At 32.7% G+C, this 57,671-nt stretch carries 42 protein-coding genes (1 of these 42 running past the window's edge); 23 read left to right on the top strand and 19 right to left on the bottom strand.

Annotation, left to right across the window (positions count from 1 at the left end; translation table 11 throughout):
• From ACVBED_RS00655 to dnaA, 3 genes are all read right to left on the bottom strand, one after another.
• Positions 1-586 carry the 5' portion of an SAM-dependent methyltransferase gene (locus ACVBED_RS00655; protein ID WP_447120671.1) on the bottom strand. The gene continues 113 nt to the left of window position 1, outside the view, so 586 of the gene's 699 nt are visible here — the first part of the coding sequence; it begins with the start codon at positions 584-586; its stop codon lies beyond the left edge, outside the window.
• Positions 587-615: 29 nt separating this feature from the next.
• Complete coding sequence (locus ACVBED_RS00650; RefSeq protein ID WP_447120670.1) at positions 616-1,047, bottom strand: low molecular weight protein-tyrosine-phosphatase; 432 nt, start codon at positions 1,045-1,047, stop codon at positions 616-618.
• Positions 1,048-1,130: 83 nt separating this feature from the next.
• Positions 1,131-2,585 carry a chromosomal replication initiator protein DnaA gene (gene dnaA / locus ACVBED_RS00645; protein ID WP_473094332.1) on the bottom strand — a complete coding sequence of 485 codons (1,455 nt, stop codon included), beginning with the start codon at positions 2,583-2,585 and terminating at the stop codon, positions 1,131-1,133.
• 136 nt (positions 2,586-2,721) lie between these two features.
• Between dnaA and ACVBED_RS00640 the strand changes: the two genes are divergently transcribed.
• Complete coding sequence (locus ACVBED_RS00640) at positions 2,722-3,129, top strand: acyl-CoA thioesterase (RefSeq protein WP_447120668.1); 408 nt, start codon at positions 2,722-2,724, stop codon at positions 3,127-3,129.
• Positions 3,130-3,199: 70 nt separating this feature from the next.
• Here ACVBED_RS00640 and pepE read toward each other — a convergent pair whose 3' ends face one another.
• Complete coding sequence (gene pepE / locus ACVBED_RS00635) at positions 3,200-3,892, bottom strand: dipeptidase PepE (protein WP_473094331.1); 693 nt, start codon at positions 3,890-3,892, stop codon at positions 3,200-3,202.
• A gap of 298 nt (positions 3,893-4,190) precedes the next feature.
• Between pepE and fsa the strand changes: the two genes are divergently transcribed.
• Both fsa and ACVBED_RS00625 read left to right on the top strand, forming a co-directional pair.
• Positions 4,191-4,844: a fructose-6-phosphate aldolase gene (fsa, locus tag ACVBED_RS00630; RefSeq protein WP_473094330.1), complete on the top strand. Its 654-nt coding sequence runs from the start codon at positions 4,191-4,193 to the stop codon at positions 4,842-4,844.
• A 178-nt stretch (positions 4,845-5,022) separates the two neighbouring features.
• Positions 5,023-5,658, top strand: a complete 636-nt coding sequence (locus tag ACVBED_RS00625; protein WP_473094329.1) for an MFS transporter — start codon at positions 5,023-5,025, stop codon at positions 5,656-5,658.
• Between the two features lies 1 nt (position 5,659).
• On the opposite strand, the gene mazG is transcribed toward ACVBED_RS00625, so the two are convergent.
• From mazG to ruvX, 4 genes are all read right to left on the bottom strand, one after another.
• Positions 5,660-6,436 (bottom strand): nucleoside triphosphate pyrophosphohydrolase, encoded by a 777-nt coding sequence (gene mazG, locus ACVBED_RS00620; RefSeq protein ID WP_447120666.1) that lies wholly within the window; start codon positions 6,434-6,436, stop codon positions 5,660-5,662.
• A gap of 126 nt (positions 6,437-6,562) precedes the next feature.
• Positions 6,563-7,111, bottom strand: coding sequence for a DUF5606 family protein (locus ACVBED_RS00615; RefSeq protein ID WP_447120665.1), 549 nt, complete (start codon positions 7,109-7,111; stop codon positions 6,563-6,565).
• A 46-nt stretch (positions 7,112-7,157) separates the two neighbouring features.
• Positions 7,158-7,730, bottom strand: a complete 573-nt coding sequence (gene def / locus ACVBED_RS00610) for a peptide deformylase (RefSeq protein WP_447120664.1) — start codon at positions 7,728-7,730, stop codon at positions 7,158-7,160.
• Positions 7,731-7,732: 2 nt separating this feature from the next.
• Positions 7,733-8,143 carry a Holliday junction resolvase RuvX gene (gene ruvX, locus ACVBED_RS00605; protein ID WP_447120663.1) on the bottom strand — a complete coding sequence of 137 codons (411 nt, stop codon included), beginning with the start codon at positions 8,141-8,143 and terminating at the stop codon, positions 7,733-7,735.
• Between the two features lie 145 nt (positions 8,144-8,288).
• Between ruvX and ACVBED_RS00600 the strand changes: the two genes are divergently transcribed.
• The gene (locus ACVBED_RS00600) at positions 8,289-8,765 is read left to right on the top strand and encodes a SixA phosphatase family protein (RefSeq protein WP_473094328.1); all 477 of its coding nucleotides are present in this window, start codon (positions 8,289-8,291) and stop codon (positions 8,763-8,765) included.
• Between the two features lie 69 nt (positions 8,766-8,834).
• Here the strand turns inward: ACVBED_RS00600 and ACVBED_RS00595 are convergent, their stop codons facing one another.
• Complete coding sequence (locus ACVBED_RS00595) at positions 8,835-10,376, bottom strand: serine hydrolase (RefSeq protein ID WP_473094327.1); 1,542 nt, start codon at positions 10,374-10,376, stop codon at positions 8,835-8,837.
• Positions 10,377-10,519: 143 nt separating this feature from the next.
• Between ACVBED_RS00595 and pyrF the strand changes: the two genes are divergently transcribed.
• The gene (pyrF, locus tag ACVBED_RS00590) at positions 10,520-11,878 is read left to right on the top strand and encodes an orotidine-5'-phosphate decarboxylase (RefSeq protein ID WP_473094326.1); all 1,359 of its coding nucleotides are present in this window, start codon (positions 10,520-10,522) and stop codon (positions 11,876-11,878) included.
• Positions 11,879-11,905: 27 nt separating this feature from the next.
• On the opposite strand, the gene ACVBED_RS00585 is transcribed toward pyrF, so the two are convergent.
• Positions 11,906-12,673 carry a DUF4846 domain-containing protein gene (locus ACVBED_RS00585; protein WP_447120658.1) on the bottom strand — a complete coding sequence of 256 codons (768 nt, stop codon included), beginning with the start codon at positions 12,671-12,673 and terminating at the stop codon, positions 11,906-11,908.
• 189 nt (positions 12,674-12,862) lie between these two features.
• Between ACVBED_RS00585 and ACVBED_RS00580 the strand changes: the two genes are divergently transcribed.
• Positions 12,863-15,685, top strand: coding sequence for an aminopeptidase (locus tag ACVBED_RS00580; protein ID WP_447120657.1), 2,823 nt, complete (start codon positions 12,863-12,865; stop codon positions 15,683-15,685).
• A gap of 107 nt (positions 15,686-15,792) precedes the next feature.
• Here ACVBED_RS00580 and ACVBED_RS00575 read toward each other — a convergent pair whose 3' ends face one another.
• The 3 genes from ACVBED_RS00575 to ACVBED_RS00565 form a co-directional block, all read right to left on the bottom strand.
• Positions 15,793-16,362, bottom strand: coding sequence for a hypothetical protein (locus ACVBED_RS00575; protein ID WP_447120656.1), 570 nt, complete (start codon positions 16,360-16,362; stop codon positions 15,793-15,795).
• An 85-nt stretch (positions 16,363-16,447) separates the two neighbouring features.
• The gene (locus ACVBED_RS00570; protein WP_447120655.1) at positions 16,448-17,203 is read right to left on the bottom strand and encodes a T9SS type A sorting domain-containing protein; all 756 of its coding nucleotides are present in this window, start codon (positions 17,201-17,203) and stop codon (positions 16,448-16,450) included.
• A gap of 86 nt (positions 17,204-17,289) precedes the next feature.
• Entirely contained in the window at positions 17,290-18,192 is a 903-nt protein-coding gene (locus tag ACVBED_RS00565; RefSeq protein WP_447120654.1) for a T9SS type A sorting domain-containing protein, read from the bottom strand.
• An 856-nt stretch (positions 18,193-19,048) separates the two neighbouring features.
• Here ACVBED_RS00565 and ACVBED_RS00560 point away from each other — a divergent pair.
• The 5 genes from ACVBED_RS00560 (at position 19,049) to ACVBED_RS00540 (ending at position 28,526) form a co-directional block, all read left to right on the top strand.
• The gene (locus tag ACVBED_RS00560; protein WP_473094325.1) at positions 19,049-22,267 is read left to right on the top strand and encodes a hypothetical protein; all 3,219 of its coding nucleotides are present in this window, start codon (positions 19,049-19,051) and stop codon (positions 22,265-22,267) included.
• 72 nt (positions 22,268-22,339) lie between these two features.
• Positions 22,340-23,209: a ChaN family lipoprotein gene (locus tag ACVBED_RS00555; protein WP_447120652.1), complete on the top strand. Its 870-nt coding sequence runs from the start codon at positions 22,340-22,342 to the stop codon at positions 23,207-23,209.
• Positions 23,210-23,271: 62 nt separating this feature from the next.
• On the top strand, positions 23,272-24,261 hold the full coding sequence (gene dusB, locus ACVBED_RS00550; RefSeq protein WP_447120651.1) for a tRNA dihydrouridine synthase DusB: 990 nt from the start codon (positions 23,272-23,274) through the stop codon (positions 24,259-24,261).
• A 111-nt stretch (positions 24,262-24,372) separates the two neighbouring features.
• Entirely contained in the window at positions 24,373-26,079 is a 1,707-nt protein-coding gene (locus ACVBED_RS00545; protein WP_447120650.1) for a helix-turn-helix domain-containing protein, read from the top strand.
• Between the two features lie 209 nt (positions 26,080-26,288).
• The gene (locus ACVBED_RS00540; RefSeq protein WP_447120649.1) at positions 26,289-28,526 is read left to right on the top strand and encodes a TonB-dependent receptor domain-containing protein; all 2,238 of its coding nucleotides are present in this window, start codon (positions 26,289-26,291) and stop codon (positions 28,524-28,526) included.
• 23 nt (positions 28,527-28,549) lie between these two features.
• Here ACVBED_RS00540 and ACVBED_RS00535 read toward each other — a convergent pair whose 3' ends face one another.
• Positions 28,550-30,979, bottom strand: coding sequence for an alkaline phosphatase family protein (locus ACVBED_RS00535; protein ID WP_447120648.1), 2,430 nt, complete (start codon positions 30,977-30,979; stop codon positions 28,550-28,552).
• Between the two features lie 344 nt (positions 30,980-31,323).
• Here ACVBED_RS00535 and ACVBED_RS00530 point away from each other — a divergent pair, with 344 nt between their 5' ends.
• The 6 genes from ACVBED_RS00530 (at position 31,324) to ACVBED_RS00505 (ending at position 41,577) form a co-directional block, all read left to right on the top strand.
• A complete protein-coding gene (locus tag ACVBED_RS00530; protein WP_447120647.1) occupies positions 31,324-32,010 on the top strand; it encodes a tetratricopeptide repeat protein in 687 nt (228 codons plus the stop codon).
• 155 nt (positions 32,011-32,165) lie between these two features.
• Positions 32,166-33,077 (top strand): ABC transporter ATP-binding protein, encoded by a 912-nt coding sequence (locus ACVBED_RS00525; RefSeq protein ID WP_447120646.1) that lies wholly within the window; start codon positions 32,166-32,168, stop codon positions 33,075-33,077.
• A gap of 5 nt (positions 33,078-33,082) precedes the next feature.
• Entirely contained in the window at positions 33,083-34,399 is a 1,317-nt protein-coding gene (locus tag ACVBED_RS00520) for an ABC transporter permease (RefSeq protein ID WP_447120645.1), read from the top strand.
• A gap of 1,108 nt (positions 34,400-35,507) precedes the next feature.
• A complete protein-coding gene (locus ACVBED_RS00515) occupies positions 35,508-35,903 on the top strand; it encodes a hypothetical protein (RefSeq protein WP_447120644.1) in 396 nt (131 codons plus the stop codon).
• Between the two features lie 151 nt (positions 35,904-36,054).
• Positions 36,055-40,236: an efflux RND transporter permease subunit gene (locus ACVBED_RS00510; RefSeq protein WP_473094324.1), complete on the top strand. Its 4,182-nt coding sequence runs from the start codon at positions 36,055-36,057 to the stop codon at positions 40,234-40,236.
• Positions 40,237-40,242: 6 nt separating this feature from the next.
• Positions 40,243-41,577, top strand: a complete 1,335-nt coding sequence (locus ACVBED_RS00505) for a TolC family protein (RefSeq protein ID WP_473094323.1) — start codon at positions 40,243-40,245, stop codon at positions 41,575-41,577.
• A gap of 487 nt (positions 41,578-42,064) precedes the next feature.
• Here ACVBED_RS00505 and ACVBED_RS00500 read toward each other — a convergent pair whose 3' ends face one another.
• The 3 genes from ACVBED_RS00500 to gldJ form a co-directional block, all read right to left on the bottom strand.
• Positions 42,065-42,856 (bottom strand): hypothetical protein, encoded by a 792-nt coding sequence (locus ACVBED_RS00500; RefSeq protein ID WP_447120640.1) that lies wholly within the window; start codon positions 42,854-42,856, stop codon positions 42,065-42,067.
• 1 nt (position 42,857) lies between these two features.
• Positions 42,858-43,151 carry a putative quinol monooxygenase gene (locus tag ACVBED_RS00495; protein ID WP_447120639.1) on the bottom strand — a complete coding sequence of 98 codons (294 nt, stop codon included), beginning with the start codon at positions 43,149-43,151 and terminating at the stop codon, positions 42,858-42,860.
• Positions 43,152-43,291: 140 nt separating this feature from the next.
• On the bottom strand, positions 43,292-44,902 hold the full coding sequence (gene gldJ / locus ACVBED_RS00490) for a gliding motility lipoprotein GldJ (RefSeq protein ID WP_473094322.1): 1,611 nt from the start codon (positions 44,900-44,902) through the stop codon (positions 43,292-43,294).
• Between the two features lie 156 nt (positions 44,903-45,058).
• Between gldJ and porU the strand changes: the two genes are divergently transcribed.
• From porU to ACVBED_RS00475, 3 genes are all read left to right on the top strand, one after another.
• Positions 45,059-48,952, top strand: coding sequence for a type IX secretion system sortase PorU (gene porU / locus ACVBED_RS00485; protein ID WP_473094321.1), 3,894 nt, complete (start codon positions 45,059-45,061; stop codon positions 48,950-48,952).
• A 22-nt stretch (positions 48,953-48,974) separates the two neighbouring features.
• Complete coding sequence (gene porV / locus ACVBED_RS00480) at positions 48,975-50,138, top strand: type IX secretion system outer membrane channel protein PorV (RefSeq protein WP_473094320.1); 1,164 nt, start codon at positions 48,975-48,977, stop codon at positions 50,136-50,138.
• A gap of 298 nt (positions 50,139-50,436) precedes the next feature.
• On the top strand, positions 50,437-52,494 hold the full coding sequence (locus tag ACVBED_RS00475) for an FUSC family protein (protein ID WP_473094319.1): 2,058 nt from the start codon (positions 50,437-50,439) through the stop codon (positions 52,492-52,494).
• On the opposite strand, the gene ACVBED_RS00470 is transcribed toward ACVBED_RS00475, so the two are convergent.
• Positions 52,478-53,089, bottom strand: coding sequence for a 4'-phosphopantetheinyl transferase superfamily protein (locus tag ACVBED_RS00470; RefSeq protein ID WP_447120630.1), 612 nt, complete (start codon positions 53,087-53,089; stop codon positions 52,478-52,480). The genes ACVBED_RS00475 and ACVBED_RS00470 overlap by 17 nt on opposite strands.
• 154 nt (positions 53,090-53,243) lie before the next feature.
• Here ACVBED_RS00470 and ahcY point away from each other — a divergent pair, with 154 nt between their 5' ends.
• The 3 genes from ahcY to ACVBED_RS00455 all read left to right on the top strand — a co-directional run bounded on the left by ahcY (position 53,244) and on the right by ACVBED_RS00455 (position 56,618).
• Entirely contained in the window at positions 53,244-54,557 is a 1,314-nt protein-coding gene (ahcY, locus tag ACVBED_RS00465; RefSeq protein WP_473094353.1) for an adenosylhomocysteinase, read from the top strand.
• 199 nt (positions 54,558-54,756) lie between these two features.
• Positions 54,757-56,094, top strand: a complete 1,338-nt coding sequence (locus tag ACVBED_RS00460) for a PDZ domain-containing protein (RefSeq protein ID WP_473094318.1) — start codon at positions 54,757-54,759, stop codon at positions 56,092-56,094.
• Positions 56,094-56,618 carry a hypothetical protein gene (locus ACVBED_RS00455; protein ID WP_473094317.1) on the top strand — a complete coding sequence of 175 codons (525 nt, stop codon included), beginning with the start codon at positions 56,094-56,096 and terminating at the stop codon, positions 56,616-56,618. The genes ACVBED_RS00460 and ACVBED_RS00455 overlap by 1 nt, the downstream gene beginning before the upstream one ends.
• Here the strand turns inward: ACVBED_RS00455 and ACVBED_RS00450 are convergent.
• Positions 56,615-57,671 (bottom strand): L,D-transpeptidase (locus tag ACVBED_RS00450; protein WP_473094316.1); only part of this gene is annotated, 1,057 nt, incomplete at its 5' end. The genes ACVBED_RS00455 and ACVBED_RS00450 overlap by 4 nt on opposite strands.

Raw genomic sequence — 57,671 nt, 5'->3', positions numbered from 1 at the left:
CTGCAATACAAAGTTTTGTTTGCGGTGAAAGGATCTTACATAGATCTTCAAATAAAGACAAATTCCGATATGGTGTTTCCATAAATATTTGGGTACAACCAGTATTAAGTACCAATTTTTCAATAAAACTAATTTTCCCTTTCCTTTCTGATTTTTCAATAGGCAAATAACCGTTAAAGGTAAATTCCTGTCCATTAAAACCACTTGCAATCAAAGCTAAAACAAAAGAACTTGGCCCATTAACAGGAATAACCTGAATTTTATTTTCATGGCAAAATTTTACCACAATGTTTCCCGGATCGCCGATACAAGGCAAACCTGCATCTGAAAGCAAACCAAAATCTACACCTTCTCTCAATAACTTTTGCGCCTCCATAAAATCTGAACTTTTAGAATATTTATCAACAATAAATAATTTTAAATCTGATTGTTTTTTTTCTGGACAAAAATATTTGATGATTTTCCGCGCGGGTTTTTCATTCTCAACAAAGAAATAATCTGTTTTTAAAATATATTCAGAAATTATTTTTCCAAAATAATCTTTTGGCGTTTCAGGCGATAAATAAGCGGGAATTAGGAAAAGCATAATATTATTTTAAAATGTAAAATTATAAATTAATTTTTAAAAGTTTTCACAATTTCTTCACACGCCTTATCTAAAAGTTGAAATACGTTTTCAAAATCTTTCGCCGTTCCCCAGTAAGGGTCTGGAACTTCTGTTTCATTTAAGATTAAGGAAATTTTTTGAAGCTGATCTTTATCTGTAGTCAGAGATTTTACATCTTTTAAATTACTTCTATCCATGCAGAAAATTAAATCATAATCCTCTAAATCTGAACTTTGTAGATGTTTTGATTTCTGTTTAGAAATATCGATTCCATGTTTTTTTGCAACTTCAATAGATCGCAGATCCGGGGAATTTCCCTGGTGCATATCAATTGTTCCCGCAGATTCTACAACATGATCATCTGACAATTTTGATTTTAAAATTCCCTCTGCTAAAGGACTTCGGCAAATATTTCCTAAGCAAACCATTAATATTTTCATTTTTTCTTTAGATTAAAAAAACCTTTCAAATATTATATTTTGAAAGGTTTTGTATTTATAAATTAAAGTAGAATTTAAATCAATTATTTTTTAATTTTTTCGGTTAAATCTTTTAAATATTTTTTAATTTCTTTATCCATTTTTCCAACATCACGAATTGTGTCGCAAGCGTACATCACAGTTGAATGGTCTTTCCCGCCCATTTCTTCGCCAATTTTTGTAAAAGTTGCGTTGGTGTATTCCTTCGAAAAATACATTGCCAATTGTCTTGGTAAAGCGATTTCTCTTTTTCTGGTCTTGGATAAAAGCTGCTCTCTTTTGATGCCAAAGTATTCACAAACAACATCCTGAATATAGGGAATATTAATTACTTTTTTCTTGCTGCACGCAATTTTCGATATGGTATCTTTTAAAAGTTCTAAGCTTAATTCTGACTTATAAATTGTAGAATAGGCAATTACAGCATTAATAATTCCGATCAATTCACGAACATTTGTTTGCGCTTCAGCGGCTAAAAAATCTAGCATATCATCTGTCAAAACTATTCCGTCACGACTTAAACGGTCAACGATAATTTTTCGTCTTGTGTCAAAATCGGGAGATTTTATTTCCGCTGAAAGTCCCCATTTAAAACGGGAAACAATTCTTTCCTGAATATCCATAATGTCAACTGCCGCTTTATCGGAGGTCAAAATTATTTGTTTGCCATTTTGATGTAAAAAATCAAAAATATGGAAAAAACTATCCTGCGTCGCAGATTTACCGGATAAAAACTGAATATCGTCAATGATCAAAACATCTACCATTTGGTAAAAATTTGAAAATTCTGTTTGTTTACGGGCTTTCGCCGCAGAGATAAATTGCTGAATAAATTTTTCAGAAGATAAATAAAGTACCACTTTTTCTGGGAAGGAAGCTTTAACTTCTAAACCGATCGCATGACCTAAATGCGTTTTCCCAACCCCATAACCGCCGTGCAAAAACAAAGGGTTAAAGGCAGTAGAACCGGGTCTTTTGGCAATCGATTTTGCAACTGTTGCCGCAAATTTGTTACTTTCACCCTCCACGTAATTGTCAAAAGAAAAATCTGCTTTTAGGTTAGAATTAATTTCCACTTTTTTCATCCCTGGAATGGCAAATGGATTCACTAAATTACTAGAAACAGAAGGTGGTCTTGTTTGCTGAACCTTTGGCGAAACTGTAGTTTTACCTTTTAAATTCATTGTAATGGCTTGTTCTTTACCTTGCGGTTTATTTTCCATCACGGAATACCATAATTTTACACCTTTACCAATATTTTTTTTCAGCGCCGCAGAAAGTAGCGCTAAATAATTGTCTTCTATGTATTCTTTATAAAAATCACTGGGAACCAATAAGGTCAAATTAAAATTTTCCAAAGATAAAGGTTGGACCTTATCAAACAATAAATCGAAGGAGTTTTCTAATTTTTTTATGTCGGTATGGTCTTCCGCAGCATTGAGATTGTCCCGCATAAATTGCAGGCATTTTTCCCAAATTAAGTCTAAATTTTCATTCATGTTTGTGTACAGAAATACAAGTTTTTATAGTTAAGTTTAGTTTTACACAAATATCTAATTTTTTAATTATAAAAAAAAATATTTGCACTATTGGTTATTTAAAAATATATTTGTATGTCTTGTTTAACACTTTAATATGATACACACAATACACACGTTAAGAGTCCGTTACGCCGAAACCGACCCCATGAAATATGTCTATTATGGCAACTACGCCGCGTACCTTGAAGCTGCCCGAGTAGAACTTTTTCGCTCACTTGGAAAGTCTTACGAAGCGATAGAACAACTCGGTTTTTGGTTGCCCGTTTCTCACTATCAGATAAAATATTTAAAGCCAGCTTTTTATGATGAAATTTTAGAAATCCACACTTTTATAAAAAAAATTCCCGGTGTAAGAATTGAATTTGAATATGAAATTTATAACCCAAAAAAAGAAAAAATTACTGAAGCTAAAACCACTTTATATTTCTTGAATTCGCAAACACAAAAAATTTGCGCTTGTCCAGATTTTTTAATAGAATTAATAAAACCTTATTTTGATTAAAGCATCAATATTACAAATCTAGCTTTTTAAATTCGCTATATCGTTTTAAAATCGAATTTATAATTTTAAATTAAACTAAACTTCCACTTTCAATTTCATAAGGTTCTTTTCCGATTTCAAAAACCCTGGTTGTTCCTGGTCCTTCTACAGTTATTTTATCATTAATACTTCTAATCCAATTGCCTTCACGCAAGCCGACGACTTTTGTGTCGTTTTGCGTGAGAAATTCTTTAATTCTCGTTTCGCGAGTTTCACCGTTATGCTTCAGGTTAAGATTTACATCTAAATAATGAGCATTTAAATTAAATAAAACTAAACCCATACAATCAAAACTTTTCGGATAAACAATCGGCATATCATTCGTAGTTTTCATATCCAAAGTAGCAATTACGCTTCCTGCGCTTGTTCCCAAATAGGGTTTTCCACTTTCTACATTATATTTTAAAATATTCATTATTCCGTGATCATGCAAAGTTTTCACTAATAAGAACGTGTTTCCGCCACCTGTAAAATAGGCTTTTGCCCCATTTACTGCCTTTGTTTTATCATCAAATTCATGCAGACCTTTTACTTTGATATTTAATTTTCCAAAAAATTCCGCCACCCTTTCTGTATAATCTTCATGAGAAATTCCGCTAGGCCTGGCAAAAGGAATGAATAAGATTTCATCTATATTTTGAAATAATATTTTTATTTCTTCAGTTAAATACTCTAAATAATTGCCGCCGTAAATTGTAGAGGTTGAAGCGAGAAGAAGATTCATGTTTTTAGGTAATAGTTTACAACAAATTTAGTTTTTTGAAATTTATTTTAATATATATTATAAGAATATATTTAAAATTTTAAAATAAAAATTAGTTGAAAGAAAAAATAAAACCTCGAAATAGCCCAGATGGAAAGAAAATACTTTTATTGTGAGATTGCTTCGCTTGATCGCAATGACAAATCTTCGGCTCGCAATGAAAGATTGTAGAGAAAGCTGGACGACGTTTGAAACAGAAAAACAAGCTTGTTGCTCCTAAAAAATTGACTTATCTTTGCTAAATTCTAAAAATAAATAAATGAAATTTTTTATAGACACGGCGAATTTAGACCAAATAAGAGAAGCGCAAGATTTGGGAATTTTGGATGGCGTAACAACCAATCCATCTTTAATGGCAAAGGAAGGAATCAGCGGAAAAAACGCGATAAACGCCCATTATAAAACGATTTGCGAAATTGTGGATGGCGATATTTCTGCGGAAGTTCTTTCTACAACTTATACAGAAATGATTGCGGAAGGTGAAGAATTAGCAAAAATTCACAAAAATATTGTGGTGAAAATTCCGATGATAAAAGATGGCGTAAAAGCCTTAAAATATTTTTCTGATAAAGGAATTAAAACAAATTGTACTTTAATTTTCTCTGCTGGACAAGCACTTTTGGCAGCAAAAGCAGGCGCAAATTATGTGTCTCCGTTTTTGGGAAGACTAGATGATATTTCAGTTGACGGAATGAATTTAATTGAAGAAATACGCATTATTTTTGATAATTATGATTATGATTGTGAGATTCTCGCAGCCTCAATCCGTTCGCCGATGCATATTGTAAATTGTGCGAAAATTGGTGCAGATGTGATCACTTCTCCCCTTCCTTCAATTTTAAATTTGTTAAATCATCCGCTTACTGACAGAGGTTTAGCGCAGTTTGTTGCTGACGCAGAAAAGATGAAATAATAAAAAAACTTTTAGATGATAGACTAAAAGAAAATAGACTTTAAAGATCCTGAAAAATAATTTTCAGGATTTTTTTTATTTCTCGATTGATTAGAATTACTGTGATTAAATTTTGCGAAAAATTTCTCCTATTTTATTAGCTTTGAATTGCAATTAATTTCAAATTACTCTTTTGAAAATGACCACAAATTCATATAAGTTTAAAAAGTTATTACCACTTTTCATCATTCAGTTTTTCACTTGGCTCGGTCTTTTTGCAATGTGGATCTATAGTGTTCCTGTCGTGGCAAAATATATTTTTAAAGTGGGAAACAATGAACAGAATTTGGAAACTGCTACTTTTTGGGTCGGAATCTATTTCGCGCTTTACAGTATTTTAGGAACGTCAATCGCTTTTCTTTTGCATAAATATATTAAAAAATACGATGCTTATTTAATACATTCTATTGCATTAATGGTCGGAAGTTTTGGTCTAATTTCAATCTATTTTTTCGCATCGCCTTTCACTTTACTCCTTTCGTTTGGTTTAATCGGTGTAGGTTGGAGTAGCATTAGCACGATTCCTTATTTAATGGTAGACAAGATTTCTGAGGCAGAAGAAGATCCTGAAAAATATTATGCGATATTTAACTTTTCAACGGTAATTCCGCAAGTTGCTGCCGCATTTTTATTAGTATTGCTGACTAAAAAATATTTCTACGGTGAAACCAATAAAACCATTCTTTTAGGTGGCTTTTTTATGTTGATTGCGGCGGCAATTTGTTTTAGATTGTATTTAAAAAAGAAAAATGTAATAAAAATCGAAACTGATTAATTTATTTATTCCGCAATTCCTCTTTCGCTTTTTCCCAATAAACATCCATTTGTTCTAAACTTAAATCGCTAAGATTTTCATTTTTTTCAACAGACATTTTTTCCATTAATTGGAAGCGCTCCAAAAATTTATTATTGGTTCTTTCTAAAGCAGAATCGGCATTTAAGCCATTTATTCGGGCATAATTTATTAAAGAGAAAAACACATCGCCAAGTTCTTCTTCTTTTTTCCTTAGATCAGTTTCTGCATGAAATTCTTCCAATTCTTCATCTACTTTTTTCCACGCGTCTTCCGCATTATAAAATTCAAAGCCAATTCCTTTTACTTTTTCCTGAATTCTGTAGGCTTTTATTAAAGCCGGCAAACTTTTTGGAACGCCGCCTAAAACTGATTTATTTCCTTCTTTTAATTTTAATTTTTCCCAGTTTTGCTTTACCTCTTCTTCATCTTTCACCTCAACGTCGCCGTAAATATGAGGATGACGGAAAATTAATTTCTCACTCAAAGATTTAATGACGTCGCCAATATCAAAAGCATTTTTCTCTTCACCAATTTTTGCATAGAAAATTAAGTGTAACAAAACATCACCTAATTCATTTTTAATCTCTAATAAATCTTCTTTAATTAAAGCCTCAGATAATTCGTAAACTTCCTCTAAAGTTAATGTACGCAAGCTTTGAAGCGTTTGTTTTTGATCCCACGGACATTTTTTCCGAAGCTCATCCATAATATCTAAAAGGTCGGAAAACAATTGAAGTTTTTGTTCTTTGGAGGTCATTTCTTTTTTTGTTTAAGGTTTTGGGTTGCAGTTATCCGGTTACAGATTAAAAAAAAACGGCAAAGAGTAAAACTTTGCCGAATTAAATTACATATTGTTAATGACTTATTACTAATAATTCATTTTTTATCCCATTTTTCTGTGCGTACTTTTCGCAGTCGATTTTGCAGAAGAAGAAGATTTTACTTTTGGCGTAACTGTTTTTTCCTTTTTCTGAACTGCTTTTTTATCATCTTTTTTATCAGTCACAATAGTTTCTTCCTCAGATTCTTCTTCCGATTTTACGAAACTTTCCGGAGAAATATACCCGGCTTTTTCTAATAAATTATACCATTGCGTTAGTTTCTTAATATCCGAAACATAAACGCGCTCTTTGTCATAATTTGGTAAAACGCCGTCCATGAAAGTTCTTAATTCGGCGTCCGTAGATTTATGAGAAATCGTTGGTTTATAATCTTCTTTCTTAGCTACATTTTCCAAAACTTCAAACAAAGGAACTTCTTTATCAAAAGTAAACATCGCAATATTGTCTAATAAACTAACCTGCGAAGAATTAGAAATGCTGGCTTTTTTGTGAGTCGTAATATCTTCAACTATGAAACCGTTTTTTAACTGAGAAACCAATTTAAAAAGTCCCGGTTTTCCAGAAATTGAGATTATTTTTTCTAATTGCATATCTTTTTTTTATTAAATTTTATCTAAATATTTTTATTGAAATTTCTTACTTTGGAAATCTCATTTTATAGTTCACATTGACTTCGCCTTGAGAGATTTTCACTAATTTACCTTTAATCATTTTTTTCTTTAAAGAACTTAAATGATCGGTAAATAAAACCCCTTCAATATGATCATATTCGTGCTGAATCACCCGCGCACGCATATCTGAAAAAGTTTCGGTGTGTTTCTTGAAATTTTCATCAAAATATTCAATTGTGATCGTTTCATTTCTCGCAACATCTTCCCGAATATCGGGGATTGAGAGACAACCTTCATTAAATTTCCACAACTCACCAGTTTCCTCAAGCATCGTAGGATTTATTAAAACTTTTCTAAAACTTTTTAATTCTTCTGCAATGTCAGCATAATCTTCATCTTCAGCTAAAGGCGATAAGTCTACCACGAATAATCGAATATCTAAACCTACTTGTGGTGCCGCTAAACCAATTCCATTTGCATCGTCCATCGTTTCAAACATATTTGCGATAAATGTTTTTAACTCTGGATAATCTTTAGAAATTTCCTTTCCTTTCTTTCTTAAAACCGGGTCTCCAAATGCCCGTATTGGTAATATCATTTCTATTTCTGTTCTAAAAAGTTTTGCAAAATTATAGTTGCACTTACTTTATCAATTAATCCTTTTTCTTGTCTTTTCTTTTTACTTTTTCCACTTTGGCTAATGAAAAAACTCGCCATTTTTGAGGTAAATCTTTCATCTAAACGGAAAACTTTTATCGCGGGGAAATCAATTTTAAATTTTTCTATAAATTTTAAAATTTCGCTTTCAATTGCAGAAAGATTTCCCTTTAAGTCTAATGGCTGTCCAATTACGATTTCATCTACTGAATTATTTTTTAAATAATTACTTAAAAAATCAAACAATACAACGGTTTGAACAGTTGGTAATCCACTGGCAATAATTTTTAAATCATCGGTTTCAGCCAAACCACATCTCACCTTTCCGTAATCTATTGCAAGCGCTTTTCCCATTCAGTTGCAAATTTACTAAAATTTAGTAAAACCATGAATTATAATAGTTTTCTTTATTTAAATACCTCAAGAATTTTTTATAAATTTAATTATTGTAATTTTTTTAATGCTGCTTTTAAAAAGTGGACTAGTAACCGTTAAACCTATGAAAACATTGATACTCATTCGCCATGCAAAGAGTGACTGGCCAGAAAACACAGAAGATTTTGACCGACCTTTAGCAGAAACCGGAATAAAAGACGCTCATAAAATGGCTGAATTTTTAGTAAAACAAGCTATTAAAATTGATTATTTTGTAACAAGTTCTGCAAAAAGAACGGTGGATACTTGTAAGATTTTTACAGAATATTACCACTCCTCTTTCGAAACGGCGGACAAATTATACCATCCATCAGAGAAAAATTATTTATCTGTGATTTTCTCATTAAATGACAAAAATGATTCTGTCGCTACTTTTTCTCACAATAATGGTATTTCTAATTTTGCTAATTCCTTATCAGAAAGTCTCATTCACTTTCCTACTTGTGGCATTGCTGTTTTTAATATTGATTGCCAACAATGGTCAGAATTTGAAAATGCTACCAAAAATTTAGTAGCATTTTATAAACCGAATGCGATTTAGAGTCATTAAAAATATTAAGTAATAAATAATTTTAAAATCAAATCCTTTTGACTTTATCGTAAAAATCTTCTATTTCACTTTTTGCAAATCCAAATCACCAAAATCAAAACTGAAATCTGTGACATCAGAAATTGGTTTCATTTTAGCAGAAGTCGCGTTGCCGTTTTTATCAAAATTAAGAATAATAAATTCGTCGGCGTCATAACTTGCATTATCTAATTTCACAATGAAAGTATTTTCAGAATAAGGTAATAGCGTTCCATTTAAGCGCGGTGAATTTTTAGGATAAAAACGGTACATTTTTCCTTCTTTTTTTATTGCAACGTCACCAAACCATTGGTCATGGTAAGTTCCTAGGAATTGTGTATCCTTTGGCTCCAAATTAGTTTTCGCAAAAGCATCAGATTTAGCAAAAACTTCTGCCTTTCCTTTCACAATTTTTGCACCATAACTTTGCATTCTGTCGCCATAAGTTTTTAGCCAATTTCTATCTTCCAAACCTAAATAGGAATCTTTTACGGTATTTGTAATCGTGTTAAAAGCCGCACCACTTTGTTGATTTGTCAAAACCACAATTCCTAATTTCATATCGGGAATTAAAGTAAATTGCGTCACCGTTCCAATCAATCCTCCCGTATGTTGCACTTGAAAATGACCTTTCACATCGCTCAAAAACCAACCCATTCCGTAACCATAAAAATGCGTGTCATAGGGATTTGTTAAAGCCACAGAAATTGGACGCTGAATTTCCCAAATTTGCTGAATCTGTTTATCGGAAACTAATTTTTTACCCTCTTTTGTCGTCCAACCATTCATTAAGAAATCTGCCCAAGTCGTCATATCTTTAATATTACTCATGATTCCACCTGCTGCGTTTGCAGTTTCATTCCAGTCGTGTGGCACCTGAACTGCTTTTCCATTAATTGGTGCGTGCGCATCTATTTTATTTGTAATATTTTTTGCACGGTTATAACTTCCAAAACTTGAAGTCATTCCAACTGGTTTCAAAATTCTTTGTTCAATAAAGTCTGCCCATTCTAATCCAGAAACTCTGTGAATTACCTCTCCTGCAACAATAAACATCACATTATTGTATTCCATACCGTCGCGAAATGAATAAGTTGGTTTTAAATATTTAATATTTTTTACAATATCATTTACGGAAAGCGATCCGCCTTCCGGGAAAAACATTAGATCACCTGCGCCCAAACCAAGACCAGCGCGATGCGTTACCAGATCTTTTATCGTGACTTCCTGACTTGGATAAGCGTCGTACATTTTAAATTCAGGAATATATTTAGAAACTTTATCGTCCCAATTTAATTTTCCTTCATCTGCGAGCATCGCCAAAGCAGTCACGGTGAAACCTTTAGAATTAGAAGCAATTCCGACCAAAGTATTTTCATTCATTGGTTTTTTTGTGGTTAATGACGAAACACCAAATCCTTTTGCATAAATGAGTTTACCATCTTTTATAATCCCCACCGACATGCCAGGAACATCAAATGTTTTTAAAGTATTTTGAATTAAATTATCTAGTTTCTTTTCATCAACTTGACCGAAAGACAAGATAGAAATCAGTAAAAAAAGTATTGGGTAAAATCGTTTCATAGTAATATATTTTTTAAAAACCTTTCAAAGATAATACTTTCAAGAATAAAGTAAAAAAATGAAGACTAAATATTTTAGCTACTTTTTTATTTATTTAAACAAATTAAAATTTATAATCTTAAATTTGCGTAAAAGTAAAAATTATGAGTGAAAAGGAGAGTTTTTTATTAGAATGTTATCAATTAGGCATCATTAAATTTGGAAAATTTACTTTAAAAAGTGGGATCGAAAGTCCTTTCTATGTAGATTTAAGACCATTGGCGTCAGATCCAAAAATTTTAAAAAAACTATCAAATTATTTATTAAACTTTGTTGGTTTTAAAGATTTTGACATCATTTGCGGCGTTCCTTACGCGGCTTTGCCGATGGCAACGGCGATGTCTTTAGAAAGTGAATTGCCTTTAATTATCAAAAGAAAAGAAGCAAAAACTTACGGCACAAAAAAATTAATTGAAGGTATTTTTAGTAAAGGTCAAAACTGTCTTTTAGTTGAAGATGTCATTACAAGTGGAAAATCTTTATTAGAAACCATTCCGGAAATTGAAAATGAAGGAATTTCCGTGTCAGATATTGTCGTTGTTTTAGACAGAGAACAAGGCGGTAAAGAAATGTTGGAAGAAAAAGGTTTTAAAGTTCATTCACTTTTTAATATTACAGAAGTTTGTGAAGTTTTACGGAAAAATAATTTAATTTCTGAAGAAGAGATTACGAGAATTACTGATTTCCTTTCCGGAAATGTAGTGAAATTTGAAGAAGAAAAACGTCTGACTTATGAGCAAAAATTCCAAAATGCAACCCATGAAGCGGCGAAAAAAATTCTTAAAATAAGCATTGATAAAAAATCAAATTTAATAGTTTCAGCCGATGTTTTAACGACTAAAGAGCTTTTAGATTTAGCCGAAAAAGTCGGTCCAAATATCGTTGCGCTTAAAACGCATATTGATATTTTGACAGATTTTGACTTTGATTCTACCATTATTCCATTAAAAGAATTAGCAGCAAAGCATAATTTCCTTTTAATGGAAGATCGAAAGTTTGCCGACATCGGGAACACGCAGGAATTGCAATTCTCCAATGGGATTTATAAAATTTCATCATGGGCAGATTTGGTGACCTCACATGTTATTGGTGGTTTTGCCTCACTTGATCATTTCTTAAATGTGGGTGTTGTCGCTATTTTAGGAATGTCTTCTAAAGGCGCTTTAACGGATGTTAATTACCGCGAAGAAGCTTTAAAAATTGCAATTTCTCACCCAAATGTAATGGGCGGCGTATCGCAAAATACGATTCCTGAAGAACTTTTACTATTTACACCAGGTGTAAACATAGGATCAAAAGGCGATAATAAAGGACAACAGTATAACACGCCAGAACATGTTTTTGAAAATTTAAAAACGGATTTTATAATTGTGGGACGTGGTATTTATAGATCAGATGACAGTGAAAAAGCGGCTTTAGATTATAAAATTGTAGGTTGGAATGCGTACACAAATTCTTTATAAGAAAATTTCATCCAAATTTGCTTTCACCTAGTGCAAGTTCTTATTGCGGAACCTTTTAATTGAAGTCGGCTTAAAAATATATTTTGCAGTTATTGTTTGGACAGAATTTACATCTAATTCGTACCAAGGTGATATTTTTTTATTTAATGGATTTATTAAAATATGAATGTCTTGTGCGGGCATAAAACTTTCTGCCAATAAATATAATTTTTTACCAGAAGAACTTTTTGAAACACCCACAATTATCACAGAATGTCCAGGGCTTCCGGGTTTTATAAGAAAATCACCAACTCCTATATCTTCATTTTTAATGACTGATTTACTTTCGTTATTAAGTGAAATTGTTCCAGCATAATTAAAAACCAAATTTAGATAATTTCTAAAATTTTGATAAGAATTATCAAATTTTGCCTTTTTTAAAAATTTCACACGGTTTTTTATTTCCTCAGTTCTAACACCCTTTTCATAATCCTTCCAGGATAAAAATTGACCGCTTGTAAACTCAAAACCTATTTCGCTGAATCTTTTTTGGGCAAATAAATATTCTGCATACAAGCGGATCCATGCATCAGCACATTGTTGCAAATCTTTTTCTCCTACATCAATATTTAAAATTGCAGCGTGATTATATTGTTTTTGAATAGGTATCCCACGAAAATCCCTAACTGGGAAATTTTTTGGATAAAGCGGAAAATTAATTAAATAACTGCCAAACGAATTTGGCATTTGTGAAACCCAAGTGTAATTAACTGGAGGTTGAAATCTTTTTATAATAGTTTCTTTTGTAGAATCCACATTCAACAATCGCGTGGTTTCTTGTATTTGAGCATTTAGGTTAAAGCAAACGTTCAGAAAAAAAATAAAAATAAATTTTAAAAATCTGATTTTCAAGGTAAAAACGTATTTGATATTAAAGGTAGAAAATTTTTTGGAAACGATGATTTTTTGCTTTATTACAATTATATTTGAAAATCATTAAATGCAATGCGAAACCTCATTTTTTTTCTTTTTTTCTTTCTCGGTTACACGTCAATTTTTTCACAGCAAGATACTATTTCTGTAAAAGCAGTTTTGAGTTCAGATTTAAGGGTTTTGAAGGTAAAACAAACCATCATTTATAATAATAATCTAGGCGAAAGTATTTCAAAAATAAAGCTATTAAACTGGATAGCAGCTTATGAAAATCCAAAAAGCCCCTTATCTTTCAGAAAAATAGAAGACCGAAAAAGCGATTTACATTTTGCTAAAAAGGATGATTTGGGACGTTTAGTAAACCTCTCTATTTTGATAGATAGTGAAACCCTGAACATTAAAAATTTAAATGAGGAAAATTTTTACTTAAAATTAAAAAAACCACTGGAAGCCGGGAAATCTCTTAAAATAGAGTTAAAATATACACTTGATCTTCCCTTAAAAACTTTTACGGAATATGGTTTTTCTAAAGATGAAATTTCTCTAAAATATTTTTTCATCGTTCCTGATACATTTGAAGACAAAAATCAATACTCAAGATATTTTCAAGATATTGAAGAAACGCAAAACGCAGGAACTTTTTGGAATATAACATTAGATCATCCGACCGATTTCAAAGCCCTCACCAATTTGCAAAGTGTGGACGAAAATCATTTCAAAGGCAAATTGACAGTTGATCCGCAAATTTTGCTGTCTCATCAAATGCGAGCAAACATCTTTGTATTTAAAATCGAAAATCAAGAAATATCGATAAGTTTTGGTTATCCAATTTCAAGTGAAGATCGGGAAAATCTTGAGTTTTATCTGCCGCTGCAACTTCAATTTATCAAAAATAGAATTGGGATTTTACCCAGCAAAATTTTTATTGACGAAAAATTTAAAGAAAAAGAAAATTTTTTTGGCAATGATGACATTAAATTTTGGAAATTTAAATACCAGCTATTTACAGATCCTCAAAAAATAGATTTAGATTATTTCAGTTTAATTTCTAAGAATATTTTGAATCAAAGCTTTATCACTGAAAAAGGCAAAGACCATTGGTTTAAAAATGGACTGAAAACGTATCTTGAGATAGAATATTTAAATAAATATTACAAAGAGACTAAACTTTTGGGGCAATTACCAGATGAAGTGAAGGTTTTTGGACTTAAACCTTTAAAATATTTTTATGCGTCAGATTTAAAATTAACTGAGCGCTACGGTTTGGCTTATCATTATATTTTAACTAAAAATCTAGATCAAAAAATCACAACTCCTTACACTGATCTCAGTAATTTTAATGAAATGGCCATCAGTAATTTCGAGATGGGAAGTCTGTTTAATTTTGTAGCTCAAAAGATGGGTGATGGAAAATTTACGACACTTTTACAGAATTATTTTATCAAAAATATTAACCAAAGAATTAATACTAAAGACTTTCTGGATCAGCTTGCGGTGAAATCACAATACAGTTCTTCTTTCCTGGAAACTTTTATTCAACATAAAAACAGAGATAATTTCAATCTTAAAAGTTACCAAAAAGTCGGGAACAATTTTCAAATCAGAATTAAGAAAAATACAGATTTAGCATTACCATTTAAATTAGAAACTGAAACAAAATCCGGGGAAAAGCACACTTATTATTACGATACTCCCTCAGAGAAAAGTGATATTAAATACATTGTTCCGCAACAAAACGCAGATAAAGTAACTATTAATGACGGTTATATTTTCCCTGAAAAGAGCTATCGGGATAATTACATTTATACAAGAGGTTTATTCTCTAACATGAAGAAAATAAAATTAAAATTTTTTCAGGATATTCCAAATCCAGAGTATAATGAGATTTACCTTAATCCTAAATTATCATTTAATGCGTACGATAAAATCCTTTTGGGTTTAAATTTTAGGAATAAATCTCTTTTTGATCAGCCATTTATCTATTCTATTTCACCGTTTTACAGCTCCGGAACAAACAGTATCGCAGGAACAGGAGGAGTTTCCTATAGTTTTCTGCCACCTGAAAGTTTTTATCAAAATTTGACAATTGGTTTTTCTGGTTCCTATTTTCATTATGATTATAATTTAGCGTATCAGAAATATTCTGCATTTGCAAATATCAGTTTCACAAAGGACCCAAGAAGTACCATTAGTAGGAACTTAGGCGTGTCTTATTCCTATTTTGACAAAGATCTAGACCCACGAAGAACAAGTTCTTTAGATTATAATCAATATGATTTATTTAGCCTTGGTTACAGCTATGGAGACAGTAAATTAATTCATGAAAAATCCATTAGTGCGAATATTCAAGGGATGAAAGATTTTCAAAAAATTTCTGCTGAAGCTTTTTACAGATGGGAATTTGCACAAAACAAAAAAATTAGTTTCAGATTTTTTGCCGGATATTTTCTTAGCAATAAAACCAGAAATGATCTTTTTGATTATGGTATTGCCAAAATTTCTAACTACTCTTTCTCTTACGGTTTATTGGGACAAAGTGCAACAACAGGTTTGCTTTCACAACAATATATTTTGGCTGATGGAGGTTTTAAATCTATCGTAGGTAATTCCGTAAACAAATGGATTACCAGCGCAAATATAGATTCTCATGTCTGGAAAATGTTTAATGTTTATGTGGATGCAGGCGTTTATAAGAATAAGCTTCAAGCTCCTGCATTTATTTGGGATAGCGGGGTCAAATTAAAAATTATTCCCGATTTTTTGGAAATTTATTTTCCTTTGCAGTCTTCACTTGGTTTCGAGCCTTCATTTAATGATTATGGTAGAAGAATCCGTTTTACTTTAATCTTGAATTTTGCGGCGGTCACTAACTATTTTAGACGAGGTTGGTATTAAATAAATAAAGTTTGATTCCGGATTTAGTTAATTGATGAAATAACATAAAAAAAAGTCTGAAAATTTCTTTTCAGACTATTAAATTCATCTTAATCTAAAAGTAAATTCTAGTTTCCTGCAACCACTTTTATATCATCGATTTCTAAATTATAAGCTGCACCTTTTCCCACTTTTATTGCGAAAAAATTTGCTGAAGTACCTCTATTAATATCTGCAAGTCCTGCACAGGATAAAGTTATTTTCAGATAATTACCGCCCGTATCAATAATTCCTGTATAATTATTTGTTTCACTGTCCGCGAGGATGACAGCTTTTTTCAGATCACCCACATTAAACTTATAAAAAGTACCATCCGTTTTATAAAGGTTTATTGAAAGTGATTTTTCAGCCTTACCCTTCACCATAAGCGTTATTTCTTTAATTTTGGCAGGAAGCGTTTCTGTTGCAGTAGCGGTAAAAACGTAGTCATTTCCTGCAGGCGTTCCTGAAATTTTGAGTGCAGAAGTACCAGCCATTCCCTTACCAGAATCCTGTGTTGCGTAGTCCTTCAGCCCGTAATGATTTAAACTTTTTGTAAAATCTGCAAAGTTTTCAAAATCTGAACCTTTAAAAGCATTAGTTTGCGCAGCGGCTAATGTTAGCATGCTCAAAGCAAAAATCGTGAAGATTTTTTTCATTATATTTTTTATTTTTATGGGAGACTAAATTACAAATTAAACTGTTTCCAAAAAGAAACAGTTTAATTAAAAAAAGAATATTTTTTTAGTTTTTCATAAATTTTTGAACTGACTGCTCTCCGTTTACTAGACCTTTTACCAAATAAATTCCTTTTGGTAAAGCAGAAATATCAAGGGTTGAGTTATTATCTACAGAAGCAGATTTTATAACTTGGCCATTCATATTTACTATCTGAATATCAGATTTTGCAGCGAACATTAAAGTGTTATTAACATTTGTACTTTTAACTAGAGCATGTTTTGAAATAGTTAAATCTGAAACTGCTAAAGCAGCATCAGTAGTTGTAATATCATCAAATTGAGCAATTACACCGGCATAAACTCTAAAGGCAACGTCGAGGTTGGTAACTCCAGTTCCAGCCGGCATTGTTGCGGTAAATTGCGTCCAAGCTGCTGCTGCAGGTAAATAACCATTGCTTGTTCTAAATTGATCCGTTGAAGCATCAGTAGTTGTGTAAACTGGTGCACCTGCTACAGTTTTGTAAATACTCCAAAGTCTTGCATTTCCTGAAGATTTATACCAGAAAGTAACTTTATACGTTTTACCATCTGTTACCGGCACGTTTTGAAAAAATCCGGTTGTAGCCGCAGGATTTGTATAGCCTATACTTGCAGTTCCAGTGTGTCCGTCTGTAAAGACAGTTGGTGTAGTGTAAGTAGCTACTGTACCTGACGCCCATGGCGCCAAACCACTTTCGAAACCACCGTTAGTAAGTAGATTTTGTGCATTCATCATGAAAGATGCTGAAGCAATTCCTAAAATTGTAAAAATTTTTTTCATTTTAAATAATTTTTTGTTTATTAATTGTAATCTAAATTAAAAAATAAACCTGTTCAAAATAAGAGCAGGTTTATTTTTAATTTTTGTTAATCCTTGATGATTTTTTGAGAAATTTTTGCACCGTTTACAACTCCTGTTACAATGTAAATACCTTTGTTTAATGTAGAAACATTTAAAACAGTATTTTCATCTACAGAAGCTTTTTGCACAACTTGTCCAGTCATATTTATAATCTGGATATCTGATTTAGAACCAAACTGAAGCGATTCTTTAACGGAAGTATTTTTAACTAAACTTACTTTTGAAGAATTTAAATCTGAAACGGATAATGTTGTATTTACTACAGTTCCTACAAAAGCTAATGTTTTGCTTGTTGCGGCTGAATTTCCATTAATTAAATAGCCAGTTCCGGTTGTAGCACTTGCTCCCCAAATAAGAACTCTAAAAGTAACAGTAGTTCCAGCAGCAATATTTTGTAAATCAGAAATTCCACTTAAGTCAATCGCAGCCTGCTCATTACCAGCACTACTTGTTATTGAACCCAAAGTAATAGTTGAACCGATATTAATAAAAGAACCAGAACCAACTTGATATTGCCATTGCGCTGAAGTAGGTCCATTGCTTGAACGTCTCACATTATATTTATTAATACCTGAAATAGAAACTTTGTAGTTTGAATTAGCACTAATTGTAAATGTATCGAAATCATTTGCTGTTATAGCAGACGCAGGATCAGCACTAAGATAATCTGTTCCTCCCCAAGCAGAAACAGCACCTGTGCCTGTTGCTGTTAAAATACCACTCCCTCTTGTTAAACCACCAACGGTTAAATTAACATCTGCAGTAGTAGGAGTAAAAGGACTCGGTCCATAATTTCCTGCTCCGCCTGGTGTATTTGTTGAATTTGGTGCCCACTCTGCAATTGTAGTTTGCGCCATTGTTGCAAAGGAAAACATTGCAATTGCAATTAAAGAATAAAGTTTTTTCATAATTAAAAATTTAAAAGGTTATTATTTACTTCAAAAGTAGTAAAATAAAAATAAATACAATAGTTTTAATATTAATTTTAAGTTAATAATAACAATATTACATCTTTATGCCAATTTTAATGCGATTACTTCAATGAGTCGCACGCCGCTTTTACTTTGTTATTTCGAATTCTGATTTGTTTTTGATAGGAATCTATTCCATATTTTTTCTTTACACTTTTAGTATTACAAAAACATCAAAAAAGCTGTTTGTACAAAGGTTATCATTAAAGTAGTAAGGTTTATTTTCTTACATTTAAAAGTTCTTCGCATTTTTTTGATAAAGATTAAAAATCAAATCCGTCCGTTCCTTATAATTTCTTATCCACTCTTTCTCATTATCAAAAGGAATTGAGAACAATTACTTCATCATCTTCTCCGATGTCTTTTACTTATAAAGTTTCGTTCTTCATCCTAGCTAGTTTTGAAACAATTAAACTTTCCCCAAATGTGAGATAACAAAATTTCCCTACCATTTTCTTCGGTTCTTATGACTTTTATGCTACCGGGATCATCACAGGAATATGCTTTACGAGAGAATCCATATTTATGATCATTTCGCTGAAAAATGCTTCAGATTAACAGATTTTTCAATTTTTTTTACAAAATCTGAAGGTAAAATATCTTTTAAGATAGTCCATTAAAGATAAGTAAAACTGGCAGTTGCTTTTTTTATAAAATATATAGCACTTAGAAAACGTTAAAGATTTAACTAAAAATACCATTTAGAAATATGAAATTAAAAGCCGAAATATATTTCTTAATTTAATATTTTTACAAACTTTAAAACGTACGTTATTTGGTGAAAAAACTTCTTTTGTTCTGTTTTGTAATTTGCGGATTTTCCTTTGGATTTTCTCAAATTTTCACGTGGAAAAATCGAAATTTAAAACATGATTCTATTTCAAAAGACAGTTTAATAAGTCAAAAATTAAATAAAGATTACTTCACAAAAGATACTTTAGATTTTATAAAAACTAAAAATAATATCATTGTAGATGAAGCTGTTTTGGTAAAAAACCCGAAAAATCCCGGTTTTGGAACTATTAATTCTAATGGATCAATTATTCGCGGGATTACTTTTGGCAATAACCAAGGTCAATCTGTACAATCTTCTTTAGACTTACAATTTTCTGGACAATTATCTAAAGACGTTTCAGTATTAGCCAGCATTTCAGATCATAATTTACCAATTCAAGCGGATGGTTATACGCAGACTTTAGAAGAATTTGATAAAATTTACATTCAACTTAATATCAAAAAAAATTCGATTTTACGTGCCGGACACGTTGATTTAATTGACGACAAAACCTATTTTGGAAGATACCAACGAAAGAGTTTGGGTTTACAATTTCAAACACAAATAGGAAAAGAAAATAAAACTTTTTTTGATTTTTCAGCCGGCATTGCCAGAAGTGAATTTTATAGAATCCGCTTTCAAGGAATCGAAGGAAACCAAGGACCGTACAGATTAACAGGGAAAAATGGCGAACAATTTATCACAATTCTTTCTGGTTCTGAACAGGTTTTTATTGATGGAATTTTAATGAAGCGCGGTGAAAATCAAGATTATATTATTAATTACAACACGGGGGAATTAACCTTTACGAGTTACCGACCTATTTTTAAACAAAATTTTATCACGATTTCCTATAATTATACTAACCGAAATTATACGCGATTTTTGGTTACTGGAAGTGTGCAGCACGAAAGAGAAAAATTAAAATTAGGTTTCAACTGGTTTCTGGAAAATGACAATAAAAACGCCCCACTTTCTTTAAATTTAAGCAAAGAAGACCAACAAATTTTAGTGAATGCCGGAAGTAATCCAGATTTAATGTTTGCGCCTTCGGGTGTAAAAACAGATTTTGATGTTAACAAAATTTTGTACCAGGTAATTAATGTTGGCAGCGGAAATTATTACCAATTTTCAACGGACAAAACACAGATTCTTTATCAGGTTTCCTTCACGTATTTTGGGGATAATCTGGGCGATTATAAAATTATTCAAACCACCAATAACGGGCGTGTTTTTGAATATGTTGGTCAAAATTTAGGAAATTACCGCGCCGTGAGAAAATTACCTGCGCCCGTGAAATCACAAGTTTTTTCTGGTAATGCGGAATACAAAGTTGGAGAAAATGGAAAGATTGGGGCAGATTTTTCCCTAAGCAATTATGATGTTAATTTATTTTCGTCCAAAGACAACTCACAAAATATTGGTTATGCGGCACGGATTTTTGGTCATCAAACTTTTAGAAAAAATAATTGGACCGGGACGCCAAGTTTAGAATTTCAGCATATTGATTCCCGATTTCATATTTTAGACAGAATAAATGATGTAGAATTTTCCCGAGATTTCAACTTGGAACAGGAATTTAACCAAACCACTCAAAATCGCTTGATATTTAGTTTTTTAAATCAAATTGGACCACAATCTTTTTTAAATTACAGACTCAATTATTTAGATGAAAAAAACACCTACACTGGAATAAAAAATGATTTAGATTTTGGTTTTAAAACAGGAAAAGTTTTAACAACAGGATCTATTTCTTACCTTAATACAAAGGCAATTACACAAAATACAAACTTTGCACGTGGAAAAGTTATTTCCGAATATTTAACCAAAAAAGGAAGTTGGGGTATCGGCGGCAGTTTTGAAAATAATTTGAAAAATTACAATTCAACGGCACAATTAGATGTGACAAGTTACAGTTGGAAAGAGGCCTTTTTGCAGAAAAAAATTGGTGATAGTACGCGAACTAGATTTCTCGCAAAAGTTTACATCAGAAATAATGATTCTGTACGGGATAACAGATTGCAAAATACGAATCAGATTACTGGTGTATTGCTTCAAAGTGAGTTAATTAAAACACCAAATACAACATTAAATGCTTTGGTTCAATACCGAAAATTTTTCTATCAAAATGGCTCAAAAGTGAGTATTCAAAATCAAGATTTTGTCCTGGGAAATTTACTCTATAATCAGAAATTATTTAATAATGGCATGCGTTTACAGGCTTTTTATGAACTCGGAAACGGGCAGGAAGCACAACGGGAATTTCAATATTTAAAAGTAACAGATGGGCAAGGTGTTTATAAATGGACGGATTACAACGGCGACGGGATACAGCAAATTGATGAATTTGAAGTGGCAGAATATTCAGATTTAGCGCAGTATATTCGAGTTTATACAAATACAGTAACCTATTTACCATCTAATAAAAACAAATTACAACTGGCTTTATTTGTAAATCCATCGGCCGTTTTGGGTTCTGAAAATCAATTTCTTAAGCGCTGGAATTTTAATTTGTCTTTACTTTCTGAAAATTCCTTTTATAAAGAAAATCAAGTTTTAGTTCTCAATCCATTTGAAAAAAATTCACGTCAAATTTTAAAAAATCAAAATTTTTTAGGATCTATGCAGTTTAATCCCACAGATAATTCGGGTTGGAATGGCAGTTACAGATTTATAAAAAATGATAATTTAATTAATGCTAATTTTAGTAACGAAGAAAGAAACCAAAATTCACATTTTTTAAACGTCGGCTATTTATTTAATAAAAATTTCCGGATTGACTGGGAAAATAATGCGGTTCAAATCAAGAATTCATCGGAACTTTTTAGCACTCGTGATTACCAATTGCAAAACTTTGAAACCAAACCAAAAGCGACCTATAAATTTACAGATGCTCTGCAGACTGAGTTTTATACGTCGCTAAAGCAAAAACGCAGATTAGATGGCGCGGAGTATTTGAAAACTTTAGATCTCAGTGGAACTTTGCAGTGGCAATGGCGAAAAACGTCTTTGCGCGCCAGTTTTTCATTCATCAATAATAATTTTACAGGAAATAGTTTTAGCATTGTAGGAAACCAAATGTTAGACGGTTTAAAACCCGGAAAAAACCAGGTTTGGTCTTTATTTTTGCAACAGCCGATTAATTCATTTATTAGTTTAGATTTAAATTACGAAGGTCGAAATTCTGGCGTAAGAACAATTCATATTGGAAGCGTGCAAGTAAAGGCAAGTTTTTGATGAAAGTTGTTTAGTTGTTGGTTGTGAAATTATTAGTTGTAAAGTTGCCAGAAAAAAAAATTAATTAAGCTCATGAAAAAAATTATTGTCTTAATGTTAATATTCAGTTTTGCGTCTTTAAATTCGCAGGAGCTGAAAGCCTTTCAGTTTTATAATCTAAGTGGAAAGAAAGTAAATACTGAAAAATTAGTTAAAAATCTTTCTCAATATGATGTGGTTTTATTCGGTGAATATCACAATAATTCTATTATCCATTGGTTGGAATTAAAAGTGACTGAAGAACTTTACAAACAAAAAGCCGGAAAAATAATTTTGGGTGCAGAAATGTTTGAACGCGATAATCAAGCACAATTAAACGACTATTTAAAAGGAGAAATTTTAGATAAAAATCTGAAAGATTCTGTTCGACTTTGGAGTAATTACGAAACCGATTACAAACCACTGGTTGATTTTGCAAAAGAAAAAAACATTCCTTTTGTCGCTACAAATATTCCAAGAATTTATGCTTCAAAAGTAGCTAAGGAAGGTTTAGAAAGTTTAAATACACTTCCAGAAAATGAGAAAAAATGGATTGTAAAATTACCAATTTCAGTTACTTTAGAAACGCCCGGTTATCAAGAAATGAAAAAAATGATGGCCGAACATTCTGGTGGTAAAGCGATGGATTTTGTAGCGGCGCAAGCGGTAAAAGATGCGACAATGGCAGAATCAATCGAACAGAATTTAAAATTAGGTTTTACTTTTCTACATTTTAACGGCGATTATCATAGTAAAGAATTTGGCGGCATTTATTGGTATTTAAAACAAAAAAATCCAAATTTAAAAATTGCAGTTATTTCAGTTTTTGAAAGTGACGATATAAAATTAACTCTTCCTACGAAAGACTTTAAACCAACGAATTTTAATTTGGTAATTCCACAAGATATGGCGAAGACTTACTGAAAATTTTAAAATTGGCAAACTGTTACATTGCTATATTGTTACATTAATCTTATTTTTGCACCATGATAAAAATCGGAAATATAGAACTCCCCGACTTTCCTTTGCTTCTTGCGCCAATGGAAGACGTTTCAGATCCGCCGTTTCGCAGATTGTGCAAAATGCACGGTGCAGATATGATGTATTCAGAATTTATTTCTTCTGAAGGTTTGATCCGTGATGCCATGAAAAGCAAGAAAAAGTTGGATATTTTTGATTACGAACGTCCTGTTGGAATTCAAATTTTTGGTGGTGATGAAGAAGCGATGGCACTTTCTGCAAAAATTGTAGAAGCCGTAGAACCCGATATTGTCGATATTAATTTCGGCTGTCCCGTGAAAAAAGTAGTTTGTAAAGGAGCGGGCGCAGGCGTTTTAAAAGATATTGATTTAATGATCCGTCTCACAAAAGCCGTGGTAAATTCTACACATTTACCTGTTACTGTAAAAACCAGATTGGGCTGGGATACAGACACCATTAATATTATGGAGGTGGCGGAACGTTTGCAGGAAACTGGAATTAAAGCATTAACAATTCACGCCAGAACGCGTAGCCAAATGTACAAAGGTGAAGCCGACTGGAATTATATCTCGAAAGTAAAAAATAATCCCAATATTGAGATCCCAATTTTTGGGAACGGAGATGTTAACACTCCGGAAAAAGCGCTCGAATACAAACAAAAGTATGATTGTGACGGTATTATGATCGGCCGTGGTGCGATTGGTTATCCGTGGATTTTTAATGAGGTAAAACATTTTTTTAAAACTGGAGAAAATTTACCAAAACCAACTATTGCAGAACGTTTAGAAGCAGTTCGTCAACATGCAGAATGGAGCACAGAATGGAAAGGCGAAAAATTAGGTTTAATAGAAATGCGCCAACATTACGGTAATTATTTCCGTGGGATACCCCATTTTAAAGATTTCCGCGTTAAGTTTCTGGAAGTTTTTACAATGGAAGAAATGGCTGAAGTAATTGCTGAAACTGAAGAATTTTATGAGGAGTTTAGTTTTTAGAATTTACCTATAATTTTTGTCTTATTCTTCCAATTTTTTAAGATGAAAATTTAACAGTTCTAGACTCAATAAATATTCTAATAGAATTAGACAGCAAATATTCTAAAAATAATGAAGAAATTTTTTCTAATCTTTTTAATTAATTTTTGCTGTAATTTTTACTTTTCTCAAAGTACAAAAAGTTTTAAAATTCCCGATTCTTTATCTAAAAAAAGTTTCAAAATTTTAGAAACTAATTTTAATAATGCATTTGAAATTAACCCAAACAAAGCCTCAATTTACGCCAACTCGATTTTACTGAAAGGAAAAAAAGAAAAAGACCGACGCAAAACTGCTGATGCTTATCTTTATTTATTTAAGATCACATTTAATCCTGCGTATTTGGATAGTATGATTGTAATCTCAAAAAAGAGTCAGGATTTAGACAATGTGGCTTTGGGTTATTTAAAAAAAGGAAATTATTTTTATTTTACTTCAGATTATGCCAAATCATTAGAAAACTATTTACAAGCGAGAGATTTTTCTAAAAAAGACGGCGTTGTTTATAATACGGCTAACTTTAACGTAGGATTTTTAAAGTTGGATTTAGGCAATTACCAGGAAGCAAAAAAATTATTTTTAAATTACAAAAAATACTTAGAGAATCGTAATTTAACAAATAGTAAAAATTATGTAAGTTGTTTATATTCAATTGCTTATATTTATTCTAAAACGAATAAATTAGATTTGTCTGATTCTTATGTGAAACTCGGATTGAGAAAAAATACTGAGATTGACAGTTTAGTAAATTATTCAAATTTAATGCTGGTTTCAGGCATTAATCAATATAAAAGAAAAGATTATTTACACGCGGCAAAAATATTAGAAAATGTTTCTAAACTGATGAAACAAAATTCTTCAAAAATTCAAAATTTAGCATTAAGTGAGTTTTATGCAGGAATGAGTTTTTACAAGACTAATAATATCATATTTTTAGATAAATTTAAAACTGTTGATTCTATTATTATTAAAACTAAAAATGCGGATTCAAAATTAGTCGAGTTTTATCCAATTTTAATTGAGCATTATAAAAAAGCAGGCGACAAAGAAAAACAACTTTTTTATATAGAACACTTTTTAGAAGTCAACCGTATTTTAAATAAAAATAGCAAAATTCTCGCGAAAGAAATCAACAAGAAGTATGATATTCCCATTTTGCTAAAGGAAAAGGAAAATCTAATCTCTGATCTAAATTCCAAAAATTCTGTCCTGTTTTGGATCAGTGGGATTATTGGTTTTGTTTTAATTATTCTAATATTTCTTTACTTTAATAAAAGTAAAAAAACCAAATATTATCAGCAACAAGCCGTGCTTTTAGCCAAAAATTCAGCACAAAATTCGTTTAAAAAAATTAATAAAAAACTAGGATTTGAGGATGAATTATCAACAAAACTGGATCATCGGAATTCTAAAACAGGAATTTCAGAAGAAATTTTAAATACACTTTATTTAAAATTTGAGTCGTTTGAAAAAAATAAGGATTTTTTGAATAAAGATCTTTCCCTTGAAAGTCTGGCAAAAGAATTTAAAACTAATCGAGATTATCTCTCAAAAGCAGTAAACGAAATTAAAGGCAAAAGTTTTTCTCAATATATCAATGAACAAAGAATTGCTTATCTAGTAGAAGAATTAAAAACAAATCCACATCTGCAAAAATTGACTATTGCAGGAATTGCAGAAGAAGTTGGGTTTAGCAATACGGAATCTTTCACAAATTCATTCAAAAAATTAACGGGAACTCTTCCTTCTTTTTATTTAAAAGCACTTAAAAATATTTAGTAAAGCAAAATCACAAAATTTTAAATTTCAAAGGTTTATAAAATTATTTTCCCAAGATTTATCAATCTTGGGAAAGTTATATTTTATAAATGATCATTTTTAGTTTGATTTGTATCATCATATTAATAAATCTATTTTAAATGAAATTTCTATTTTTTCTTTTTTTCAGCATTAATTTTTTTGCGCAGAACTTTAAAATAAACGGCAACTTGTCAAATTCGAAAAACCAAGCAATTTCAGCGGCAAAAGTTGATCTCTATAATTTTGAAAATCAAATTGTAAAATCTACAATTACACAAAACGGCAGTTTTGAATTTTTAAATATTTCGCCACAAAGTTATTATTTACAAATTACAAACGGAAAGTCTGTTCAGAAAGAAAAACCTTTTCAACTTTCTGAAGACAAAACCTTCCTACTCGTTTTTAAAGAAAGTACAGTTGATATTGCCGAAGTTCAACTTGAAGGAAAAAAAGCGCCTTTTCATGTTCAAAAAGGAAATATCACAATTGACATTGCAAATTCTGAGTTGAGAAAAGTTGCGACACCTCTCGATCTTTTGGCAAAATTACCTTTCGTAGTAATAGATGCAAACGGCGAAGGTTTGTCTTTGGTCGGAAAAGGAATTCCTTTACTTTATATTGACAATCAAAAAATTAATTTTACGACTTTAACTTCACTTTCTGTCGATGATATTAAATCTGTAGAAATTATCAAAAATCCTTCGGCAAAATATGAAGCGGAGGGAAATGCCGTGATAAAAATAATTTTAAAAAACAGTAAAAAAGAAGGTTCAAAACTTAATATCGCAGAAACTGCCACTTTTAAAAAACGTTTTGAAAATTATTTTTCTTCCAATTATCAACAGAAAAAAAATAAAACCGAATGGAAAATCAACGCGGCTTATAATCAAATCGAACATTGGGAAAGCAACGGTTTTATCTATTCTGTGCCGAGCAAAAATATTAATTCCGATTATATAATCAAATCAATTACGAATCGTCCGCAAACTATTTTGGGGACAAATCTTTACCAAGAACTTAATGATGACGGTGATTATATAACTTTAAATATCAATGGGAATTTTCGCCCGGACAAAGGCGATAATAAGACGGTAACGAACTACGAAGAAAATGGAAATAAATCCAATATTTTAACTTTAAATCATCAAGACAGAAAAAGAGCGACCATTAATTCCATTTTCAATTATAATAAAAAGATAAAATCTCTCGACGCCGATGTATTCACAGGTTTTCAATACACGCGTGAAAGCAATAAAGTGGATTATAATTTTTTTAATAATTTGAATAATACAGATTTTGTTTTTAACCAATTCCGCAATCAAAATTATTCTGTAAATGCTTATTCCGGACGATTAGACGTTGAGAAAAAATTTAAAAACGATTACGAATTAGATTTTGGCGGAAGTTTTACCAAAGCAGAAGCGACAACTAATAATTTGACAAATTACAATTCGGCACAAAGTTCAGATTATTTTAAATATTTTTTTAAGGAAGAAAACTGGGCTTCTTACGCAGAATTTTCTGGCGAGAAAGAAAAACTAAGTTTTAAAGCCGGACTTCGTTTGGAATCTACTTTCGCCAATGGTTTTGACCAAATTTTAAATCAAACAACCATTCAGAGAAATTATTTGGATTGGTTTCCAAAGGCGGAAATTTCATTTAAACAAAACAAAGATTACGTTTACACCCTTAATTTTAGCAGAAATATAGAAAGACCAAATTACGGTGATCTTTCTTCCGGCGGTTTATACAGCAGTCCCTACATAGAATATCAAGGAAATCCAAACCTTTTGCCAACTTATACGAACACAATTTCTGCAAGTGTCAATTTAAAAAAATGGGCGTTAAATGCTTCTTATTATGAAAGCAGAGACCCGATGGGTTACAATTTGGTTTATGTGGAAGATAAAAATATTTCAAAATTTACTTCTTTAAATTTCGATAAAGAAATTGGTGGCAATTTGGGCTTTGATGTTCCTTTTAAATATAAATTTTTAACATCTCAAAACAGTCTTTCTTTGAATTATTCTAAAATTGAAGACCGACTTTCTATTGCGAAAAAATCGACACCCTATTTATATTTTTATACCAATAATACTTTAAAATTAGGAAAAGGATTTAATTTTCTGGTAGATGGATCTTGGATCACAAATCGAACGCAGGGCATTTATCAATACAATGAAATGGTGATACTTAATTTAGGTTTAACAAAATCCATTTCGAATTTCGATTTTACTTTACGCTACAACGATGTCTTTAAGGAAAGTAATTTTATCCAATCTTTGAGTTATGGTCAAACAAACACTAAAGGTACTTTTTACGGTAATACGCCGGTTTTTTCAATTGGCATCAAATATAATTTCGGGAAAGTTTCCGATTCTTCTTATAAAGAAAAGCAAGTGAATGAAACTTTGGATAGAATCTAAAAAACCGATCAATTACTAAATTTTTAATCATCCTCCTTCTTCTTTTCCATTTTGACAAATGCGCTTCGTCTGGGCGCAGGCATTAATGAATGTTCGCCTTTTACAGATTTCCAGATTACTTCGTTTAATTCTAAATCTGGTACCGCATCTTCTTTAGCCAAATTAAATGAGGCCGATTTTTTAGAACTGCTATTTACGGCAACATTTACTGCATTTAAATCAACATTGGCTTCGAGGTGATCAAAAGGTTTTAGATTAATAGTTGAGGTAAAGCAATCGTAAAAAGGTAAGGCAACTTCATCATATTGACTCATTGGCGGCAAACCTAAAACCAATTCTATTGTTCGTAAAGCACCACTGGTAGAATACATGGTAGAAACCACTTCATTTCTTTTGGTATAAGGACTGATTACCAAAATTGGAGAACGGTGCGCGTCTACGTGATCAGAACCGTTTTGAGCGTCATCTTCTAAAATTACAATTAAAGATTCTTTCCAAATAGAACTGTGAGAAATATGATCAACCAGTAAACCAACGGCCAGATCATTATCTGCAACATTTGCAGTCGGGGTGCGACTTCCCAAACGTTGTCCGCTTGTGTGATCGCTGGAAAATCTTAAAGTATTAAATTGTGGCACCTCATTTTTTGCTAACAACTGATCAAAATCTTTTTCCCAAACATGATACCGCGTTGTATCTTGCACGCTCATATCAAAACCGGCATAACCAGGGCAAAAATTATTTTCTAAGGAAGGAATATTGCCTGTTTTTCCGTCAGTAAACTCGCCATAAGTGCGGTAACTTAAACCCGCTCTTTTACAATAATCCCAAATAAAACCATCCCTTGGATAGGCAATTTTTCTGGAACCTTCAAAATCATAACTTCCTCCTCGACCGCCATAACTGATAGGCCAACTTTTTTCCACATAATCATTAGCATAAGCCGCGGTGCTCCAGTTATGTCCATCGGCACTTACTTCTGCATCCACATAAAAATTATCCAGCAACACAAATTCATTTGCTAGAGCATGAATATTTGGCGTTACTTTTTGCGGAAAAAGGCACAAAGAATCTTGTCCGTTCCCTTTTTTTACATCACCTAAAACTTGGTCATACGTTCTATTTTCTTTAATTATATAAAACACATGTTTAATGGGGCTTTTGCCTCCTAATTTATAGGGAATAGGATTATCTTTTATCGAATTAATTGTTTGCAAAGGCTTTCTTGCAGGGACGTTTGCAAAAACTTGTTTGCTGTACTTTTCCAACTGTTCTTCTTTTGGAATATCAATAATTGATAAAGTTCCTTTAAATAATCCACCAATATATTGTACGTTTTTGTTTACGGAAGGACTTTTTTGGTAGCCGCTGTCATCCGTTTTGCTGATTGGTTTCGGTCCATTTGGATTCGGTAAACTGGTAAATCCTTTGCCATTGCTGACGAATATTTTTTGTCCAAAACTTTTTACATTTGTTGGGTACCATCCTGTTGGTATAAAACCCTTACTAAAACTTTTTCCTAGATTTTCTACATCAAAAACCGCCAGGCAATTATTATCTGCATTAGCGATAAATAAGGTCTTTTCATCTGATGATAAAGCAAGCCCATTGGTTGTGGAACCTGTTAACTTGGTTGAACTGATGCTCGCCGAGATAACTTCAATTACTTTTTTCTTTGCAATATTAATGACAGAAACAGAATTGTCACCAGAATTGGCTACAAATAAAACGGTTCCTTTTTTATTTAAACACAATTCATTCGGGCGATTTTCAGTTTTAATTTTAGAAATAATTTTTTTACTTTGGGTGTCAAAAACAGCGACTTCATCGGCGCCCCACAAAGAAATATATAAGGTTTTTTTATCTGGAGAAAGTAAGCAATCGTAAGCTTCAGCGCCTAATTCTACTTGATTTAAAACTTTCTTAGATTTTAAATCAACCACATACAAGCTATTATTTTCTTTTGTTACCGTGTAAAGAATTTGCGCTTTATCATCAACTGCAATACCAGCCGGACTGATCTTATTCGGCCACTTCTCGCCAAGTTTAATTGTTGAGGGATTCCCTAATTTTTGATTGATTATCGGATAAATTAAAATGATATTATCATTGCCGCCAGAAACGTATAATTTTTTTCCATCGTCACTAAAAGTCAAACCGTACCAAGATTCTGCGAGCGGCTTTTCATCTAAAATTTTCTCAGATTTTGGATCAATTAATTGAATTGTTTGCGTGCTTTGCCCATTATTAGTAACAGCCAATAATTTATTGGACGTCGACAAGGCCATATTTAAAGGCAAGTCACCTAATGGCAATGATCTTCCTGCCGGGGTTAAAAACCATCCGTTGGATAATAGAATTTTCTCAGCTTTAGGATTATTTGTTGGGGTTTGCGCAACGATTTTAAGAATTAAAAAACTTGCGACAAATGAAAGAAATAGTTTAGATCTCATAAGAAATTATTTTCAGTGCTAATTTAAAGCAAACAATTTCTTAAAATACTAAATTAAAAAAAAATTAACAGAAGTTTAATATGAATTATGTTTTATTGGACCTGAAAAAATTCCACAAGATTCTATTAAACTTTGAACAGCTAAATATCACGGTTTTATAAGATTAAAATCATATTCGATTCCGTAACTTTATCCGTCATTTCTCTACTAATTAATCAAAAATAACGATGCTGAAAGCGGAACACGTTACCAAAACTTATAATGCTGGCAAAAAACTGGCGCTGGAAGACAAGAAAAACTTAAGTCAAAAATACAGTTGAATATTCGCCATAAAATCAAAAACCATGAAATATTATATCTCCATTATCATCTTGTTCTTTTTCATTTTTACTTTTGGACAGCAGCAAAATTATTCCAAATGGAAAGAAGACGCCAAAACCGAAATAAGACTTTTGCCAAAATATGGAAACCATATCAAAACACAAGAACAAAAAGAAGCAGACGAGGAGCTTATTAAAACATATTTAGCACAAGAAGGAAGTCATAGGAGGGCTTCTGAACTTTTAGTGAATCTCGGTTTTAAATATTTATATAAAAATGATTTAAAAACCGCAATGTATAGATTTAATCAAGCCTGGCTTCTTGACCCAACAAATGAAGATGTTTTTTGGGGCTTTGGTGGTATCTATTTCTCATTTGGTGATTTTGAAAATGCTTTAAAACAATATGATGAAGGTTTAAAATTAAATCCTAAAAGTTCTAAAATTTTAACTGATAAAGCGACAATTTATATGACGGGTAATTTAACTAATAATAGAGACAAAGATTCTAATCTGGCTTTAAAATTATTTAATCAATCTTACAATTTAGATCCAAAAAATCAAAATACTTTATTTAAAATGTCTGCTTGCTATTTTTTTAAAAATGATTGTAAAAATGCATTGAGGTATTATAATGAATGTCAAAAGCTTGGTGGTGAACCTATAACAAGTGAATATAAAAAAGCTCTTGCATCAAAATGTAAAAAATAAATTTAAAAATTATAGGTCAAATTTAAAAACTTAATTTTTTCTCTATTCACGTTCTCACAAAATCAAGCACAAAAATCATAATCTAATAAAATAGAATTCCTTCCTGTTTCCGTAACTTTGTCCGTCATTTCTCTACTAATTAATCAAAAATAACGATGCTGAAAGCGGAACACGTTACCAAAACTTATAATGCCGGCAAAAAACTGGCACTCGAAGATTTTTCAATTAACGTTCCAGAAGCATCCATCTACGGACTACTAGGTCCAAATGGTGCAGGAAAAACCACTTTCATAAGAATTATTAATCAAATTACGCAAGCCGATTCTGGCGAAGTTTTTATTAACGGAAAACTTCTAAATCCTTCTCATATTCGAGAAATTGGTTACATGCCGGAAGAACGAGGTTTGTATAAAAATATGACGGTTGGCGATCAGTTGTTGTATTTCGGGGAACTAAAAGGTATGACGAGAAATGATGCGCTGAAAGAGGCAAAATATTGGTTTGAGCAATTGCAGATCGACCAATGGTGGAAGAAAAAATTAAGTGAATTATCTAAAGGAATGGCGCAAAAAATACAGTTTGTAGTGACGGTTTTGCACCGCCCAAAACTCTTGATTCTAGACGAACCGTTTTCTGGTTTTGACCCGGTAAATGCCAATTTAATTAAAGATCAAATTATAAAACTAAAGGAACAGGGAACGACGATTATTCTGTCTACGCACCGCATGGAAAGTGTGCAGGAAATGTGTGATTCTGTGGCTTTGGTAGATAATGCGCGGAAAATAATTGACGGAAAAGTATTTGATGTAAGAGAAAAATTTAAGAAAAATGTTTTTGCCGTAACTATTTCTGAGGTGAAAAGTGAGGCTTTTGAGCAGTTTAAATCTAAATATCAAATCCAGGATATTACACAAAATAATCAACTGATTTCTTTTAATTTAAAAAGTGAAATCCCACAAAAAAATATTCTTGAAAATTTAATTAATTGTGGCACAATTCGTTCTTATGACGAGAAAATCCCAAGTATGAATGAAGTATTTATTAATGCTGTGGGTGCACAAAACTGAGAGAAATGAATAATATTATATTGATCACAAAACGGGAATATCTGACGCAAGTCAAGAAAAAATCATTTGTAGTTTTGACACTTTTAGCGCCGATTTTACTCATTGCTTTTGGTGCAACCATCGCGTTTATGTTTAAAGCAAACCAGACAAAAAACACCTTTGATGTCGTTGATAAAAGTGGTGTTTTTGCCGAGCACTTGAGATCTACCGCAACCATCAATTACGTTTATGTGCCGGAAAGTGCAGAGAAATCGTTGGTTTCTGCGCTGAAAGATATGAAAGGAACGGACGGTATTTTAATTTTACCAATACTAGAAAATAACGATTACGCAAAATTTGAAAACGAAACGAAACTACTTTTAAACAATAAAATTGGTTTTGATACGAAACAGAAAATCGCCACCGATATTTCTGGTTTGGTTAAAAAAGAAAAAATTAAAAATCTAGGGATTACGGAAACCCAACTAACCGCTTTAGATAAAGGTTTTGAACTGAAAACCAAAAATATAGTTGATGATAATAAATCAGATTCTGACTTGACTTTTGGCGTGAAGTCAGGATTAAGTATGCTTTTGATGTACGCGACATTTATGTTTATCTTAATTTATGGCGTTCGCGTAATGCGAAGTGTTTTGGAGGAAAAAAATAACCGCGTGGTCGAGATTATTATTTCTTCCGTGAAACCTTTTGAACTGATGATGGGGAAAATTTTAGGTGTCACATTGGTCGCATTGACTCAATTTTCCGTTTGGATCACCATGGCTGTGATCGGTGCCATATTTTTAAATACCGGTTTTTCTGCGATGAAAGGTCAGATTTCCGGCAGCGACTCTTCAGCGAGTTTGATTGATAAATTCGACATTCAACAAATTGCGACGCAGATTTCTCATACTTTATTAGATTTAAATTATGGATTAATTATCGGTGTTTTTATTATTTTCTTTTTATTGGGCTATATTTTTTACAGCTCAATATATGCCGCCATCGGCTCTGCAGTCGATAACGAAACGGAAACTTCCCAGTTTACAATTTTCGCGATTCTACCTTTAACACTCGGCATGTATGGTAGTTTTTCAATAATGGGAAATCCAGACGGCCCGATGGGATTTTGGCTCTCTATGATTCCATTTACTTCGCCAGTTGCGATGATTGCAAGAATTCCTTTTGGCGTTCCTGTTTGGCAAATTATCTTGTCGGTGGTCATTTTATTAACAACTACTCTATTGATGGTTTATATTGCCGCAAAAGTTTACAAAGTTGGAATCCTAATGTACGGCAATAAAGCCACGGCAAAGGAACTCTTGAAGTGGATCAGAAGTTAGAATTTAGATTTTTCTCGCTAATTTTGGAGATTTCGCAGATTTTCTATTTTACAAAGTAGACTTTTCATTTTATTTTTTCTATTTAGGAGCAAGACAATCTCGTGTTTTTCGAAACCTCCTCCCGTGTTCCGCTCTAATTTTTTAATTGGCGCGCGCTTCGCGCGCCAATTAAAAAGATACCGCTTTACCCGCGGCTAAATTTGAAGTTTTGTTTTTTGATTGATAAGAAATAAATCCTGAAAATATTAGGAAGAAATTAGTAGATATTTTAGCGAAATAAAGCTACCTATTTTTAATATCTGAGAAAAAGTTAAACTTATACTTTATTTATATACTATTTCTATACCACAGGATATTCCTTTAGTAGATATAGTAAGTGAGTTTACACCCTTCCAAGAGAAGGAAAGAATTGACTATTGACAAAAAAAAACTACAAAGAATTTGTTGAAAACAATCCAAATACATTTGGAATAACGGCAAATGGAACAGGCCATAATATTTAGGAAGACAATCCAAATTTAGTAATAACCATAATTGCAAAATCTTACGCCGAAACTCAAAAAGACCAAGTGAAAATAGGCATCTACGAGAATGCGTTGAAATTTTCCATTGACGCAATAAATTTTAAAAAGAAAACGGAGAAGGAATAAATAAAACGAAGAGCGGACTTTCTAATATATTAATCGACATAGATAAAACTGATCTATTTGAGCATGTTATTAAATCTTGGACACTCAGAAAAGAATAAAAACGACACACAACACCGTATATAAAAAATTGCTGTTATGTGCTTAATTCCCTTTCCACCTTCTCTGTTTGTACCAAATGGTTCTAATCTATTCCATTATACTTATTTTTCCATTTATAAAAAGTGCGACCGTTTTCCCATATTCTTGGCAAAACTTATTTAACGTTTTCCTCTGATTCTGCTCAGTTAATATCTCAATAATCTGAACTTCTGTAAACTTTCTATTTTTTATATTCTTCCCGAATTTAAAAATTATACTTTTAAATGCTTCAGTTTTTTGGGGGAGATTACAAACCTTATCCATAACAAAAAAGGACCAGAGAGCGCCACTCTGCGAAATAAATACTACCTTTGGTTTCTATGCGTAGACTTACAGCCGTATTGCTGCTTTCGATATTAGGAATAATTTTATTCCCGTGGCAAATGATTTGTATTGCGCATCCAGTCGCAACCGAAAATTACCACCACAAAGGACCAAGCCTTTGCGAAATTCATAGAATAGCTACACAACAAAAAGGCGAACATTTCTCACAAAAGATGGAATGTAAGCACGTTCAATCTCAGATTTACGACCTACAAAATCACCAAGTTGAAAATATAGCCCCAGGCAATCAATTATTTGTGATTTTACCTGTTGATTGTGAATCCGTAAAACTTGGCAATCACAAACAACCCTTTTCATTCCCACCTGACCCTCAATGCCGTTCGGCAACCTTAATTTCTGATAATCCACTTCGCGGACCTCCCTTAGTTTAACCTTTCTTTATGATCGGTATATTACACTTTAACCCTTCATAAAAGAAGGCTTTTCGTGTTTATGCCAATTTCAAATATGTTGAGACGCTATTGCTTTATAGCAGCGCTATGTCTTGACCTAGTTTTTCATTAAAAATAAAAAAGGAGAAAAATGTTAGAATTAGCTTTTAAAAACAAATATTTGATCATCGTTCTATCTTTATTGATAGCCGTGATCAGTTTGGTCGTAGTGAAACGGCTACCGGTAGATATTCTACCTAACTACAAAACTTCTGCCGTGCAGGTGTTAACCCTTTATCCTGGTATGCCTGCCGAAGTAATGGAAAAAGACATCACTTCCAGAATAGAAAGATGGACAGGGCAATCAAACGGGATAGCAAGCCAAGAAAGTAAAAGTATGATTGGTGTTAGTATTGTGAAAGATTTTTTTTCAGAAGACATTGACCCCAATACGGCACTTTCACAAGTAACCTCATTGGCAATGTCTGATTTATATTATTTGCCTCCAGGCACAGTGCCACCCATGGTAATGCCCTATGATCCAACCGCTTCAACACCTTTGGCGTTACTGGCAGTGAGCAGCGATAGCTTGGATGGAAAAGAACTGTATGACATCGCCTATTTTCAATTGCGGAATTTATTAGGCTCTGTAAAAGGGATTATTGCCCCTGCCGTATATGGCGGAAAGCTTCGGAGAATTTTCATGTATGTGTATCCTGATAAGCTACAAGCCTATGGACTTTCTCAAACAGATGTAGTTGATGCGGTAAAGAAAAATAATGTGATGATCCCAACAGGCGACATTAATATTGGCGATATGAATTACAGCGTAAATGCCAATGGAATGCTACCCAAAGTGGACGACTTCAACAACATTGTGATAAAAATGGATAAAACTGGTGCACCCATTTTTTTAAAAGATATTGGCTATGCCAAAGATGCTAGTGCCATACAAACAAACATAGTTCACATCAATGGTAAAAGGCAAGTTTACATTCCTATTTACAAGCGTACAGGAGCAAATACCATAGCCTCTGTAGAAGCTGTAAAAGGGAAATTAAAGGCTTTGAAAGAACGCTTACCAAAATCTGTAAATCTTGATGTCATCCTTGATCAGTCTACCTATGTGCGGCACAGCATAAACGGTTTGGTTAAAGAAGGTATTATAGGTTTGGTTTTGGTTTCCTTAGCCTTATTATTATTTCTTGGGGATTTCCGGTCAACGTTTATTGTTGCACTGAGCATTCCACTTTCTATCATGTTTGCGTTTATCGGCTTGTATTTTACCGGCGATACCATAAATAGTATGACGTTGGGTGGAATTGCCTTAGCAATTGGTTTACTGGTAGATGACAGTATTGTTGTACTCGAAAATATTGATAAGCACTTAAAAAGAGGAAAAACACCGGCTAAAGCTGCATTTGACGGTGCAAAAGAAGTAGCCTTACCTGTTTTAGTGACAACATTAACCATCATTATTGTTTTCCTTCCAATTTTATTTCTTACGGGTATTACAAAGTTTCTTTTCACACCGCTTGCCATTGTCGTTTCGTTGGCGATGATTGGTTCTCGGTTTTTTTCTATGACACTTGTTCCAATAATGGCGGCTGCTTTTTTCAAAGAGCACGATCCTGATCACAAACCCGTAAGATTTCTGAGAATGTTTAACAGTGGAATTACGCGTCTTACCAACGGCTATGTGAAATTGATTGATAAAGCATTAAAATTTAGGTGGCTAGTCTTAGGAAGCGTAGCTGTTTTATTTGTGATTTCGATGTTTGGTTTTCAAAAATTAGGTCGAGGGCTATTTCCGCAAATGGATGTTGGTCAAATATCCATGGATGTTCGTATGGAAAGTGGAACAAGAATCGAGAAGTCTGAAAAAACAGTCACGGAAATTGAAAATTTTTTGAAAAAAGAAATCGGAAATGACGTGAATTTGGTTGTTTCAAATCTCGGCGTTTTGAATGATTGGCCAGCAGCCTATACCCCAAATTCTGGTACACAGGATGCAACAGTCAATGTCCAGTTGAAAGAAGGACATAAAACCAAAACGGCAGATTATATTAAAAGACTCCGCCCTCAATTAAAAGCAAAGTTCCCAGGGGTACAGTTTATCTTTAATACCGGTGGAATCATAACCAGTGCTTTAAATTTTGGTTTACCATCGCCAATTGATGTGCAAATTATTGGAAACGATTTACACCAAGCTCATGCCATTGCCGTAAAGGTGCGGGATATTGTACAGAATGTAAACGGAACGGAAGATGTACGCATTCTTCAGCGATATGACCATCCAGAAATTAAAGTGGACATCGATAGAACTAAAGCAGCACAGGTAGGGATAAATGCAGATGATATTGTTAAAAATACTGTTTCGGCATTAAATTCTTCTGTAAACTTTAAACCTTCCTTTTGGATTGATGGGAAAAATGGCAATCACTATTTTGTAGGAGTTACTTATCCAAAAACAGAATTAGATAATCCTCAGGCGCTTGAAAATATTTCGGTGACAGGAACAAATGGAAAAGTTACGCAACTGAAAAACATAGCGAAAACCTCTTTATCTTCTGCTCCAATTGAGATTAATCACTTGAATTTACAAAGGGTAACGGATGTATTTGCTAATGTAGAAGGCAGAGATATTGGCTCCACTGGAGCTGAGATTGAAAAAAAACTAAGCGTACTTCGTAAAAATTTACCCGAAGGATACAAAGTTGAAATAAGAGGTGAAATACAAAGTATGAAAGAAGGCTTTAGCAATCTTGGTTTGGGTTTAGCCCTGGCAATTCTCTTGGTTTATCTTGTCATTGTTCCACTATTGCGTTCATTCAAATTGCCTTTAATTATTATTACTGTAATTCCTTTGGGATTAATTGGTGTGACGGCCATGTTGTGGGCAACAAATACGAACCTCAATATCCAATCAATGATGGGAATAATAATGATGGTTGGAATTACCGTTGCTTATAGTAATTTATTAGTAGATAAGATGAACAACCTCTTTAAGGAGGGCAAACCATTAGTAGAAGCCATAAAAGAAGGGGTCACAAATCGTTTTAGACCTATTCTAATGACCGCTATTGTAGCGATATTGGCGCTATTCCCAATGGCATTAGGCTATGAAACAGGAGGAGAAGCAAATGTACCATTGGCAAGGGCAATTATTGGAGGCGTAGCTGCCGCAACCCTTTTATCGCTGTTTGTTGTGCCCATTTTATTCTATTTATTCAACAAAAAAACTCAAATTAAAATGAACTCAATCAAATCAATTATCATTATACCTATTTCTATGCTTTTGTTTTCTTCTTGTAGTAACAATAAAGCAGAAAAGCAAACTGCAACTGAAAATAGAAATATTCCAACCGTTTTAGTAAGTAATGCCGAAACCCATAAATTTGATGCATCATTGCAAATTTCGGGAACAGCTATGCCCAATCAGCAAGTAAAACTGTTTGCAATGACTAGTGGCTTTTTAAATCAATTAAAGGTAGATATCGGCGATTTTGTAAATAAAGGACAAATCCTTGCCGTTTTGGAAAATCCCGAATTATTAAGTAATAAATTAAAATTTGAAGCCGAATTGAAAGGCAAAAAATCTATTTATGAACGATTAAAAGCGATCTATGAAAAAACACCTCAGCTTACTACCATTGCTGATCTTGAAAAAGCTGAAGCAGAATACATAAGTATTAAAGCACAACGTGATGACATCTTAACGCAGATCAAATACCTGAACGTAAAGGCCCCATTTTCAGGTGTAATTGTAAATCGGTTTGTAGACAAGGGAGCAATTATTCAGAGTGGATTAAATAATGCTAACGCCATGCAATTATTTGAAATTCAAGACGTACGACCTATTAGATTGGCAGTTTATGTACCAGAAACAGATGCCCCATTAATAAACAAAGGGACTAAAACAAAAATTGTATTCCCTGAGCTGTCAAATACAAAATTTTCGGCAGCCGTTTCACGTATTGCTTATGGCTTAGATGAATCTACCAAGACCATGAAAATCGAAATTGATTTACCAAATACAGATTTAAAAATAAAACCCGGCATGTATGCCAAAGTAGAAATCCAAAAAAGCGGGCATAAAGATGCTTTATCAGTTCCAAATGAAGCAATTGGGAACGTAGATGGCGAGTCATTTATTTGGATTGCTAAAAACGGGGTTGTTAAGAAAGTGGATGTGAAAATAGGGATACGAGATGCAAAATTTTCAGAACTATTAAGCGGTGAAATTAAACCGACAGATAAAATTGTAGTTCAAGGAAAACAACTTTGTTCTGATGGAGCAACTGTTAAAATAAAAGAATTAACCACTAAATAAAAGAAAATGAAAAATAGCTTAAAATATTTTGTTGCCATCCTATTTGTGGCAGCAACATTTACGGCAAATGCACAGACAACATTACCAATCAATTTACAAACGGTTTTGGAAATGGGCGGCGCCAATAATTTAACCATTAAAGAGTTTAAGGCAAAACAAGAATTAGCAGAAGCCAATTTATCCAAAGCAAAAGAATGGTGGTTGCCTGATGTATATGCAGGTTTACAAACACAACAACTTTGGGGTGCTGCAATGAACGCAGATGGACGTTTCTTTTTAGATGTGAACAGACAAAACCTTTGGGGCGGTTTAGGCTTAAATGCAAACTGGAATTTTGCGGAAGGTATTTACAAAACTAAATCTGCTAAACTTCAAGTTCAGGCTTCTGTCTATCAAACACAGGCGGAAAGAAACAATACACTTTTAGCAACCATTAAAGCTTACTATAATTTGCAAACAGCACAAATGAAGGTAGTTGCTTATAAAAACTTGGTGGCACAATCTGATACTATTACGCAACAAATTTCTATTCAGGTGGGAGCGGGACTGCGCTACCAATCAGAATTATTGTTGTCAAAAAGCAATCAAAGTCATTTAAAAATTGAAATGCTGAATGCAAAATCGGAATACAATCAAAAATCAGCTGAGTTGGTGCGTTTACTTAACCTTGAAAGCAAAGTAAAATTAGTAATTATCGATAGCGTAATGGTTCCTTTGAACTTTCAGCAAGAATTTTTATCGGTTAATGATTCAACGTATAAAAATAGACCCGAAATCAAAGCAGTAGATTTGACGATTCGGTCATTGCAAACAGAACGAAAAACCATTACAACAGGCTTATTCATTCCAACATTGAGCATAGGAACTTACGGTTCCTATTTTGGAAGAATTAACGGGGCGATCTCTCCAGTATTTCCATTACAATATCCCGACACAAAACAGCTTTATCCGACAGGAATGCTAAATGCATCTTTAACTTGGAAAATTCCTCTTGGGCGTTTGATATATGGAGGCGATCTTAAAAAATTCAAAAGCCAGATAACGATTCAAGAAATAAAATCGGAACAATTGAAAGGACACATCAATGAAGAAATTGAAAATGCTCAACAATTGATTATTATTGGGAAGGAACAAATACAAATTGCGAAAGCAGGATTAGATTTTACAACAGAAGCTCTGCACCAAAGTATTGAAAGACAGAAATTGGGAACAGTAAAACCCTTTGAGGTTTTTCAGGCACAACAGTTTTTCCTGCAATCCCAACTTGACTATTTGATAGCGATCAGCAATTACAACAAGTCACAATTTGAATTAAAAGCAGCGAAAGGAGAAATATTGTAAACTGACGAATACTTGCAAGCATTCTGAAAGCTTTCGGGATGCTTGCTATTTTCCTACTCAAGAAAAATTGAATAAAAAAAACTTCTTTCCATTCTGAAAGCCAAGCATTTAAAGTGACATTGGATATAAGATTAGCTTGAAAAAAAAGTTTGGCAAAAATGGAAGTGAAGTTTTTTCATGAAAGTTTTTCTTAAATTTGAAGTGACACCTAACTAAAAAGTGTGTAAGTTGAAGGCTCAGATTTTATAATCTGAGCCTTTCTTCAAATAAAAAAACAAATTGATTGAGTACGATTCCCCAATTTCTAATTGACATTAACAGTAAAAAACCAACCCGAAAGTTGGCTTTTTTGTTTTAAGGACGCGAATTGTAAATCTGCGATATCGGCATCTACTATCCTTAAATTTAACGCAAAATTAGAAGAAACTTATCTGATTTTTGAAAACGGCTAGAAGGATTTAAATTCATAAAAACATCATTGAAAGATTTACTTCTTTTCAAAAATTTCTTTTCTAAAACTGCCGTCTTTATTTGGTATTTCAATCACGTAATTTCCATTTTCTAAATAACCTAAAGTCATTAAACTATTTTCTAAAACTACACGATAAACGCCTTCTTTCGTAGATTCTGTAAAAGTTGCATAGGGAATTGAACTGTTTGCTGGAACTAAAATAAATCTATTGTTGTCTAGGAGAACTTTTTTGAGAATTAAATTGCCATTCGTGTAATTCTGGACATTATTTGAAGCTGTTTTTGGTTCTGATTTTGGTTGTATGATGCTTCTTGATTTAGTTATTTCTACTGATTTGACAGTAATTGGTTCATTTTTTTCAACAAATATCGCCTTTACTTCCGAAAATTTAAACAATGGTGAAGAATTTGGGATACTTTTCAAAATATTTTGAAGTGCTTCGCTATAGCCAGTTTCATACTCTTTTTCGTCTGAAGCGCCTTGCTGTGAAATCAAAACTTTCCCATTGCAATCTTTAGCTTCAAGTGTAAGTTTAGTTTTAAACATATTTCCAGATTTAATTACATTTATAACTGCCACTTTACAAGGATCTTGCTTTAATTCTTCTGGCCAAAGACGATTTTCGGTTTGTATCACTTCATAACCTTTTGTCTTTAATTTTTTAACTAAAGTTGAGTTTAATTCAAACTGATTATCTTGAAAATCTTTGAAATCTTGCGGTACATAAAGGTATTTATAATCTGAAAGTTTTTGCGCATCAATAGCATGAAAACCCATAAATAAAAAAATTAAAAAGATATTTTTCATTTTAAGATAATTTTTGACATTGGTGAATAGCTGGCTCAGCTGCAAAAAATGGTTTTGCTTTTTCCATCATAATTTTTATACCCTCAGAATTTAAATGTCTATCAATATCTTGTTGACTTTCCCAAACTTCAATTGTAAAAAATATACCTGTATTTTTTGAATCTTCTACTAAATCGTAACTGACACAGCCTTCTTCTTTTCTCGTGTTTTCTACCATTCCATTTAAAAGTGGGATCACCTCGGCTAAATTATTATCTTTAAATCTCAAATCTGCTACTACATGAATTTCGCTCATAATATTTTATTTTTTTTATTAACACAATCGTTTTAAAACCACATCAGCCATATCGGTCAAAACAGAAAACTTATAATATCAAATCTAACAAAAAAAAACCTAAATCTTTCGATTTAGGTTTTGATATCAAATAATGTAAATTATCTTTTTGTTCTGCCTCTATTTTGTGATTTTGCATCTTGTGCAACTCTAAACCCAATCCAGCCGAAAGCTCTGCTTTCATCTTTAAATCTTCTTTGTCCCGGATCCAGCCAATAAGCTGTGTCAAGCCACGAACCACCTTTTACTACGCGAACATCGTCCGAAACTTTTGTTGTGCGCATTTTAGGATCTTTTTGTAAAATCACATGACCTCGGGAATCTACGATAAATTTTTTCTTACTGTCATTATACATGCTAAAAGCGGCTTTACTGCTGTCCTGCTCTTTTCCATAACCTGCATCTAAAGACGATTGAAAATCACCATCTCTGAAATTTCTGTCATCCGCTGTCGTTTCTCTGGCATATTGTCCCGGTAGACCTTTATAAATTAAACGTCCATCTGAAAGTGTATCATATTTTATAGCGTTATCTTCAATCTTTTTAGAGGATCCGTCCGCATTTTTTTCAACAGTTCTGGTCACATTTCCACGGAAATAATTAAAATCGCTGCCTTCTTCATCAATAATTGGTCTGTAAACGTCAGCCGTCCATTCAGAAACGTTACCAAACATTCCATAAATTCCTAAATCATTAGAAGGAAATTGCTTAACATCAGAAGTTGTAGGAGCTCCATCATTTTTCCAGCCAGGAACACCGGAATAATCTCCCGCACCCATTTTGAAATTTTCAAGATACATCCCGCGGTTCTTACCTTTTTTCCCCTTAAGCTTATTAATTTCTGGATCCTTGCCTTTTACTAAGTTATATTCTCTGTTTTTTTGTTGTCCCAAAGCGGCAAATTCCCATTCAACTTCTGTCGGCAAACGAAATTTTTCAACTAGACCCGCAGAAGCATTTTTATTTGCAGCAGCAATACGCGTATTAGTAGTCTTTATTCCTGTTGCTTTTTGCAATTTTCCTTTGTTTAGTAAAGCGTCCAGATCTGCATCATTACCTTTATATTTATCCATGTTAAATGAACTTGACCCGACATTATTAGCCTCATTACTATAATAATCTTTTGGCAATACACCTTTATCTATAAGGGCTTTCTCATTTGCTCTATTAGTTAACCAATCGCAGTATTGCGACGCTTGTAACCAAGTAACACCTACAACTGGATAGTAATCATACTCCGGGGAACGGAAATACGTTTCTGCGAAATCATTTCTGGATAATTTGTTATTCCAAACTAAAGTATCAGGCAAAGCACCTTTATAAATCTCTTTATAATTTGGATCTGAGGGTGGAAATACAAATTTCAACCAAGTTACATATTCTCTATATTCGTAATTCGTGATTTCTGTTTCACCCATAAAAAAGGAACTTACCTGCATTCTGCGAGGAGTATTATTCCAATCGTGCATGACATCATCTTTAACCAAACCCATTGTGAAAGTTCCGCCTTCAACGTAAACCATGCCTGGCCAACCTTTTTGTTTTTGCTGTTTCCCGGTAAAAAACCAACCTTTTGAGTCGTTTGGTTTCCATCCTGTTTTACTTGTGAAACGTTTAGAACCGCCACCATTTTTAGAATTGCCTCCGCCACAACTCGTAAGCAAAAAAGCAGCACATATTATTATTAAAGAAAACAACTTGAGTTTGTTCATACTATCTTAAATATTTTCAGGATACAAAGAAAAATTAAATAATCCAATTAAGCAATTAATGGTTTAGGTTTTTTGAAAAACGCACATAAATATATTTTTATTGTATCATATGATTATTTTAATTTTTTCGTTTAATTTGTAATTGATACACAATATATGAAACGTAATTTATTATTTATTATTTTCTGCAGTATTTTTTCATTAGCGGGCGCCCAAAATATTAATATAAAATGGGATGGTTCCACGAAAATAGATTACGGAACTGAAAGTAAAACATTACCACATTTTACTAATGAGGGTTTTAATTATGAAGAGGGAAATGTAATTATCCGGCTTAATCAGAAAACAAATGACGTTTTAAAAGCCGAAAATTTACAATGGGAACAGGTTTCCGAAAAAGATTTATTTGATATTTCAAGATATGAACTAAGATCCGCTGACGAAATAAGTGTAAGTTCTTACAAAAAAGAAGGGGAAAATTTTGCATCTGTTAGAATTGTAGCTTTTAAAACTGTAAAAAATCAAATTTTAAGATTGTCTGGCTTTTCCTTGGTGAAAGACAATAAACCTCAAAATATAAATTTTAACAGAGCTTTATCAACTACAGATAATCCTCTAAAACAAGGCACTTTCTATAAAATTAAAGTCGATAAATCTGGTATTTTTAAAATCACGACTCAATTTTTGCGCGCAAATGGAATAAATCCGTCAGATATAAATCCTAAAAACTTTCGAGTTTATGGAAATGGGGGTTTAATGTTACCAGAATTTAATCAGGATAATTATTACAGGTCCTTACAGGAAGATGCGATCGAAGTATATGGAGAAAATGATGGTGTTTGGAATGATGGTGACTATGCATTATTTTATGCACAAGGTCCCGATGGGTTTAACCTGTATAAAGGTTCAGTGGGAGATGCGACAAACCGACGTACTGATACGCGCTCAGACAGAAGTTTAAATTTAAAGAATATTTATGAAAACTATTCCTATTACTTTATAAATTTTGATACCGGATCGGGAAAGCGGGTTCAAACTGAAGATACTACAGCACTACCTTCTCAATTAATAACAAGATACGACGATTATCAGGTCATCAACGAAGAAAAATTTAATCTTCTGAAAATTGGCCGGGCATTTCTTGGCGACTCCTTTAACAGTAACAAAAGTGTTTCATTTACTACCAGAACTCCATTACAAGCGGGAGATAATATTGTTTACAAAACTTCAATTGCGCCCTATCAATTTCAAGGGAATTCTTTAAAAATAAATATTAATAATAAAAACGAAAATAATTATAATTTCACGGCAGGAACGCAAGACTATGTTTTTGTTAATAGCAGTGGAACCGTAAATGGATTAACGGGAAATCAAATTACTTTTAACTATTTACCCAATATTGGCGCAAATCCAAATGGAATTGTTTATTTAAACTATGTAGAAGTTACTTACAAGCAGGATCTGGTCTTTAATGGTTCACAAATGAATTTCCGTTCGTACGATATTACTGAAAACAGCACTAAAACTTATGGTTTTAGCCTTTCTGACGCGTCTTCCGTAGAAGAAATCTGGGATGTTTCAGATATAACAAATGCGAAGAAAAAGATAAATAAGGCATCTGGTGATACTTATAATTTTGGGTATACCCCAAACAATCAAAGTTTTAATAATGAATTCGTTGCCTTTAAAAACACGTCTGCCTACGAACCTACCTTTGTAAATAAAATTGGTAATCAAGATTTATCGGCGCTTTCTAATATTGATTATCTGATAATTACAGCGCCTGAAATGCTGGGACAAGCGCAAAGATTAGCAGACTATCATAAAAATATTGACAACTATAACGTAGCAGTTGTGGATATTAATAAAATTTACAACGAATTTTCTAGTGGAAGCCAAGATATTACGGGCATAAGAAACTTTGTAACAAGATTAAGTTCTACCAACGGAAATCTGAAATATTTAATGATCTTGGGAGATACCTCTTTTGATTACAAAGGCATCCAGTTTCCAGCTTCAGATATTGTACCAAGCTATGAAAGTGAATACAGCCAAGATTTTTCGGGATCTTTTGTAACGGATAATTATTTTGTAATGACCGCACCTCAATCTTCCACAAATATACAGGGAATGTTACCAGATCTACCTGTTGGCAGATTACCCGCTGCAAATATTTCAGAGGCAAAACTACTGATCGACAAAACTTTAGCTTATTATAATCAATTGCCAAGTCAATCCACACCCTTTGGGGATTGGCGCATGAAATTAGATTTTGTAGTAGATAATGATTTGCAAAATGAAAGCCCTCCAAGTGGTGTCGCTTTTCACACTGCAGCAAACGAAGCTATAGCTGCGAATTTTGAAGGATCTTCCACCGATAAACCAGAATATAACATCAGAAAATTATATCTAGATGCTTTTCCTGCAACTAATTCTGCAGGTGGGGCAAGATATCCCGAAGTAAACCAAGCGATTAGTAGTGATGTAAGTAATAGCTTATTTTTATTTTATTTCGGACATGGAGGTATTAATGGTTGGGCGCAAGAACGTGTCTTAACTAGTACCGAAGTTCAAAATTTTAACAATTTTAATAATGTTTACAGTAGATTTCCCCTAGTTGCCACTATAACCTGTGAATTTACTTTATGGGATGATCCTTCCAGTTTTTCAACCGGAGAGCAGGTCATAAAATCTAAAACTGGCGGCGCCGCTACAATGATTACATCAAGTCGTGCAGTGGGCGTAGATTACGGTTTAAAGTTTACCAGAACATTTATAGATCAAATTTTTAAATTAGAGAATGATGATTTTAGAAGTTTAGGGACGGCATTTTTAGCAGCAGAATCTATCACTGGACCAACTTCTAACCATCTAAAAGTTAATTTTTTAGGCGATCCTGCGATGAAACTTAGCCGTCCAAAAAAATTGATAACAATAGACAATGTAGATTCGCCTGTTCCCGGTCAGCTACGGGCTTTAGATTTTGTAACGATTACCGGTAAAGTAAAAAAAGTTGATGGACCCGTTGACACTTCATTTACAGGTAGAATCTCCATAAATATTTATGATAAAAGATTAAATAAAAAAACCCGAAATAACGTTGGTTTTTTAGTTCCAGTCTTAGAATATACCGAAGAAGGAAGCCCTATTGTAAAAACTTCTGGTGAGGTGAAAAATGGTTTATTTTCAGTAAAATTTTATGTTCCTAAAGATATTAATTACACCATTGGAACTGGTAGAATTTTAGCTTACGCGGATAATCAAAAATTTGATATTTTTGTAAACGAACCTTATAAAATCGGCGATATAAATCCGAACGGTCTTAATGATATTGTGCCGCCAATTGTTCATTTATTTATGAATAACATCAACTTCGCAGACGGAGGAATTACCAATCAAAACCCTACGCTTTTAGCCTGCGTGAGTGACAACACGGGGATCAATTCAACAGGTTCAGGTATCGGTCATGACATTACCGTAGTTTTAGACGGACAAGTAATTAATACTACTGTTTTAAATGATTTCTATTTTTCTGGAGAAGGCAATGGCTGTGTTAATGCTACTTTAGAAGATTATCAGAAGGGAAATGTATCCTACCCGTTCAGAAATTTAACTCCTGGTCCGCATCAATTGGTATTTAAAGTTTGGGACATTAACAATAATTCGACAACAGCAACGTTAAACTTTATAGTAAAGGATGAAACAGATCAAAATTTAATTGTTAAAAAATTATTAAATTGGCCAAATCCTTTTACAGATAAGACTTACATTCAGTTCGAACATAATTGTGATAATATTTTAGATGTAAATGCACAGATTTTCACGATTACTGGTAAACTGGTAAAAACAATTACCGCGCAAGTAACAGCAGAGCCTTTCTTTCAAGGATTTAGAACTCCCAGAACTGCTATAGAATGGGATGGCAAAGATGATTTTGGCGATACTGTCGCGAAAGGTGTCTATATTTTTAAAATATTTGCGCGCAGTGCAAATCAAGATAAATGTAAGGGAAGTGCAACAGCGGTAGAAAAAATGGTATTATTGAAATAAAATTAAAATTAAATAAACACTTATGACTATAAATAGAAAACTCCTTTTAACTTTAGGTCTGGGTTTAAGCATTACTGCTTTTTCACAAAATTTAGACCAAATAAGACCTGTTCTTACAGGTGCACCGTTTCTCAGAATTTCACCAGACGCACGGGCTGGCGGTATGGGCGATCAAGGTGTTGCAACTTCTTCAGATGCATTTTCACAGTTTTGGAATGCTGCAAAATATCCTTTTAGTAGATCAACTTCATCTTTAGCGGTAACATATACACCCTATTTGAGTAAACTTACAAATGATGTTTTTTTGCTTTATGGCGCGTATCACCAATTTTTAGGCGATAATGAACGCTCTACTATTTCCGCCAGTATTTACTATTTTAATTTAGGATCTGTAGATTTAACAAAATTAGTTGGCTCCGAAGTCGTTTCTGAAGGAACCGCGAAACCAAATGAATTTTCTGTTGATGTGGCTTATGGTTTAAAATTAACTGATAATTTCTCCATGGCAGTTACAGGTAGATTTATCAGATCAGATCTATCTGGAGGTTTTAATTCTGATAACACTTTAAAACCTGCAAACTCATTCGCTATAGATGTTTCTGGTTATTTTTTAAGTCCCAAACATCAAAGTTTTGGTGATTATGAAGGACAGGCAAGAGGTGGTTTTGCTGTTCAAAATTTAGGACCAAGACTGGATTATACCGGTGATGATCAATCAAGATCGTATTTGCCGACTACAGCAAGATTAGGTGCTGGTTATGATTTATTTATTGATGACCAAAACAAAGTAGGGATTAGTTTTGAAGCTTCTAAATTGTTAGTTCCAGGTCCGGAAATTACGGGTACTGATACAAATGGTAATCCTACCTATAATGTGCCAAACGTTGGAGTAATTCAAGGTGTAGGCAAATCTTTTAGTAATAAAAAAAGCACAATGCTTAGTGGCGCCTTAGAATATACATATGATAATGCTTTCTCGTTACGCGGTGGTTATTTTCATGAAAGCGCAGAACAAGGCGGCAGACAATACGGAACAGTCGGTATTGGATTAAAATACCAGTCTTTTGGTTTAGATTTATCTTATTTAATTAATACTTCTAAAATTAATTCTGCTCTAGACAATACTTTAAGAGTTGGTTTAACCTGGACTATCGGAGATGAAACTTCAAATGCACAGGATTATTAATAAAAATTAATTTAAACTTAAAAAAAGAGTCTCCATTGTGAGGCTCTTTTTAATTTGAGAAGTTTAATTTTGCTTTAGGATTTCTACTAAATGTCTTATACCTCAGATTTTAAAAGATTTGTTACCAGCCAATATATTTTTGCAGCCGTTCGAGTAACGCTTGCAGTTGTTCTACCGAGCATTATAATGGCTTATTTTGGTGTTTTAAAAGAGTTTTTCTTATTTCCACTCGCTACATTATTTGTTGGTCTTACAAGTCGACCGGTTTCTCCGGCGAAGAAATTCTCTGCTTCTCGCTGTGATTTGTTTTTTTATTGCGGCCGCAATTGCAAGTTTAGCGAAAGGTAATCCCATTTTCATTTTTATAGAACTCCTTTTATTCGGTTTTTTCTTCAGTATGATCGGCATTTATGGGCAGCGTTTGTCGGCAGTAGGTTCTTTAACGCTGATTGTCTTAGCAATATTTATTGATGGACATCTTACCGGTACAGATGAGCTTAAAAGTCTAATTATCTTTTTAGCGGGAAGTGTTTGGTTTATTTTTATATTTTTGATTGTAACAAGGCTTCAACCTTATAAACTGGCCAGCCAGCAAATTGGTGAAAATTATATTTTACTGGGTGAATATCTTAAGATTAGAGCCCAACTTTACCTTCCTGATCCAAATTACGATCTTGTATTTGATGAAATTATTGCACACCAGATCAAAATAAAAAATCTACAGGAAGATACACGTGAAACTGTTTTCCGGACCAGAGCAATTATTAAAGAATCTACTACTACAAGCAGATTGCTGATGCTGATGTTTCTGAATTCTATGGATCTGCATGAAAAACTCATGACTTCTGAAAGTGATTATAAAAAACTTCACCAAGACAAGAAAAATTTAGAAGTACTTTCTTCAATGAATATTTTTCTGCTAAGTTTAGCTACCGAAATCACCAATATAGGAATAGATCTTCAATCCGGCAGAAAATCAAAACCTTTAACAAATATTGATGCGGAGCGTGATAAACTTTATACCATTTACTACGATTACCGAAACAAGGAAATGACTTCGGGAAATCTAGAAAATTTTATGATCTTGCGCCAGATTTTAATGAGAATCACAGAGCTCAGCTCAGAAATAAAAAGTATCTACAAAATATTTTCACAAGATATAAAATTGGCAAAAAGTCTTTCATCCGGTTTAGATCTGCGCCAATTTTTAAACCCGGAAGAAAAGTTAAATTTCAAAGTCTTCAGAAATAATTTGAGTTTAAATTCAATGCAGTTTCGACATGCAATTCGGGTAACGATTGCGCTGCTAATAGGCTACGGTATTACAAGATTTTCATTTTTTCCCGTCGGTCACGCGTATTGGGTTTTGATCACGATTGTCGCTATTATCCGTCCAAATTACAGCATTACCAAACATAGAAATTACGTGCGTTTACTTGGAACAATCTCAGGTGCTTTGATTGCTTATTTCATTCTGTGGCAAATTTCAAACAATGTTATTTTACTATTTTTACTTCTTGTAAGCATGGTTTTAGCCTTCAGTTTCTTAAAAGGCAAATATTATTGGGCCGTACTTTTCATAACTGTTTATGTGTTTTTATCCTTTAATTTTTTAAAACCAGGCAACATCAATATTATTTTTAAAGACCGAATATTTGACAATTTAGTTGGAGGTTTGGTAGTCTTTTTAGTTTCCTACTTCATACTGCCAGTTTGGGAACATACGCAGAATTTAGATTTAATGAAAACTGCAACTAAGGATAACATTAATTATTTTGAAGCTGTAATGAAAAATTTTAAAGCGGAAGAAACTGAAATAAATATGCAAGAGTACAAAATGAAGAGAAAAGCCGCGCTGGTTTCTTTGGCTAATCTTTCAGATAATTTTCAGCGTATGCTTTCTGATCCAAAAAATCAGCAGAAAAAATTGGAAAAAGTACATCAGTTTGTTACTACATCGCATTTATTTACGGCATATACGGCATCATTATCACAATTTTTTAACGGAAAAAGTTTAAAAAAATATCCAGAAATCGATGCTAAAAAATGGACAGAAAATATTACTGCTGAACTTCAAAATTCTTTAAACATCTTAAATAATACAGAACTTTCAATACAAAAGGAAAAAGAACTAAGTACTGAAAGTGAAGTTGAATTTTTATTAAATAGAAGAAAAGCCGAACTTCTAGAAAATGAGCTAGTCGACCAAAGGGATCAATCTAAAATCTCTCGTTTAACAGAGCTAAAAAACATCACAGAACTTTTAGAATTAATGTCTGATGTTGCTCGTGAGCAAAGGAAAGTCTTAACGGGTTTCCAAACTTTTATTGATAAAAAAACTAATCAACAATCGTAAAACAGTAATCTTCAAAAAATTCTACACGTGCAGAAAAGTGATCAGAATTATCGTCGTCATAAACGCTGCAATCAATTTTGCGTAAATTTTTTAAATCAAAAGATTCTACTTTGTAGTTCTGTTTTAAAGAAAAATAATTAGAATGGTGAATTTTATACATACTTTCCTTTACAGACCAAATTACTGTCAGATATCCTACTCTATCTTCTTCTGAAAAAAATTCCGCTTCATTTGCATAGATAAATTTATGCTCAATTCTCAGAATTTTTTCATTAAACTTTTCCATATCAATCCCAATTTTTTCTCGTGAAACAGCAATCGCAGCAAAAGGATAAGAATGTGTTATAGAAATATTAAAATCGTTCGGAAGCAGAAAAGGCTCTCTTTCTTTGTATAAAATTTTGTGCGATGGTAAGATACTTTTTAAAGCTTTACGAACTAAAAGTGTTTCTTTAATTTTTGTCGGGTGAAAGTTTTTTATTTTCTCACCGTTTTCTTTCTCAAGTAAATCTTCTAAATTTAATTCTTCGTTCTCATCATATTTCCAAAGAAGAATGATTGCTTTATTATCCGAAAAATCTTTGTAAAGTGGCATATCAGAAATTAATATAAGAAATTAATAATAAACAATCCCACTATTAAATTAAATATAGTAAAACATTTTATTATTTTGCTTAGGTTTTTGGTTAAGAAAATTTTAGTTCGTAAATTTGCGTAAAATTATTAATAAATAAAATTAAATTTTTATGATGGATACAAAAACAACCTATTTACCATATAAAGTGAAAGACATTTCTTTAGCTGAATTTGGTAGAAAAGAGATAACTTTAGCTGAAGCAGAAATGCCTGGTTTAATGGCTATTCGTGCAGAATACGGACCTTCTCAGCCTTTAAAAGGCGCCAGAATTGCTGGATGTCTTCACATGACGATTCAAACTGCTGTTTTGATAGAAACTTTAGTAGCTTTAGGCGCAGATGTGACTTGGTCTTCATGTAATATTTTCTCTACGCAAGACCACGCTGCTGCTGCGATAGCCGCCGCTGGAATTCCAGTTTATGCTTGGAAAGGTTTGACGGAAGAAGAATTTAACTGGTGTATTGAGCAAACTGTATTTTTTAGCGAAGATAGAAAACCATTAAATATGATTTTAGATGATGGTGGCGATTTAACAAACTTGGTTTTTGATCATTATCCAGAATTAACAGCCGGAATTAAAGGACTTTCTGAAGAAACCACAACTGGTGTTCACAGATTGTACGAAAGAATGCAGAATGGAACTTTGGTAATGCCTGCAATTAACGTAAATGATTCGGTTACAAAATCAAAATTTGATAACAAATATGGCTGTAGAGAATCAGCGGTTGATGCAATCAGAAGAGCAACTGACTTAATGTTGGCCGGGAAAAGAGTTGTAGTTTGTGGTTATGGCGACGTTGGTAAAGGAACAGCGGCTTCATTTAAAGGTGCCGGTTCAATTGTAACAGTAACAGAAATTGATCCAATTTGTGCTTTACAAGCTGCAATGGACGGTTTTGAAGTTAAAAAATTAGATACAGTAGTTGCAACTGCGGATATCGTAATTACGTCAACAGGAAATTACAATATCGTTCGTGGCGAGCATTTTGAAAAAATGAAAGATAAAGTGGTTGTGTGTAACATCGGTCATTTTGATAACGAGTTAGATATGGCTTGGTTAAACGATAATTACGGTGATACAAAAACTGAAATTAAACCACAAGTTGATCTTTATAATATCAACGGAAAAGATATTATTATTTTAGCAGAAGGAAGATTGGTAAATTTAGGTTGTGCAACCGGACATCCAAGTTTTGTGATGAGTAACTCTTTTGCTAACCAAACTTTAGCTCAAATTGAACTATGGACCAATTCTGAAGCTTATGGAAACGAAGTTTATATGTTACCAAAACATTTAGATGAAAAAGTAGCCCAATTGCATTTAGCTAAATTAGGAATAGAACTTGAAACGCTGTCTCCAGAGCAAGCAAAATATATCGGTGTAGAAGTTGACGGACCTTTCAAGCCAGATTATTACAGATATTAAATAATTTATTTGGAGCTTTTTCCCGCTGTGCGTTTAATCTTTTTTTTCACCGTTTATTATATTTAAATTAATGGCAGAATAAAAAAAAGGATACCACTTCCATCGGGGCTAGCTGCAGTCATAATAAAAATAAATTTCCGTCTCAAAAAGAGACGGAAATTTTTGTTTTAAACTCACTTAAAAATTGTAATTTCAGTAGATGAAAGCTCGGTTTATTTTTCTTTTCTGTACGCTTTTGCAGTTCTCTTTTGCACAAGATTTGGGATTTAAAATAAATGCCGGAAAAAAAACGGTAATTCCTTTTCAATTAATAAATAATCTGATATTTATTCCTGTTACAGTAAATGGCATAAGTCTTACCTTCCTATTAGATTCCGGCGTTTCGGAAACGATTCTTTTCAGTTTAGAAAATAAAGAAGTCAATTTCAAAAATGTTGAGAAAGTAAAATTTTCCGGTCTTGGTGATAATGTTGAGCTATTTGGTTTAAAAACAATCAATAATGACGTCAAAATTAACAACCATTTTGAAGACCCTTCTCATACTATTTTTTTAATTTTAAATGAAGATTTTAATTTTTCATCACATGTTGGCATACCAGTAAATGGCATTATAGGCTATCATTTTTTTAAAAATAATCCTGTTCAGATAGACTACATCAGAAAGAAAATTACAGTTTATAATGAAGATAGATACTTTACGAAGAAAAAAAGAAAATTCTCCGAATTTGACATAACATTAGAGGAAAATAAGCCTTACATAAAAGCTTCTGTAAAGATGACGAGCGATGCAAAACCTTCTAAATTGCTTTTGGATCTAGGAAATAGTGATGCTATCTGGTTATTTCCAAACCTAATTAAAGATTTTGTCTACAATAGGCCTAACATCCAGGATTATCTCGGACGCGGTTTTAATGGTGATATTTTCGGAAAACGGAGTAGAATAAAAGAACTTTCCATTGGAGATTTTAATTTAGAAAAACCGCTTATTGCCATGCCAGATGAATATTCTATACAGCACTTAACATTGGTAAAAGAAAGAAAAGGCTCTGTCGGTAATGACGTATTGCGTCGTTTCACAGTAATTTTAGATTATCCAAATAAAAAAATATATCTAAAAAAGAACCGTGATTTTTACGAGCCATTTCTTTTCAATATGAGTGGCTTAGATATCAGGCAGGATGGAATGGAATGGGATAAAGATTTGGTTCAAATAGAAACAAAAAAGGCATCTTCGAACTCCGTCTCAACCGAAGCTTACAATGCACAAAGTTCTTTTCAATATAAATTTACCCTTAAACCAATTTATTCAGTCGCTGGTTCTAGAGAAGGCTCGCCCGCATTTCTTGCGGGAATCAGGAAAGATGATACGATTTTAAAAATAAATAATAGAAAAGCCGCAGACTATTCTTTGCAAAAGATTTTAGATTTATTAAAATCTTCCGAGGGAAAAGAAATTAAAATGGAAATTCAACGGAAATTTGAAGTTTTAAAATTTAATTTTATCTTAGAAGATCCTATTCCTTACGAAGAAAAATAATGGAACAGACAACTTTTGACCAAATTAGAACCCGTCCAAGATTTAAAATTTATACTGCTGTAGAAAAAGCAGCATACACGTTACATTTGAGGGATTTTCTGAAAATAAACGACTCCACTTTTATAGGAAACATCAATAGTGAGACAGCTTTGATAAGTGTAAGATCTGATAAAAATGACTATTGGAAACCTTTTTTAGCATTGCGAACAGAATTTGATACTGAAGAAAATAAAACCTGTGTCCGTGGGATTTTTGGCCCAAGTTCCGCCGTTTGGACTTTTTTTATGTTTATGTATATGCTTTTATCACTTGGTTGGATGTTATGTTTTACCTTATTCTACGTCGCCAAACAAATAAAACACAACGGTTTTAGTTGGGCTTTTCCCACTTCAATGGTGTTTTTAGGCTTGATTTTTCTCACTTACCTCGCAGGCAGAATTGGTAGAGAAAAGAGCAAAGCAGAAATGGAACAACTTCGAAATTTTGCGTTAGAATCTACACTTCACTTAGAATCTAAAAATTAATTTTTCGATGCTATCACTTCTTCTCTCTTCTTTTGTTCTGCTAAAATCTGATCAATGTAAGGTTGAATGTTTTTACTCATTTCACTTTCTGAAAGGTAGTCCGCAGTAGAATTTTGTAACATTTTTCGCCACGGTTTTTGTCCACCCCAGTGATAATCGCCGTTTACAATTACAGGTGTTCCGTTTGCCAATAATTTCCCGTTAGCTAAAATCCATTGATCCGCAAAACTATACAGCCATTCTGCATCGTCTTTTAATAATCTCAAACAAGAATGTGATGCAGGAAACCCGGGTAAATCATATTCATGCCATCCAATGCCCAATCTGTTTGCAATATTGACATTAAAAGGTAATTTCCAAGCGGAATCTACGGTGCTTGTTGCAATTTTTGATTTCCAATTCGCAAAATGCAATCCTGTTGCAGTTTTTGCCGCTTTTTTTCCCATACTTGTTGGGCCCCATTTCTTTAATTCTCCATTTTCATAGACGCCAAAAGCTTGAATGGGATAAGAAAAATAAACCAATTTTTTCACGTCTTTTAATAAAGTAAGTTGCGTAGGAAATGGACTATAATTTAAAAAATTATCTTGAAATTTATTAGGAATAATCAATGTATCGGCACGCCAACTATTCTTCTCATCCAAACGGTTTAAAGCCAGAATAGCATAACGTTCTTCGTCAGAAAATTGTTTTTTAAAAACTGCCATTGCAGAATCTTTCTTTTTCTTCGGAAAAATGAAGCGTGTATATTTTATTTTTGTTTTGGCTAAAGAATCTTCTTTGTTAATATTTATTGTCTGTGTCACATCTTTTACTTCAATCGAAGGTTTTTTTGTGGTTTCAACATTTTTATCTTTTTTACATTGTATAACCAAAAGAAATAATAAAGACATGGCAAAAATATTTAGAGTATTTTTTGATTTAGATTTCATAGCATAGTTTTCCCATAAGTCACAAAAAGAATACCAATCAGTTCTAAACAATGAAATGCCTCCATTCAAAATATTTAAATATCCAAAAATTAAAACCTTAATTTTAAATTTCTTTAACCAA

It is taken from the genome of Halpernia sp. GG3 (genome assembly GCF_052976925.2).
Note: the sequence above shows the minus strand (reverse complement) of the source record. Positions and strands in the feature narration are given on the sequence as shown.

Excerpts from the sequence above, each read along its gene's own strand:
- ACVBED_RS00580 (WP_447120657.1), top strand. The coding sequence starts at position 12,863 with ATGCGAAACCTCATTTTTTTTCTTTTTTTCTTTCTCGGTTACACGTCA.
- dnaA (WP_473094332.1), bottom strand. The coding sequence starts at position 2,585 with ATGAATGAAAATTTAGACTTAATTTGGGAAAAATGCCTGCAATTTATG.
- ACVBED_RS00470 (WP_447120630.1), bottom strand. The coding sequence starts at position 53,089 with ATGCCACTTTACAAAGATTTTTCGGATAATAAAGCAATCATTCTTCTT.
- pyrF (WP_473094326.1), top strand. The coding sequence starts at position 10,520 with ATGAGTGAAAAGGAGAGTTTTTTATTAGAATGTTATCAATTAGGCATC.
- ACVBED_RS00615 (WP_447120665.1), bottom strand. The coding sequence starts at position 7,111 with ATGCAATTAGAAAAAATAATCTCAATTTCTGGAAAACCGGGACTTTTT.
- ACVBED_RS00525 (WP_447120646.1), top strand. The coding sequence starts at position 32,166 with ATGCTGAAAGCGGAACACGTTACCAAAACTTATAATGCCGGCAAAAAA.
- gldJ (WP_473094322.1), bottom strand. The coding sequence starts at position 44,902 with ATGAACAAACTCAAGTTGTTTTCTTTAATAATAATATGTGCTGCTTTT.
- ACVBED_RS00515 (WP_447120644.1), top strand. The coding sequence starts at position 35,508 with ATGCGTAGACTTACAGCCGTATTGCTGCTTTCGATATTAGGAATAATT.
- ACVBED_RS00495 (WP_447120639.1), bottom strand. The coding sequence starts at position 43,151 with ATGAGCGAAATTCATGTAGTAGCAGATTTGAGATTTAAAGATAATAAT.
- ACVBED_RS00500 (WP_447120640.1), bottom strand. The coding sequence starts at position 42,856 with ATGAAAAATATCTTTTTAATTTTTTTATTTATGGGTTTTCATGCTATT.
- ACVBED_RS00600 (WP_473094328.1), top strand. The coding sequence starts at position 8,289 with ATGAAAACATTGATACTCATTCGCCATGCAAAGAGTGACTGGCCAGAA.
- ACVBED_RS00520 (WP_447120645.1), top strand. The coding sequence starts at position 33,083 with ATGAATAATATTATATTGATCACAAAACGGGAATATCTGACGCAAGTC.
- ACVBED_RS00545 (WP_447120650.1), top strand. The coding sequence starts at position 24,373 with ATGAAGAAATTTTTTCTAATCTTTTTAATTAATTTTTGCTGTAATTTT.
- ahcY (WP_473094353.1), top strand. The coding sequence starts at position 53,244 with ATGGATACAAAAACAACCTATTTACCATATAAAGTGAAAGACATTTCT.
- ACVBED_RS00460 (WP_473094318.1), top strand. The coding sequence starts at position 54,757 with ATGAAAGCTCGGTTTATTTTTCTTTTCTGTACGCTTTTGCAGTTCTCT.
- ACVBED_RS00570 (WP_447120655.1), bottom strand. The coding sequence starts at position 17,203 with ATGAAAAAAATTTTTACAATTTTAGGAATTGCTTCAGCATCTTTCATG.
- ACVBED_RS00535 (WP_447120648.1), bottom strand. The coding sequence starts at position 30,979 with ATGAGATCTAAACTATTTCTTTCATTTGTCGCAAGTTTTTTAATTCTT.
- porU (WP_473094321.1), top strand. The coding sequence starts at position 45,059 with ATGAAACGTAATTTATTATTTATTATTTTCTGCAGTATTTTTTCATTA.
- ACVBED_RS00565 (WP_447120654.1), bottom strand. The coding sequence starts at position 18,192 with ATGAAAAAACTTTATTCTTTAATTGCAATTGCAATGTTTTCCTTTGCA.
- ACVBED_RS00530 (WP_447120647.1), top strand. The coding sequence starts at position 31,324 with ATGAAATATTATATCTCCATTATCATCTTGTTCTTTTTCATTTTTACT.
- def (WP_447120664.1), bottom strand. The coding sequence starts at position 7,730 with ATGATATTACCAATACGGGCATTTGGAGACCCGGTTTTAAGAAAGAAA.
- ACVBED_RS00640 (WP_447120668.1), top strand. The coding sequence starts at position 2,722 with ATGATACACACAATACACACGTTAAGAGTCCGTTACGCCGAAACCGAC.
- ACVBED_RS00575 (WP_447120656.1), bottom strand. The coding sequence starts at position 16,362 with ATGAAAAAAATCTTCACGATTTTTGCTTTGAGCATGCTAACATTAGCC.
- ruvX (WP_447120663.1), bottom strand. The coding sequence starts at position 8,143 with ATGGGAAAAGCGCTTGCAATAGATTACGGAAAGGTGAGATGTGGTTTG.
- mazG (WP_447120666.1), bottom strand. The coding sequence starts at position 6,436 with ATGACCTCCAAAGAACAAAAACTTCAATTGTTTTCCGACCTTTTAGAT.
- ACVBED_RS00555 (WP_447120652.1), top strand. The coding sequence starts at position 22,340 with ATGAAAAAAATTATTGTCTTAATGTTAATATTCAGTTTTGCGTCTTTA.
- ACVBED_RS00455 (WP_473094317.1), top strand. The coding sequence starts at position 56,094 with ATGGAACAGACAACTTTTGACCAAATTAGAACCCGTCCAAGATTTAAA.
- ACVBED_RS00595 (WP_473094327.1), bottom strand. The coding sequence starts at position 10,376 with ATGAAACGATTTTACCCAATACTTTTTTTACTGATTTCTATCTTGTCT.
- ACVBED_RS00510 (WP_473094324.1), top strand. The coding sequence starts at position 36,055 with ATGTTAGAATTAGCTTTTAAAAACAAATATTTGATCATCGTTCTATCT.
- pepE (WP_473094331.1), bottom strand. The coding sequence starts at position 3,892 with ATGAATCTTCTTCTCGCTTCAACCTCTACAATTTACGGCGGCAATTAT.
- ACVBED_RS00650 (WP_447120670.1), bottom strand. The coding sequence starts at position 1,047 with ATGAAAATATTAATGGTTTGCTTAGGAAATATTTGCCGAAGTCCTTTA.
- dusB (WP_447120651.1), top strand. The coding sequence starts at position 23,272 with ATGATAAAAATCGGAAATATAGAACTCCCCGACTTTCCTTTGCTTCTT.
- porV (WP_473094320.1), top strand. The coding sequence starts at position 48,975 with ATGACTATAAATAGAAAACTCCTTTTAACTTTAGGTCTGGGTTTAAGC.
- fsa (WP_473094330.1), top strand. The coding sequence starts at position 4,191 with ATGAAATTTTTTATAGACACGGCGAATTTAGACCAAATAAGAGAAGCG.
- ACVBED_RS00505 (WP_473094323.1), top strand. The coding sequence starts at position 40,243 with ATGAAAAATAGCTTAAAATATTTTGTTGCCATCCTATTTGTGGCAGCA.
- ACVBED_RS00625 (WP_473094329.1), top strand. The coding sequence starts at position 5,023 with ATGACCACAAATTCATATAAGTTTAAAAAGTTATTACCACTTTTCATC.